The organism is Pseudobutyrivibrio sp. 49, assembly GCF_900100545.1.
Classification (GTDB): Bacteria; Bacillota; Clostridia; order Lachnospirales; family Lachnospiraceae; genus Pseudobutyrivibrio.
In genome coordinates this window covers 1-57,671 of sequence record NZ_FNDP01000016.1, presented here as the reverse complement: position 1 = coordinate 57,671, position 57,671 = coordinate 1, and the positions used below count along the sequence as shown (strand labels likewise).

The 57,671-nt window shown below is 40.2% G+C and carries 55 protein-coding genes (1 of these 55 running past the window's edge); 44 read left to right on the top strand and 11 right to left on the bottom strand.

Annotation, left to right across the window (positions count from 1 at the left end; genetic code table 11):
* Positions 1 to 243 carry the beginning of an NAD(+) synthase gene (nadE, locus tag BLP54_RS12220; RefSeq protein ID WP_090170070.1) on the bottom strand. The gene continues 507 nt to the left of window position 1, outside the view, so 243 of the gene's 750 nt are visible here — the first part of the coding sequence; it begins with the start codon at positions 241 to 243; the stop codon falls past the left edge of the window.
* A gap of 12 nt (positions 244 to 255) precedes the next feature.
* Entirely contained in the window at positions 256 to 1,761 is a 1,506-nt protein-coding gene (locus BLP54_RS12215; RefSeq protein ID WP_090170068.1) for an NAD(P)H-hydrate dehydratase, read from the bottom strand.
* A gap of 96 nt (positions 1,762 to 1,857) precedes the next feature.
* On the opposite strand from BLP54_RS12215, the gene BLP54_RS12210 reads away from it, so the two are divergent.
* Positions 1,858 to 2,925, top strand: coding sequence for an SGNH/GDSL hydrolase family protein (locus BLP54_RS12210; protein WP_090170066.1), 1,068 nt, complete (start codon positions 1,858 to 1,860; stop codon positions 2,923 to 2,925).
* Here BLP54_RS12210 and BLP54_RS12205 read toward each other — a convergent pair.
* Positions 2,922 to 3,689, bottom strand: a complete 768-nt coding sequence (locus BLP54_RS12205) for a YlmH/Sll1252 family protein (protein ID WP_090170064.1) — start codon at positions 3,687 to 3,689, stop codon at positions 2,922 to 2,924. The two genes, BLP54_RS12210 and BLP54_RS12205, sit on opposite strands and share 4 nt — an antisense overlap.
* Before the next feature lie 84 nt (positions 3,690 to 3,773).
* Here BLP54_RS12205 and BLP54_RS12200 point away from each other — a divergent pair, with 84 nt between their 5' ends.
* The 6 genes from BLP54_RS12200 to BLP54_RS12175 all read left to right on the top strand — a co-directional run bounded on the left by BLP54_RS12200 (position 3,774) and on the right by BLP54_RS12175 (position 8,159).
* Positions 3,774 to 4,412 (top strand): HAD family hydrolase, encoded by a 639-nt coding sequence (locus BLP54_RS12200; protein ID WP_090170062.1) that lies wholly within the window; start codon positions 3,774 to 3,776, stop codon positions 4,410 to 4,412.
* 19 nt (positions 4,413 to 4,431) lie between these two features.
* Positions 4,432 to 4,851, top strand: coding sequence for a hypothetical protein (locus BLP54_RS12195; protein WP_090170060.1), 420 nt, complete (start codon positions 4,432 to 4,434; stop codon positions 4,849 to 4,851).
* A 2-nt stretch (positions 4,852 to 4,853) separates the two neighbouring features.
* A complete protein-coding gene (locus tag BLP54_RS12190) occupies positions 4,854 to 5,858 on the top strand; it encodes an asparaginase (RefSeq protein WP_090170058.1) in 1,005 nt (334 codons plus the stop codon).
* Positions 5,859 to 5,916: 58 nt separating this feature from the next.
* A complete protein-coding gene (locus BLP54_RS12185) occupies positions 5,917 to 7,062 on the top strand; it encodes an alanyl-tRNA editing protein (protein ID WP_090170056.1) in 1,146 nt (381 codons plus the stop codon).
* A gap of 96 nt (positions 7,063 to 7,158) precedes the next feature.
* A complete protein-coding gene (locus tag BLP54_RS12180) occupies positions 7,159 to 7,893 on the top strand; it encodes a YARHG domain-containing protein (RefSeq protein WP_090170054.1) in 735 nt (244 codons plus the stop codon).
* 14 nt (positions 7,894 to 7,907) lie between these two features.
* Positions 7,908 to 8,159 (top strand): TIGR03905 family TSCPD domain-containing protein, encoded by a 252-nt coding sequence (locus BLP54_RS12175; protein WP_090170053.1) that lies wholly within the window; start codon positions 7,908 to 7,910, stop codon positions 8,157 to 8,159.
* Positions 8,160 to 8,201: 42 nt separating this feature from the next.
* Here BLP54_RS12175 and BLP54_RS12170 read toward each other — a convergent pair whose 3' ends face one another.
* The 3 genes from BLP54_RS12170 to BLP54_RS12160 all read right to left on the bottom strand — a co-directional run bounded on the left by BLP54_RS12170 (position 8,202) and on the right by BLP54_RS12160 (position 12,090).
* Positions 8,202 to 8,684 (bottom strand): chemotaxis protein CheW, encoded by a 483-nt coding sequence (locus BLP54_RS12170; RefSeq protein ID WP_090170051.1) that lies wholly within the window; start codon positions 8,682 to 8,684, stop codon positions 8,202 to 8,204.
* Between the two features lie 16 nt (positions 8,685 to 8,700).
* On the bottom strand, positions 8,701 to 10,698 hold the full coding sequence (locus BLP54_RS12165; protein WP_090170049.1) for a methyl-accepting chemotaxis protein: 1,998 nt from the start codon (positions 10,696 to 10,698) through the stop codon (positions 8,701 to 8,703).
* Between the two features lie 243 nt (positions 10,699 to 10,941).
* Entirely contained in the window at positions 10,942 to 12,090 is a 1,149-nt protein-coding gene (locus BLP54_RS12160) for an acyltransferase family protein (protein WP_090170047.1), read from the bottom strand.
* 187 nt (positions 12,091 to 12,277) lie between these two features.
* Here BLP54_RS12160 and nadA point away from each other — a divergent pair, with 187 nt between their 5' ends.
* The 15 genes from nadA to BLP54_RS12085 all read left to right on the top strand — a co-directional run bounded on the left by nadA (position 12,278) and on the right by BLP54_RS12085 (position 31,550).
* The gene (gene nadA / locus BLP54_RS12155; RefSeq protein WP_090170045.1) at positions 12,278 to 13,183 is read left to right on the top strand and encodes a quinolinate synthase NadA; all 906 of its coding nucleotides are present in this window, start codon (positions 12,278 to 12,280) and stop codon (positions 13,181 to 13,183) included.
* A 15-nt stretch (positions 13,184 to 13,198) separates the two neighbouring features.
* On the top strand, positions 13,199 to 14,506 hold the full coding sequence (locus BLP54_RS12150; RefSeq protein ID WP_090170043.1) for an L-aspartate oxidase: 1,308 nt from the start codon (positions 13,199 to 13,201) through the stop codon (positions 14,504 to 14,506).
* Between the two features lies 1 nt (position 14,507).
* Entirely contained in the window at positions 14,508 to 15,359 is an 852-nt protein-coding gene (gene nadC / locus BLP54_RS12145) for a carboxylating nicotinate-nucleotide diphosphorylase (RefSeq protein ID WP_090170041.1), read from the top strand.
* A gap of 15 nt (positions 15,360 to 15,374) precedes the next feature.
* Positions 15,375 to 15,902 carry a transcription repressor NadR gene (locus tag BLP54_RS12140; protein WP_090170040.1) on the top strand — a complete coding sequence of 176 codons (528 nt, stop codon included), beginning with the start codon at positions 15,375 to 15,377 and terminating at the stop codon, positions 15,900 to 15,902.
* Between the two features lie 10 nt (positions 15,903 to 15,912).
* On the top strand, positions 15,913 to 16,587 hold the full coding sequence (ung, locus tag BLP54_RS12135) for a uracil-DNA glycosylase (protein ID WP_090170038.1): 675 nt from the start codon (positions 15,913 to 15,915) through the stop codon (positions 16,585 to 16,587).
* A 181-nt stretch (positions 16,588 to 16,768) separates the two neighbouring features.
* A complete protein-coding gene (locus BLP54_RS12130; RefSeq protein ID WP_143002021.1) occupies positions 16,769 to 19,216 on the top strand; it encodes an ATP-binding protein in 2,448 nt (815 codons plus the stop codon).
* Between the two features lie 18 nt (positions 19,217 to 19,234).
* Positions 19,235 to 19,999, top strand: coding sequence for a response regulator (locus tag BLP54_RS12125; RefSeq protein ID WP_090170032.1), 765 nt, complete (start codon positions 19,235 to 19,237; stop codon positions 19,997 to 19,999).
* Between the two features lie 78 nt (positions 20,000 to 20,077).
* On the top strand, positions 20,078 to 22,135 hold the full coding sequence (locus BLP54_RS12120; protein ID WP_090170030.1) for a methyl-accepting chemotaxis protein: 2,058 nt from the start codon (positions 20,078 to 20,080) through the stop codon (positions 22,133 to 22,135).
* A 71-nt stretch (positions 22,136 to 22,206) separates the two neighbouring features.
* On the top strand, positions 22,207 to 23,292 hold the full coding sequence (locus BLP54_RS12115) for a metallophosphoesterase family protein (RefSeq protein ID WP_090170028.1): 1,086 nt from the start codon (positions 22,207 to 22,209) through the stop codon (positions 23,290 to 23,292).
* Positions 23,289 to 25,961 carry an AAA family ATPase gene (locus tag BLP54_RS12110; RefSeq protein WP_090170025.1) on the top strand — a complete coding sequence of 891 codons (2,673 nt, stop codon included), beginning with the start codon at positions 23,289 to 23,291 and terminating at the stop codon, positions 25,959 to 25,961. The genes BLP54_RS12115 and BLP54_RS12110 overlap by 4 nt, the downstream gene beginning before the upstream one ends.
* Positions 25,962 to 26,228: 267 nt before the next feature.
* Positions 26,229 to 27,833: an ABC transporter substrate-binding protein gene (locus tag BLP54_RS12105; protein ID WP_090170022.1), complete on the top strand. Its 1,605-nt coding sequence runs from the start codon at positions 26,229 to 26,231 to the stop codon at positions 27,831 to 27,833.
* A gap of 59 nt (positions 27,834 to 27,892) precedes the next feature.
* Positions 27,893 to 28,843 (top strand): ABC transporter permease, encoded by a 951-nt coding sequence (locus tag BLP54_RS12100; RefSeq protein ID WP_090170020.1) that lies wholly within the window; start codon positions 27,893 to 27,895, stop codon positions 28,841 to 28,843.
* A gap of 3 nt (positions 28,844 to 28,846) precedes the next feature.
* Positions 28,847 to 29,698, top strand: coding sequence for an ABC transporter permease (locus BLP54_RS12095; protein ID WP_242870700.1), 852 nt, complete (start codon positions 28,847 to 28,849; stop codon positions 29,696 to 29,698).
* Between the two features lie 18 nt (positions 29,699 to 29,716).
* Entirely contained in the window at positions 29,717 to 30,565 is an 849-nt protein-coding gene (locus tag BLP54_RS12090; RefSeq protein WP_090170018.1) for an ABC transporter ATP-binding protein, read from the top strand.
* Between the two features lie 13 nt (positions 30,566 to 30,578).
* On the top strand, positions 30,579 to 31,550 hold the full coding sequence (locus BLP54_RS12085; protein ID WP_090170016.1) for an ABC transporter ATP-binding protein: 972 nt from the start codon (positions 30,579 to 30,581) through the stop codon (positions 31,548 to 31,550).
* A 64-nt stretch (positions 31,551 to 31,614) separates the two neighbouring features.
* Here BLP54_RS12085 and BLP54_RS12080 read toward each other — a convergent pair whose 3' ends face one another.
* The 3 genes from BLP54_RS12080 to BLP54_RS12070 are packed head-to-tail and all read right to left on the bottom strand — an operon-like array spanning position 31,615 to position 34,581.
* A complete protein-coding gene (locus BLP54_RS12080; protein WP_090170014.1) occupies positions 31,615 to 31,887 on the bottom strand; it encodes a hypothetical protein in 273 nt (90 codons plus the stop codon).
* A 26-nt stretch (positions 31,888 to 31,913) separates the two neighbouring features.
* Positions 31,914 to 33,203 carry a UDP-N-acetylmuramoyl-L-alanine--D-glutamate ligase gene (murD, locus tag BLP54_RS12075; RefSeq protein ID WP_090170012.1) on the bottom strand — a complete coding sequence of 430 codons (1,290 nt, stop codon included), beginning with the start codon at positions 33,201 to 33,203 and terminating at the stop codon, positions 31,914 to 31,916.
* Complete coding sequence (locus BLP54_RS12070; protein WP_090170010.1) at positions 33,187 to 34,581, bottom strand: MurL-like N-terminal domain-containing; 1,395 nt, start codon at positions 34,579 to 34,581, stop codon at positions 33,187 to 33,189. Before BLP54_RS12070 ends, murD begins: the two co-directional genes overlap by 17 nt.
* A 97-nt stretch (positions 34,582 to 34,678) precedes the next feature.
* Between BLP54_RS12070 and BLP54_RS12065 the strand changes: the two genes are divergently transcribed.
* Positions 34,679 to 35,641, top strand: a complete 963-nt coding sequence (locus BLP54_RS12065) for a helix-turn-helix transcriptional regulator (protein ID WP_090170009.1) — start codon at positions 34,679 to 34,681, stop codon at positions 35,639 to 35,641.
* A gap of 295 nt (positions 35,642 to 35,936) precedes the next feature.
* On the opposite strand, the gene ymfI is transcribed toward BLP54_RS12065, so the two are convergent.
* A complete protein-coding gene (gene ymfI, locus BLP54_RS12060) occupies positions 35,937 to 36,668 on the bottom strand; it encodes an elongation factor P 5-aminopentanone reductase (protein WP_090170007.1) in 732 nt (243 codons plus the stop codon).
* Between the two features lie 265 nt (positions 36,669 to 36,933).
* Here ymfI and hpf point away from each other — a divergent pair, with 265 nt between their 5' ends.
* The 4 genes from hpf (at position 36,934) to BLP54_RS12040 (ending at position 41,003) form a co-directional block, all read left to right on the top strand.
* Entirely contained in the window at positions 36,934 to 37,467 is a 534-nt protein-coding gene (gene hpf, locus BLP54_RS12055; protein ID WP_090170004.1) for a ribosome hibernation-promoting factor, HPF/YfiA family, read from the top strand.
* Positions 37,468 to 37,561: 94 nt separating this feature from the next.
* On the top strand, positions 37,562 to 38,461 hold the full coding sequence (locus tag BLP54_RS12050; RefSeq protein WP_090170002.1) for a helix-turn-helix transcriptional regulator: 900 nt from the start codon (positions 37,562 to 37,564) through the stop codon (positions 38,459 to 38,461).
* A gap of 102 nt (positions 38,462 to 38,563) precedes the next feature.
* Positions 38,564 to 39,607: a D-alanine--D-alanine ligase family protein gene (locus BLP54_RS12045; protein WP_090170000.1), complete on the top strand. Its 1,044-nt coding sequence runs from the start codon at positions 38,564 to 38,566 to the stop codon at positions 39,605 to 39,607.
* A 16-nt stretch (positions 39,608 to 39,623) separates the two neighbouring features.
* Positions 39,624 to 41,003 (top strand): UDP-N-acetylmuramoyl-tripeptide--D-alanyl-D-alanine ligase, encoded by a 1,380-nt coding sequence (locus tag BLP54_RS12040; RefSeq protein ID WP_090169998.1) that lies wholly within the window; start codon positions 39,624 to 39,626, stop codon positions 41,001 to 41,003.
* On the opposite strand, the gene BLP54_RS12035 is transcribed toward BLP54_RS12040, so the two are convergent.
* On the bottom strand, positions 40,995 to 41,726 hold the full coding sequence (locus tag BLP54_RS12035) for a lysophospholipid acyltransferase family protein (RefSeq protein WP_176754549.1): 732 nt from the start codon (positions 41,724 to 41,726) through the stop codon (positions 40,995 to 40,997). The two genes, BLP54_RS12040 and BLP54_RS12035, sit on opposite strands and share 9 nt — an antisense overlap.
* Before the next feature lie 273 nt (positions 41,727 to 41,999).
* On the opposite strand from BLP54_RS12035, the gene BLP54_RS12030 reads away from it, so the two are divergent.
* The 17 genes from BLP54_RS12030 (at position 42,000) to BLP54_RS11955 (ending at position 57,258) form a co-directional block, all read left to right on the top strand.
* The gene (locus BLP54_RS12030; RefSeq protein ID WP_015548439.1) at positions 42,000 to 42,239 is read left to right on the top strand and encodes a Veg family protein; all 240 of its coding nucleotides are present in this window, start codon (positions 42,000 to 42,002) and stop codon (positions 42,237 to 42,239) included.
* A gap of 158 nt (positions 42,240 to 42,397) precedes the next feature.
* Entirely contained in the window at positions 42,398 to 43,495 is a 1,098-nt protein-coding gene (locus BLP54_RS12025) for a coiled-coil domain-containing protein (protein WP_090169993.1), read from the top strand.
* Entirely contained in the window at positions 43,492 to 44,250 is a 759-nt protein-coding gene (locus BLP54_RS12020) for a hypothetical protein (RefSeq protein WP_090169990.1), read from the top strand. Before BLP54_RS12025 ends, BLP54_RS12020 begins: the two co-directional genes overlap by 4 nt.
* Positions 44,228 to 45,100, top strand: a complete 873-nt coding sequence (locus tag BLP54_RS12015; protein ID WP_090169988.1) for a methionyl aminopeptidase — start codon at positions 44,228 to 44,230, stop codon at positions 45,098 to 45,100. Before BLP54_RS12020 ends, BLP54_RS12015 begins: the two co-directional genes overlap by 23 nt.
* 12 nt (positions 45,101 to 45,112) lie before the next feature.
* A complete protein-coding gene (locus BLP54_RS12010; protein WP_090169986.1) occupies positions 45,113 to 45,817 on the top strand; it encodes a pseudouridine synthase in 705 nt (234 codons plus the stop codon).
* A gap of 98 nt (positions 45,818 to 45,915) precedes the next feature.
* On the top strand, positions 45,916 to 47,100 hold the full coding sequence (locus tag BLP54_RS12005; RefSeq protein WP_090169984.1) for an ABC transporter substrate-binding protein: 1,185 nt from the start codon (positions 45,916 to 45,918) through the stop codon (positions 47,098 to 47,100).
* Positions 47,101 to 47,188: 88 nt separating this feature from the next.
* The gene (locus tag BLP54_RS12000; RefSeq protein ID WP_090169982.1) at positions 47,189 to 48,070 is read left to right on the top strand and encodes a branched-chain amino acid ABC transporter permease; all 882 of its coding nucleotides are present in this window, start codon (positions 47,189 to 47,191) and stop codon (positions 48,068 to 48,070) included.
* A 9-nt stretch (positions 48,071 to 48,079) separates the two neighbouring features.
* The gene (locus BLP54_RS11995) at positions 48,080 to 49,159 is read left to right on the top strand and encodes a branched-chain amino acid ABC transporter permease (protein WP_090169980.1); all 1,080 of its coding nucleotides are present in this window, start codon (positions 48,080 to 48,082) and stop codon (positions 49,157 to 49,159) included.
* A complete protein-coding gene (locus BLP54_RS11990) occupies positions 49,159 to 49,917 on the top strand; it encodes an ABC transporter ATP-binding protein (protein ID WP_090169978.1) in 759 nt (252 codons plus the stop codon). Before BLP54_RS11995 ends, BLP54_RS11990 begins: the two co-directional genes overlap by 1 nt.
* Position 49,918: 1 nt before the next feature.
* Complete coding sequence (locus BLP54_RS11985) at positions 49,919 to 50,623, top strand: ABC transporter ATP-binding protein (RefSeq protein ID WP_090169976.1); 705 nt, start codon at positions 49,919 to 49,921, stop codon at positions 50,621 to 50,623.
* A gap of 50 nt (positions 50,624 to 50,673) precedes the next feature.
* Positions 50,674 to 51,303: a cytidylate kinase-like family protein gene (locus BLP54_RS11980; RefSeq protein WP_090169974.1), complete on the top strand. Its 630-nt coding sequence runs from the start codon at positions 50,674 to 50,676 to the stop codon at positions 51,301 to 51,303.
* Positions 51,304 to 51,415: 112 nt separating this feature from the next.
* Complete coding sequence (locus BLP54_RS11975; protein ID WP_090169972.1) at positions 51,416 to 53,890, top strand: endonuclease MutS2; 2,475 nt, start codon at positions 51,416 to 51,418, stop codon at positions 53,888 to 53,890.
* 114 nt (positions 53,891 to 54,004) lie between these two features.
* Positions 54,005 to 54,142: a hypothetical protein gene (locus BLP54_RS15890; protein WP_176754548.1), complete on the top strand. Its 138-nt coding sequence runs from the start codon at positions 54,005 to 54,007 to the stop codon at positions 54,140 to 54,142.
* Between the two features lie 195 nt (positions 54,143 to 54,337).
* Positions 54,338 to 54,682 (top strand): PadR family transcriptional regulator, encoded by a 345-nt coding sequence (locus BLP54_RS11970; protein WP_072915130.1) that lies wholly within the window; start codon positions 54,338 to 54,340, stop codon positions 54,680 to 54,682.
* Between the two features lie 20 nt (positions 54,683 to 54,702).
* Positions 54,703 to 55,671: a permease prefix domain 1-containing protein gene (locus BLP54_RS11965; protein ID WP_090169969.1), complete on the top strand. Its 969-nt coding sequence runs from the start codon at positions 54,703 to 54,705 to the stop codon at positions 55,669 to 55,671.
* Between the two features lie 2 nt (positions 55,672 to 55,673).
* Complete coding sequence (locus BLP54_RS11960; RefSeq protein WP_090169966.1) at positions 55,674 to 56,462, top strand: DUF4097 family beta strand repeat-containing protein; 789 nt, start codon at positions 55,674 to 55,676, stop codon at positions 56,460 to 56,462.
* Positions 56,463 to 56,649: 187 nt separating this feature from the next.
* The gene (locus tag BLP54_RS11955) at positions 56,650 to 57,258 is read left to right on the top strand and encodes a hypothetical protein (RefSeq protein WP_090169963.1); all 609 of its coding nucleotides are present in this window, start codon (positions 56,650 to 56,652) and stop codon (positions 57,256 to 57,258) included.
* The last annotated feature ends 413 nt before the right edge of the window (positions 57,259 to 57,671 follow it).

Sequence of the window (57,671 nt, the reverse complement as noted above, 5' to 3'; positions counted from 1 at the left end):
AATCTTAAGGAAATCTACAAGAAGCTTTGCATCATCAAGGTCGCTCATTTCGCCGTTTGGCATAATGATTCCAAGAACTCGCTCAGCACCAAGTGCTTCTTTTAAAACTGCAGCTGTAACAGAAGAATCCTTTCCTCCTGAGATACCGAGTACAGCGCGGCTGTTTTCTCCAAATTTGTTGAACCATTCTATGGTGTACTCAATTAATTGTTTTGTCTGTTTTTCAACATCAAATTCTCTCATAAAAAATGCCTTTCATATAACTTTATTTATATTTGCGATAATATCTCTCGCTAACAAACCTTTTATACCAGTTTCTTCTGTGGCAATAGTTCCTGCACTACCATGAATATATGCTCCTGCGGTAGCAGCATCTTCAGCTGTCATTCTCTGGCCAAGCAACGCTCCAATAATACCTGCAAGTACATCTCCACTTCCTGGAGTGGCAAGACCTTCATTACCACTGTTGCAATAGAATATCGTATTTACGGTAGCAATAACTGTGGTGTGATTTTTAAGAACAACAACACAGTTGTGCTTTGCAGCAAATTCTTTTGCCACATTTTCAATATCATAATTTATCTCATTTACAGGTGTATTGCAAAGTCGCTCCATCTCCTTTAAATGAGGCGTAAGGATTACAGGAACTCTGCCAGTCAGTTCATCAAGCAGTTTTAAATCCTTTGCCAACAGATTAACGCCATCAGCATCAACAACTACAGGCACCTTTGCATGCTCACATACCGTCTTGATAATCTGTGCGGACACATCAGAGGTGCCCAGTCCTGGACCAATAACAATAGCATCAGCCCATGCAATTTGCTCCATCACTTCGACATCATTAAAAGAGGTGTACCCCTTATACATTGTTTCAGGTAAATTCTGTTGAATGGATTCTATATTATTCTGATGAGTATAAATCTTTACAAGACCAGAGCCCGTCACAAGTGCGGCATTGGCAGCCAGATAGCAGGCTCCATAAATGCTTTCGCTACCAGCGATTACAAGGATTTTTCCGCAGGTACCTTTATTGGCGGTAGGTTCACGTTTTGGAATCGATGAAAGAATCTCATCATCGAGTAATTGAGCCACGGAATTATCCTTGCAATAAATTCCCACATCAGCCACATAAATACTTCCAGCAGCCACCTTACAATCTCCCAGAACCAATCCCTTTTTCATATAGGCAAAGGTCACGGTAATATCAGCTCTAACACCTACAGCTCCTAACAGTTTTCCACTGTCAGTATCATAACCGGATGGGATATCCACAGCTACAACAGGCTTTCCGCTTTGGTTAATATATTCAGCCGCAACTGCGTAATCTTCTTCTAATCCGCGAGTCAGACCTATGCCAAAAAGAGAATCTATCAGCATATCGCAGTCCGCAAATAATCTGGAAAACTCTTTAACACTTATATCATCTATATTCCATGGATAAATTATTTCCACACCATAGTTTCCAGCTATCTCCAGCTCCTGTCTTAGCTGAGGTGAGAATTTCTTTGAATCACCAAGGACGATAGCTTTAACAGAATCCCCCTTTGCGTGAAGGATACGCGCGATTGCTATGCCGTCACCACCGTTGTTACCTGGACCTGCAAATATTCCAAAATTAAGTTTGTCAGAATATGAATGACGAATCCTGTTGCAAACTGCAAGGGCAGCACGCTCCATCAAAACCAGGGAAGGCATACCCATTTGTTCAATTGTTTTTGAATCCCACTCTTTCATCTGTGCCGCTGATAAAATTGGTTTCATAATTCCCCTAAATGACTAATCTGCCTATTAGTGTTATAATCCTTTTATTAACGTCAATTATAAATTAAATAGATTTTTTTTGATAGGAGAATTATTTTGAAGAAGAAGATAGTAATTGCTCTGTGGATATCATTATTTGCATTAATTGTTGTCTTTGGCTGCCTTGTTGTATATGAGAATAAACTTGAGACAGCTGAGAGAGAACGTATAGAACAAGAGAAGGAAGAGCAGCGTTTGGCAGAGGAAGAAGCTGCAAGGCTCGAGGCAGAAAAAGAAGAAGACAAGGATTCTTCTGAGAAAAAAGATAAATATACCTTCAAGGATTTTGAAGCCACCTATTATGCACAGTCAAAAGCTACTGTACGTCAGGAACCTTACGATGCCGCTGAAATCATAGGTACTCTTTCCTTGGATTCACGAGTTGCTATTGTTGCAAAGTGCAATGAAACAGATTACTACAAAATTAAGGTAAATGGCGATTACGGATATATATCTTTTGAGGATGTATCGGAGGAATACTTACCAATTCCTCTTCCTATTTCCACCTCAAAGTCAGTACCATCAGCTACAAAGGATATTTTATTCATCGGCAATTCCATCACTCTTTATCCAGCTACAAAAGATTGGTGGGGCTCAGGATGGGGCTGTGGTGCCACAGCGGCTGAGAATGACTATGTACATCTGACAGTTGCTGCAAAGGGTTATAGCTCATATGATTACATGTCACTTCGTTCCTGGGAATTCTCAAGTACTAGAAATTATGAAGTAGATGATTTAGACCCATACATTACCAAATACCAGTATGGAACAATCGTTATCGAGCTTGGTGAAAATGTAAAAGGTCATGAGGATCACTTCAAAGAAGATCTTACAGATATGATTACATACATCAAGACCTACAATCCTAATGCAAGGATTGTAATGCTTGATAATTTCTGGCCATATAAGAGCATAATAAGCACAAAGAAGGAAGTAGCTTCTGCGCAGGGCATTACCTATGTAAGCCTTTCTGATATTCAGGGTGTGCAGGATTACATGCTTCAGGCTGGTGATCAGTACACCACACCAGATGGTACCGTATATACGATAGGGTCATTCTTGGCGGGGCACCCAAATGATGCAGGCTTTGCAGCTATTGCACAGCATCTTATTGGGGCACTTTAACGACCAAATATTTCTACAACAAGGTTCAGCTTTCCTTTTCGAGAGAGCCCTCCTTCTTCAACGAGGTTGAACTTTCCGAAGCCTCGCACGGAGACAGAGTCCCCGGCGGAAAGAAGTTTGTCATTGTTTTCTACAATGTGGCCGTTTACGGAAACCTTCTTTTCAGTGAAGTAGGGAATGGTATCCTTGCGACTGAGATTGTAGACCTTGGCAATGACTGCATCAGCACGAGGGGAAGCAACCTGGATAGTGGCCTCCTTTAGTGCGGCACGCTTGTAGGATTCTGGAAGCTCAGAGATGGAGCATTTCACAGAATTACGTCCTACAGATACAAAATTTTCAAGAAGATAATCGGCGGTAGATTCGTCGGCATAGATGTAAGCGTCCATGCCATCCACGAAGATATCGCCGAATTTTTTTCTATCGATACCAAGACTCATAAGGGAACCCAAGTAATCTCTGTGGGTATATTCTTTGGCAAACTTCTTTGCAAGAGGCTCTACTTTGATGCATTTGATAGGAAATTCTACCTCATAGCCAAAGGCAGATTCACTTCCGAAGCGAACCATTTTTCTCTCGCAGTTTTCATAGCCGCCAAATAAATCGTAGGAGATAGGTGCAAAGCCCTTGTCTCTGGCTGCCTGATACATAACCTCCTGCTGACTCAGACTAAGAAAGTCGCTAAAAGTATATATATTGTTTTGATAAGCTCTGTTAGAAAGCTCAATTAATCTTTTATATAAAAGCTGCTCGTCGTCGTTCATAATAAATCCTTTCTATGAGTTCCCATTATACGTGAAATATTGTAAAATAGCACCTAGTTGATATTAGAAAGTAAGGTTAGTTTTATGAGCAAAATTACTACAGACGGTATCATTTTTGATATGGATGGCACTATCTGGGACAACATTCCAGTTTTCGCAGGAAGCTGGACAAGAGCCGCAAAGGAAATGGGATATGATGTTGAGTTCACTCCAGAGATGCTGATGGGCTTATTTGGTAAGACAATGACTGACATTGCAGATGCCAGCATTCCAGATCCAGACCCAGCAAAGAGATATAAGACCTTGGAGCTTTGCGAGGAGTATGAGATGGCAGACTTGGCAGTCAGCGATATGGATACTACTTATCCAGGGCTTGAGGATGTTCTGGAGGATCTTAGCAAGCGAACAAAGCTTTATATTGTCAGCAACTGTCAGGCTGGTTATATCGAGACCTATCTGGAGCGTACCGGTCATGGAAAATATTTTACTGATTTCATTTGCTATGGTGACAATGGCCTTGGAAAGGCAGATAATATAAAAGGACTTGTTGCAAAGAATAATATCAAGCATCCTGTATATTTAGGTGACATTCAGGGGGATAAGGATGCATGCGACAAGGCAGGAGTTGATTTCATCTGGGCAGCTTATGGCTATGGAGCTTCAATCGACAGCTACGTGGCAAAGATTGATGATATAAGTGAGCTCAAGGAAATAATAGAGTAATAGAAATGGAGAAGGTGTTATGAGTTACAATGTAGACAAAATTTTTGAGGATGTAGTGTACCTTAGCAAGGTTCACAATAAGGCCGGCTATGAATCAAACACAAATCGATTCAAGGAAGAGCGATATGATGAGCTTTCTGATTTGGTAAAGGCTGACGATGTTGCAGCTGAGGCTCAGAAATTTTGTGAGGATGTTTTTATGTCTTACAAAAAATTTGGCAAGGTTCGAGGCGCAGATCAGATGAATCTTAATTACTTTATGATTTATTATGTGTTTCCAACAATCCTCTGCGAGGAGCAGGATGGAAAAGCTATCTGCGATACACTTAGAGATACCTGGAACGACTATTTCAAAAGCAATATAAATTACACAGATTACAATACTTTATATGAGGGCTTCCAGACTAAGATTTTTGGAATCCCAATCGGAAAGAACTAACAATGAAAAAGATACTTATGATTGGTACCGGAGGTACCATTGCTTCAAAACAGACAGATGCAGGACTTACACCAGGACTTACGGCGGAGGACATTTTAGCTTATATCCCAGCGGTGAAAAAAGTTTGCCAGGTGGAGACTATTCAGGTAATGAATATAGATAGCTCCAACATGACACCTGTACTTTGGAAAGATATCGTAAATGCGATAGAAGAAAATTACGCTAATTATGATGGATTTGTTGTGTGTCACGGAACAGATACTCTTGCCTATACAGCAGCGGCACTCAGCTACATGATTCAGAATTCTGCAAAGCCTATTGTGGTGACAGGCTCACAGAAGCCTATCAGCAAGGATGTTACTGATGCCAAGACAAATCTTTTAGATTCATTTATCTACGCATCGGATAATGATTCCCAGAATGTCAGCATTGTATTTGATGGCAAGGTAATCTGCGGTACAAGAGCTAAAAAGGAAAGAGCAAAAAGCTACAATGCTTTTTCCAGCATTAATTTCCCATACCTTGCAGTTATTCAGGATGGAATTATTATCAGATATATCCCTGAGGTACCAGTTAGAGGCATACCAAGCTTTTACTACGATATGTCAGATAAGGTTACCTTGCTTAAGCTCTATCCAGGCATGAAGCCAGAAGTGCTCAGCTATCTTTTTGAGAACTACGACATTGTGGTTATTGAGAGCTTCGGTGTAGGCGGAATGCCAGAGACACTTATGGAGACCTTCTACGAGGAAATGGAAAAGTGGAAGGGTACAGACAAGCTTGCTGTTATGACTACTCAGGTTGCCAATGAGGGCAGCAATATGACTATCTATGAGGTTGGCCGTCAGGTAAAGCAGGATTTCCATATGATTGAGTCCTACGATATGACACTGGAGGCTACCATGACAAAGCTCATGTGGCTTCGTAGCATGAATTACAGTAATAAGCGTCTCAGAGAAGCATTTTATACAGAAATCAACAGAGATATTCTTTTCAGAAAGAATTAGAGCACAGGGGCTTTTTGCTGAGAGGCAGAAGCCCTGAATTTATATAGGAGAAGATCGGATGAAAACAATAGCTTTATACGACGACGATTCTTTTGCAACTGAATTTACTGCAGAGGTGGTTTCCTGTGAGGAAGCTGAGAATGGTTATAAGATTGTTTTGGATCAGACTTTGTTTTTCCCAGAACAGGGGGGCCAGACAAGCGATATAGGTATCCTTGGCCAGGTAAGTGTAACTGATGTTCAAATAGAGGATGATGTAATTTATCACTTGTGCGATAAGCCTATTGAAGTAGGTCAAAAGGTAGTTGGAACCATAGATTGGGCACATCGTTTTGGAAATATGCAGCAGCATACAGGTGAGCATATTTTTACGGGATTGGTACATAAGCTTTATGGGGCAGATAATGTTGGTTTTCACCTTAGTGACAATACAGTAACACTGGATTTGAATATTGAGTTGAGCGATGAGCAGGTTCGTCTCATAGAGAGAACCGGAAATGAGATTATTGCAAAGGATGTGTCAGTGAAAGCATATTTCCCTGATGAGGCTACTCTTGCGGTTACGGATTATCGCAGTAAAAAAGAGATTGAGGGAGCAGTTCGTCTTGTGGAAATCGAGGGTGTAGATATCTGTGCCTGCTGTGCGCCTCATGTGAAGACTACCGGTCAGGTGGGAATGCTCAAGGTGGTATCATTCGGTAAATACAAGGGTGGCACCAGAGTATATATCCTTTGTGGCCTTAGAGCACTTAATGACTATAATCGCCGTATGGATTTGCTGGCAAAATCATATCAGCAGCTTAACTGTCCAGAGGAGGATTTGCCAAATAGAATCTCCGGAATCATGGAAGAGAACAAGCAGCTGAAATATAAAATATCCCAGATTAAAGCGGATATTCTTATGAATCAGATAGCAAAATATCCATCAGAGCTTTCTGATGTGACAATCTTCACGGAGGATTTGGATGCGAAGACAATGCGTGAGGGTGTGAATGCCTTGGTAGTAAGACATGACGGACTGTGCGCTATCTTCTCAGGAGATGACGAGGAAGGTTACAGCTTTGTTATCGGAAGTAAGACAAGGGATTGTGGTGCTATTGCAGCAGGGCTTCGAGAGCTTCTTGGAGCCAAGGGTGGCGGTAGCAAACAGATGGCTCAGGGCTCAGTACAGGCTACCAGAAGTGCTATTGAACAGACAATGTAATAAAAGCGTAATAATTTTTACAGAATGAGATAAAAGTATGTTATAATCTGAAATGGTTACAAAATGTAACGGATTAAAACAAAAAAGGGAAGAATTATGGAAGAAGTAAAAGAGAGATTATTGGATTGCAGAGATTGGATTTTGGACAGGGTTGATGATATAAAAGACTTTCTCGATGACAACCCAAATGTGAAAAGATGGCTTGTTGAGGGGTGCATAGCTTTAGCAGTTGGTATATTAGCAGGCGTTATCACATTCAGTGTACTCAATCATGAAAAGAAGACTTTAGCAGTTAGCGAGGAGCATGCAGCTACTCCTGTTAAGGAACAGTCAGCAGAGGGCTCTGAGGATATTTCTGCAGGGGATTCTCTTGAAGAACCAGCCACTGATTATGGTGATGTGGTAATCGAGGTAGTTGACCCAGGTGAGTACGCTTCGGCTGTAGCAAACTGGTCACAGGAAGAAATAGATGCAGCAGTATCAGAACGTTCTCACTATTTAGAGGAGACATCATACTGGCCACCAGTTGAAAGCTATTGGCAGAGCAGAGGTGTGTCTGGCAACGCACGCTTTGCTACATATTTGTTTGATACAAGCAATAAGGTTTATTCAGCTTCAGATTTTGAAGGCATTCCAAAGGATGTTATTCATATCATCAAAAATGAAATGTATGCTCGCCATGGATATTCTTTCAGAGATGCAAATCTTATGAATTATTTTATGGGGCAGGTTTGGTATAGCCCATCAGTTATGCCAGCAGATTTCTCTGAGAAGACCTTCACAGAAACAGAAGTTAAAAATCTTGATTTGTTAAATTCTATAGATAAGTAAAAGGAGTTATTTTAATGGAAAAGTATACTTACATCCCAAAGGGCGTATGTGCTCGTAAGATTGATTTTGAGATAGAGGATGGAAAGCTTCACAACGTAAAATTTACTGGTGGTTGTGATGGTAATACAAAGGCTATCGGCAAGCTCTTAGAAGGAGCTGATGCAGCTCACACAGTAGAAGTATTAAAAGGAAACATATGCGGCATGAAGGGCACAAGCTGTGCAGATCAGTTAGCAAAGGGAATCGAAGAAGCATTAGCAAAATAAAGAAAAGAGCTCCAACCGTAAGCAAGCGGTGGAGCTCATTTTTTATGCAATCTTTTCTTCTAAAACAATTTCTGTATCAACTAAAGCATTTATATCGATAATTGAGACAAGATTGTCCTTTTTCTTGCCGACGCCTGAAATAAATGTATCATTTACATTTACGAATGGAGAAGGCTCTTCAATTTCTTCGCTGGAAATAACGGTAACTTCTCTTACAGTGTCAACGATTATTCCTACCTGGTTTTCCTCATCAACATTGAAAACAATAACACGAGTATCCTTAGTAACTGTTTCCTCGCCAAAATTCATTCTTTTGTGCATGCTGATAATAGGAATGATGTGACCTCTAAGATTAATGATTCCTCTTATATAGTCAGCACTAAGTGGCATTTCTGTAATCTCTGGCATCATGATGATAGTGCTTATATTCATGATATCAATGCCATAGACCTTATTTTCTACAGTGAAAACGATATACTGCTTTTCTTCTATACTTTTATTATCTTTAACAATTAAACTAGACATTTCAATCCTCCAAATATTATAACTCTGATTTGAAGAACTTCATTTCTTCATTTAACTGTTCAGCGATTTCCTTAAGGCTTGTAGCAGAATCAGCAAGGTTAGTAACTGTTGCTGAAAGCTCTTCAACAGAAGCACCAGTTGTCTCTGATGAAGCTGCATTCTCTTCTGAGATAGCAGAAAGTGAAGACATAGCATTTGCAACTACTGTGTTTGAAGATACGCATGTGTTAGCAGCGTTTGAAATCTTAGAAACACTTGAAACTGTCTCCTGAATATCAGTAAGCATACCCTCTACAGCGAAAAGTGTTTCGCTAAGAGCCTTCTGCTGGTTTTCATTTCCATTCATAACCTGTGATGCAGCAGTTACTGCCTGTTCAGCTTCAGCTAAAAGCTGATCCATTAATACTCTGATTTCAGAAGCAAGGCTTTCTGAATCATCTGCAAGCTTTCTGATTTCCTCAGCAACAACAGCAAATCCCTTACCAGCCTCACCAGCTCTTGCAGCCTCAATAGAAGCATTAAGAGAAAGAAGGTTTGTCTGAGCAGCGATACCAGAGATTCCCTCTACACGCTCGTTAATATTTGCAACGGCGTTCTGAGTTGAAGAAATCTTTGAAGAAATTTCTTCAATCTGAGCTGTCATTTCTGAACTTGTATTCTGAAGTGTTGCAAGAGAGTTGCTTGATGCCTCTGATGCAGACTTCATACGGTTTGCAAGGTTTGACATATCTGTAGTAGCAGACTGTACGTTATCTACTGCTTCTGTAATCTTTGTTGTGCTATCAGCAGCTGACTGGATTTCCTCAGCCTGTTCGATGGCACCACTAGCGATCTGCTGTACTGCCTCTGCAACTGACTCAGAAGTAGAAGCAATCTGGTTTGCCATCTCTGATAATTCATCAGAAGACTCACCAACTGTAGCAGTAGAACTCTTAATATGACCAACGATGACTGAAAGCTTATCAATAAGAGAGTTAGCATTATTAATCATCTGGCCAAACTCATCTCTACGATTTGTATATTTATTTGTCTTTTTAAATTCACCATTAGCTAATGCAGATAAGATTGTATTTACTTCAACAATTATCTTTGTAAAGACAGTTGCAATAGCAATAGAAATGATAAATGCAGCAAAAACTAAACCTACTCCAATTAAGACAATGAAGCGTGCACCATCTCTAGCAGTCTGAATAATGTCACTTTCAGCCTGGCCAGTACAAATTACATAACCAGAAGTTGCATTTTTTACATAGCTAACATATACAGGATACCCCTTAGATGTACTAATATAGAAACCAGTCTCATCTTCTGAAGTCATATATGGTGATGAAGCAAAGTTCTGTGGTTCATCTGTAGCTGCAATTTCAAAATCTGAGTGAGCAACCATAGTAGCTTCCTTATCAACAAGGAAAGCCTCATCAGCTTCAGCAGCTAATAATGTATGAATATCATCTGGATTTAATGTCTTATGTACAACACCGATAATTGCATCGGAAGTGTTATCATGAATAGGTACAGCAACACAGATGTTTCTTGTGTTTGTAACTGAGCTTACGAATACATTTGATACATAAGTAGAACCTTGCATAGCGTTCTGGAAATAATCTCTTTCCGCAATGTTCTTTAAAGCACCGTCATCACTACGTAAAACCATGTCACCATTTGCGTTTGACATAACAATTGTGTTATCATCACCGAAAGACTCGTTGATTGTTTTAATTGAGTTTTTTACAACTGTTGGGTCAGTGATTTCACCCTTTAAGAAAGCGATTGTTTCTGGTGATGAAGCAAAGCTTCCAAGTGCAGTTGCACATTTTGTAAAAATCTTGTCTACTTCAGACTCGATGTACTTAGCTTGCCAATCCAAATTCTGCTTTGCAACTTCTTTTGCATTGTTAGTTGAGCTAACATAACTAATGCTAACTGCTACCATTAAAGGGATGATAGCTATCAAAAGCATGATAGAAATGAGTTTCGCTTTTACGCTACCCTTCAAATTTCTTGTTTTTTTCATTTTGATGTCCTCCACGAACAAATAAACACGTTAACAAATTACAACAATGTGATATATAAAAATGTTATATAACGCACACAAGCAGCAATATTAACATGGTAAAATAATGCTGCATAGTGTTTTCACACAATTGACACATATCCATTTGGTTGATGGATGGAAACTATTGGTTTACTAAGGTGATACGTCTTTATATTAAAAAAGAAAGAGGAACTCAATCTGTGTTATGAGTTCCTCTTGTCATTATTCTTTAATATATAACCATTTTGATTTCTTTATTACATATGAAAGTAAAACAAATATCCAGTAAGCTACAAGTCCGATGCCGAACACACTTGCTGTCCAAATAAAGAGCTTTAAGGCAAAGCCCCAGAAATCATTGTAAAGAAGTGTTATCCAATCCTGAGTCTGCCAGATACTGTAGGCAAAACCGTTATCGTGGAGAAGATAAATCATAAAGGTAGCTTTTGCTAAGGTGTTGATGATGCGAAGCTCAGGAAGATTGATTCTTCTGAAGAGCTCGAAGATGCATACACCAATGATGACAACAACAATACTGTAGTTATCGAACTTAGGAATAGACTGGGTAAAATCGGTAACCTGAACAGTTGTGGTAGTCTGATTGTAATAGTAGGACTGAATCTTTCCAATAACAGTGTTGTGATACGAAATACCAATAAGCACGTTAGTAAGGATGACAACCAGGAAGAAAATGTATCCACGAACCTTATCGAAAGGATTGTATTTCTTGATGTAGCCTCCTAAGGCGTAAAGGAAAATTCCGATTACAACAGTGCGAAGTCCCTTTGCTAAATCATCTAAAAGTGAACCAGACCAGCTGAGCTGAGAGATAGCAAGGATTGTAAATAGGAAGCCTAAATACTTCTTTCTATCAAGACTGGCAAGGAACTTATTCAAAAAGCAAAATGCCAGTAGCATGATGATGAAATAGTATCCCACGAACCAGGACATTTTGTTGAAATACTGAATTCTTATGTAGCTGAAAAGATTTTCATTTACATCTATCTGTGTGTACTTCCAAATAAATAAGGATGAGGCAAGTACCAAGGTGACAGCTGCGAATAAAAGCTGTGACAGCAATTTCTTAGATATCTTTAGCATGTCGATTTCTCTATCAGTGAGGAAATATCCAGAAATCATAATGAAAAGTGCATTACCTACAAGTCCAAAGGGCATCATAAGTGCCAGCGCCAAAAGCTGTTTATAAAACAGAGGATTGTTGAACCATCCATTCTGCAGCTTTTCTATTGAAGTGACATTTACCAGCTGGACGTTTACGCAATGAAGAATGATGTGATAGCTGATAATCATAAACATTGCTACAATGCGCAGAAGTTCTATGTTTGAAGCTCTTGAGCTCTTATTATTCATAAAATTCTCCTAACGGTTAAAAACTTATTATTAGCAAATACATAATTATACATATTCTAAGGGAAAAGTCCACTCAAGGACAATTGTTTTCACTGTTTTTACAACTGTCTTGTCAGTAGACTTTACATGTGTTATAGTTTCTGTTAAATGACACTACTAGGAAAGTCGAGTAAAAGGAGAATAATTTATGACGCTGGTGGAAGAAATAGAAAAGCTGAAGAAAGAGAAGGATGCGGTAATCCTTGCACATTACTATGTGAATGACGAAGTGCAGGCTATCGCAGACTATATTGGCGACAGCTACTATCTGGCAAAGGTGGCTGTTGGTTTAAAGGAAAAGACAATTGTTTTTGCAGGAGTAAAATTTATGGGAGAGTCTGCAAAGATTCTCAATCCTGACAAGACTGTTCTTATGCCTGATGAAAAGGCCGATTGCCCAATGGCTCATATGGCTGAGATTGAGCGTATTGAGGAAGTTAGAAGAGAGTACGAGGATGTTGCAGTGGTTTGCTACATCAATTCTACAGCAGAGCTTAAGATGCACTCTGATGTATGTGTTACAAGCGCAAATGCCATGAAGATTGTAAAGTCTCTTCCAAATAAGAACATCTTCTTCATCCCAGATGAAAATCTTGGAAGATATATTTCTACAAAGGTTCCTGAAAAGAACTTCATTTTCAACGATGGCTACTGTCATGTACACAAGAATGTAACAGCTGACATGGTAAAACGTGCCAAGGAGGCTCATCCTGAGGCAGAGGTGCTTATCCATCCAGAATGTACTCTTGATGTACTTGAGTATGCAGATTACATCGGAAGTACTTCTGGAATAATCGACTATGCTACAAAGTCTGATAAGAAGGAATTCATTATTTCTACAGAGCTTGGTGTTCTTTATCAGCTTAAGCAGAAGAATCCAGATAAGACTTTCTATGCAGCTGGTTCGGTACAGATTTGTCCAAATATGAAGAAGGTTACTCTTGAGAAGGTGCGCGATTGCCTCCGTGACGGTACTGGGGTGGTGGAAGTAAGTGAAGAGAAGAAGGTGATGGCGTTGAAGCCATTACATCGTATGCTTGAATTAGCGCAGTAGGGGATATAGATAACTATGGATAAGAGATATGATGTAATTATAGTTGGTAGCGGTGTGGCAGGACTTTTCTGTGCACTAAGCTTACCTAGAGAAAAGAAAATACTTGTAATCTCAAAGGATGCTTTGGATGGCTGTGACAGCTTCTTAGCCCAGGGTGGTATTTGTATGCTCAGAGATGAGGACGATTATGAGGCATACTTTGAAGACACCATGCGTGCAGGTCATTATGAGAACAGAGTAGAGTCTGTAGAGATTATGATTAGAAGCTCCCAGGATATTATCAAAGACCTGGAGGGGTATGGAGTAGAATTTGAAAAGAGAAATGGTGAATTCGTATTTACGAAGGAAGGAGCCCATTCAAATAATCGAATTCTTTTCCACGAAGATGTTACTGGACGAGAGATTACCAGCAAACTTTTAGCCAGAGCACAGGAGCGCGATAACATTACTCTTATGGCGCATACTACAATGGTCGACTGGGTATGTAAGGACAATGTGTGCTATGGAATCGTTGTGGCAGATATGGATGGAAAGACAAGAGCAATTCAGGGAGATGTGACAGTGCTTGCCTGTGGTGGCCTTGGCGGCGTGTATCCACATTCCACAAACTATCGCCATATATCAGGAGATGCACTGGCACTTGCCATGTATCACAATGTTAAGCTGGAGAATTGTGACTATGTTCAGATTCACCCAACAACACTTTATTCAAATCAGAGTGGAAGAAGCTTCCTGATTTCAGAGTCTGTAAGAGGTGAGGGCGCTGTTCTTAGAAATAAAGCTGGAGAGCGTTTTACAGATGAGCTTCAGCCTAGAGATGTGGTAAGTAAAGCTATTTTTGCTCAGATGGAAAAGGACGGGACTGAGCATGTATGGCTGGATTTTTCACCTATTCCACGAGAAGAAATTTTAAATCATTTTCCTAATATATATGCACGCTGCAAGCAGGCAGGCTATGATCCACTTGAAACCTGGGTGCCTGTAGTTCCAGCCCAGCATTATTTCATGGGTGGTATCTATGTAGATAAGGATAGCAAAACTACAATGGAACAGCTTTACGCGGTTGGAGAGACCAGCTGTAACGGCGTTCATGGACGCAACAGACTTGCCAGCAATTCTCTTTTAGAGAGTCTTGTTTTTGCAAAGCGTGCAGCAGCAGATATCGTAAATACGAAGAGCTTTAAAACTACAGAAGATTTTGATAATCTTGTGAATGTTGATGGATACGAGGATCTTCCATCAATTATGGAAAACTATCATGCAATGGTAGTGGGAGAAATTAAAAGAGAAGAATTTTTAAGAGCCAAGAAGGAGGCTATATAAAATGAACAATATTACTATGACTTTAAATGCGGACGAGCTTATCAGAATGGCTCTCAGAGAAGATATTTCCAGCGAGGATGTTAGTACTAACTCAGTAATGCCAGAGGCAAAGCCAGGCGAGGTAGAGCTTATCTGTAAGCAGGATGGAATCATCTGTGGTATGGATGTTTATGAGAGAGTATTTAAGATTCTTGATGAGAATACTGTTGTAGAAAAGTATGTTAAGGATGGCGATGAGGTAAAGAAGGGCCAGCTTATGGCTAAGGTAAAGGGTGACATTAGAGTGCTCCTTTCTGGTGAGCGTGTCGCTCTCAACTATCTTCAGCGAATGAGCGGTATTGCTACTTACACAAATGAGGTTGCCTCTCTTTTAAAGGGAAGCAAGACAGTTCTTCTTGATACCAGAAAGACAACACCTAACATGAGAATATTTGAGAAGTATGCAGTAAAGTGTGGTGGCGGTCAGAATCATCGTTACAATCTTTCAGATGGAATTCTTCTTAAGGATAATCATATAGGTGCAGCAGGCTCTATCACAAAGGCTATCGAAATGGCAAAGGCTTATGCGCCATTCGTTCGCAAGATTGAGATTGAGACAGAGACTCTTGAGCAGGTAAAGGAAGCAGTGGAGGCAGGCGCAGATATTATCATGCTTGATAATATGGATGTTGCAACAATGAAAGAAGCTGTTAAAATAATAGATGGTCGAGCAAAGACCGAGTGCTCTGGAAATGTTACAAGGGAGAATATCGCAAACATCATCGACAGCGGAGTTGATTATGTTTCAAGTGGTGCACTTACTCACTCAGCACCAATCCTTGATATTTCAATGAAGAATCTTCACGCAGTTTAATAGATGGAGGATAGAATGGACGGACAGGCTAGAAGACAAAAAATAATAGAGATTATCCAGCAATCTGATAAGCCTGTATCTGGAACAGCATTGGCACAGCAGCTTGATGTTAGTCGTCAGGTAGTTGTCACAGATATCGCCCTTATCAGAGCTAATGGTGTCGAGGTTACTTCCACAAACCGTGGATACGTAATTACGAATACCAATAAATGTAAGAGAATAATCAAAAGTCGTCACACAGATGATCAGATTTTAGATGAGCTTTTTGCCATTGTAGATAACGGTGGCGTAGCGGAGAATATCATCATAAATCACAGATATTACAATCGACTTGAGGCACCTCTTAATGTAAGCTCACGCCGTGAGGCAAAGGAGTTTATGGAGGCCATCGAGTCTGGTAAATCAAAGTCACTTAGCTCAGCTACCAGTGGTTATCATTATCACATCATCAGTGCAGCCGATGAGGAGACACTGGATTTAATCGAGCAGGAGTTGAAGGAAAAGGGCTTTTGGTTGCCTCTTGATGACTGGATTTTAGCGTAGGGAGAATAGAATGTCTGCAATTTCAAATGACTGGCTTGAACCACTGACCCCAGAGTTCAAAAAGCCATATTATAAGAGCTTATATGAGAGCGTAAAAAGAGAATATCACGAGGGTCCGGTATTTCCACCAGCTGATGATATTTTCAATGCCTTCGATTTTACCCCTCTTTCAGAGGTAAAGGTGGTAATCATAGGTCAGGATCCATATCATGAACCAGGTCAGGCCCATGGATTATGCTTTTCAGTAAAGCCAGGAGTAAAGACTCCACCATCTCTTGTAAATATTTACAAGGAGCTTCAGGATGACTTGGGCTGTTATATTCCAAACAATGGATATCTTGAAAAATGGGCACGTCAGGGCGTGTTAATGCTCAATAACGTGCTTACAGTAAGAGCTCATCAGGCTAATTCCCATAAGGATTTGGGATGGGAGGAGTTTACAGATGCAGTAATCGATATTCTTAATAAACAGGACAGACCAATAGTGTTCCTGCTTTGGGGTTCGCCAGCTGCAAAGAAATGTGCCAAGCTGAATAATCCAAATCATTTGATTTTAAAGGCGCCACATCCATCACCACTTTCAGCCTACAGAGGCTTCTTTGGATGTAAGCATTTTAGTCAGACAAACGAGTTTTTACAGTCTAAGGGACTTGCTCCTGTAGACTGGCAAATAGAGAATATATAAACGATTGTGTTACAGAAAGTCTACCGGCCACGAAATGTAGTGGTCAGTAGGCTTTTTTCACAAATACTTCATGGTTTTGACATTGTGTCTATTAAGCAAAAACATTATATTTATATTAGAGTATTTTACGCTAGGCGGATTGTGTAAAAAGTTAAATTTATAAATATAATTGGAGTTTGCTTTGAAAAGACTAATTGGATTTATAAAACACTTTTTTAGTCCGGATTTACCGACGGACCTGATATTGTTCAATATTATCACCATCATAGGTTTCATGGGCGGTATTGTGGCCATTCCTTTTAATGCGATTAATGGCACTACACCAGCTCTTACAGTGGTAATTCTAATTGCCTGCATTATTGATGGTGTATGTATTTACATGGCTAATTATAGAAATAGGCTGAAGAACGCTACTATAGCGGTCTGCTTTACTGTGGGTATAGGCTTGTTTCCCGTGATGTTTTTCCTGACAGGCGGTATTAACAGTGGTATGGTCTGCTGGCTGTCCATGGGAATCGTATTTGTATTCATGCTTTTGGATGGCATGGATTTCGTTTTCATGCTTTTGACAGATATAGCCATTATCATTGGTTGTTTCGTAGTCTCTTATTATCATCCGGACTATGTAATTGCCCTTGATTCTAAGAGAAGTGTTTACTATGACGTTGTACAGTCACTTTTGATAAGTGCCTTGGCTGTTGGTTCGATTATTAAATTCCAAAAATCGATTTATAGAAATCTTTTTAAGCAGGCAGCCATTAATAATGATGACTTGCTGGAAAAGACACTTCAGGCTAAGAAGGCGGAGCGTCAGGCTCAGACAGCCACAGAGGCAAAGAGTAGCTTCCTTGCAAACATGTCTCACGAGATTCGAACTCCAATCAACACCATCATGGGTATGGATGAGATGATTCTTCGAGAGACTTCAGAGAAGGTGGTTGAGGAGTATGCTTTGGATATCAAGGCTGCTTCGCAGAACCTGTTGTCGCTGATTAATGATATCCTTGATATCACAAAGATTGAGTCAGGTAAGATGGGGCTGGTAAACGGTGAGTATCAGTTCATGAGTCTGATGCACGATGTGCTAAATAACGTCACCTTAAGAGCAAAGGAAAAGGGTCTGGAAGTCAAGCTTGATATTGCCAACAATATTCCTTGCGATATGTTCGGTGATGACGTAAGAATACGACAGATATTAACAAATATTATTACCAATGCAGTAAAGTATACTCAGGAAGGCTCAATAGAGATTTCTGCGAGATGTAAACGTAATTACGATAATACAGTAGACCTGACCTTCGCCGTTAAGGATACAGGAATTGGTATTAAGCCAGAGGATATTAAGCGAATGTTTGAGTCCTTTGAGCGATTAGAGGAAAACCGTAACAGAAACATCGAGGGCGCAGGTCTTGGTATGGCCATTACCCAGAATCTCTTGAAGATGATGGGAAGCAACCTTGAAGTGGAAAGTGTTTACGGAAAAGGTTCAACCTTTTCATTTACTATTAATCAGGAAATAGTAAATGATGAGGACATTGGAGATTTCAATCAGAAGCTTAAACAGCTTACCGCTAACTACGAGTACAGCACCAGCTTTGAGGCTCCTAGAGCCAAGTTTTTGGTGGTTGATGATAATACCATGAACAGAAAGGTCTTCGTTGCGCTATTGAAGGAGGCTAAGGTTCAGATAGCGGAAGCGGCAAGTGGTGATGAATGCCTTTCAATGATTAAGAAAGAACATTACGACATGATTTTCCTGGATCACATGATGCCGGGACTTGATGGTCTTGAGACCTTCAAGATGATGGCAACTCTTCCGGGGAATAAATGTCTTGGAACACCAGTTATCGCACTTACCGCAAATGCCATCGCGGGAGCAAAGGAACGATATATGACCTTGGGATTCCACGGATTCCTTTCAAAGCCTATTGTTCCAGCACAGCTGGAAAAGATGATTCGAGATTTCCTTCCAGAGGATTTGCTGGAATATCACGAGACAAATGCTACTGACGAGGCAAGAAAGAATCGCGTTAAGCAGGTTGAGCTTCCAGAGGTGGAGGGAGTTGATTGGGATTATGCACTCCTTCATTTTCCAGAAGCCAATATGGTCTTCCAGACAGCAGTAGATTTTTACGAGTCTATCGGCTATGAGCGCGATGAAATCATGAGATATTATGGTGAAATCGATGAAGACAGTTTCCCACTGGAGGATTATAGAATCAAGGTTCATGGGGTGAAGAGTATGGCCAACACTATTGGTGCGACAGCTCTTGGTGGATTAGCAAAGCTTTGCGAGTTCGCAGCAAGAGATGGTCATATGGATCGAGTAAGAATCTTAACTCCGGTGTTATTGGATGAGATGGATATCATGAAAGAAAGACTTTCGGTGCTCTCATCTGATGTGGAAAAGCCATTATTGGAGGATATGGACGACCTATTTGCTTTCCTTGAGATGTTGAAAATGGCTATTAGGAGTCACAACAGCGATCAGGCAGATAAGGTTATGAAGCAGCTAATGGCATTCTCATATCCAAAGGATATACAGGAAAAAATAGAGCATCTTAATATTCATGTTATGAATCTGGATGACGAAGGTGCTCTGATGGATATAGACGAACTACAAAAGTAATTACTAAGGAGAATAGACATGCGAAAAATATTAATTGTAGGAGATTTTAGTAGCGACACCAGCGATGTAAATTCTTTTCTTGAACAGCATTTTCATACTCAGCTATGTACAGACAGCGGAAAGATAGTAAAGAGTATGCTCAAGATGTATGCACCAGATTTGGTTTTGATGGATATTGATGGTTTTGAGAATCTTCATGAGGAGGTTTTTGAAGCAATAAAGGAATATAATCCTGATCTTCCAGTTATTACGTATGGTCGTGAAAAGAAAAAGCAGATGTTCATATCATATTACTATTCTGGACAGTGCAGGCATATCGCACAGCCTACAAGAGAGACTATCATCCGTGAGATTTGCAAGGAGTTCAATATGAACGCTGATGTAATCATCAATGCGGTTGTGGATACTGAGAAAAAACACATCATTGTAGTTGATGACAATCCTGTTCTTCTTCGTAATATGAGAAATATGCTTCAGGATAAGTACAGAGTGACGCTTGCTACCTCGGCTGCCCAGTGCATGAAGGCAATGGGACAGGATAGTCCAGATTTAATCATTCTGGATTATGAGATGCCTGTTGTTGATGGTCGTCAGACCCTTGAAATGATTCGTGCAGAGGAGGATTACAAGAATGTGCCAGTTATTTTCCTCACAGGAATAGCTGACAAGGAGCATGTAGATGCGGTGTTGGATTTAAAGCCTGCAGGTTATTTTGTTAAACCACCAATGCAGACGAAAATTATAAATGCTATAGAAAATATATTTTTAAAGCAGGGAGAGTAAAACTGAATACTAGCATATAGGGACAAATTGTTATGAATGAAATGGTAGGTTGAAATAAAACTTTAGTGGAGGGCGCCTATGAATTTCAAGAAGATTGGAACCAAGATGTTAGTTATGATTTTACCGGTGCTTGTGTTAGCGCAGATTGTTCTTACAATCATGTCTGCAACATCATGTAATGCATTGGTAGATGAAAAGACACAGCAGGCAATGGAGGCAGAGCTCAAGGCTAACAATTCCATCGTTGGAGGATACCTTAGAGATGTTAAGACCTTAGCAGATGCTATTGCTATCAGTGTAGCAGATTCCTACACTTACACTCAGTGGGACGATTACGAGAAGATGCTACAGGATATGATTGCTACTAATGACATTGTTCTAGGCTCTGGACTTTGGTTTGAGCCTTATGCTTATGACCCTGAGCAGCAGTACTATGGTCCTTATGTTTACAAGGATGGGAATTCCACAGTAACTACCTGGGACTATAGCAATGCCGAGTATGATTACTTTAACCAAGAGTATTATACCAATGCTATGGGTTCAGATGTTGCAATGATTACTGACCCATACTATGATCCATCATCAGGAATTGTTATGTCATCTTGCTCTACTCCTATTATTGCAGGAGGCAAGAAAATCGGTTGCGTAACTGTTGATATTGAGCTTGCCGCAATTACGGATATATTTGGAAATGTTAAGGTTGGAAGGACTGGTGTTGGTATTCTTACGGCTGCAAATGGCTTGCTTATAGCAGGTCATGACGACCAGATGGTTCATGACGGAAAGAGTGTGTCAGAAGATTCCAATCCATCCTTTGTTGCTATGGCAGAGGATGTTTTGAAAAATCCATCAGGTGTTACAGGCTACCAAGAAGGAAAAACCAATTACAAGGTATTCTACGACACAATAGAAGAAACAGGCTGGAAATTTATGATTTCCATTGATGGCTATGAGCTTCTACAGCCAATATATCTGTTGATTAAAAGACTTGTACTTGTTTGTATCGCTGCAGTTTGCCTTGCAATCATAATAATCATTATAGGAATTGGCGGCGTAGCCAAGACTATTAAGAGAGTACAAAAATTCGCCACAGAGCTGGCAGGTGGAGATTTTACTATTAATCAGCTTTCAATAAAGGGTAAGGATGAGCTGGCAGTAATGTCTAATTCCCTTAATGAAATGTATGGAAACAACAAGGGCGTTATTCAGAGCATATCTGATTATGCAGTTGAGATAAATAATTCCAGCAGTAATCTTAAGGTCGCAGCTGGGGAGCTGAAGACAGAATTCGATAAGATTGTTGATATTATGACATCTGTAAATGCGGATATGATGAATTCATCTGCAGCTACACAGGAGCTTTCGGCATCAGTTGACCAGGTTGCCCAGTCAGCAGATAATCTTAATGACGAAACAAAGAACAGTCTTGATTTAGCAATTGATATCGAAAAGAGAGCTACGGATATTGGAAAGAGCAGTCAAGAGGCCTTTGATAAATCACAGACCTTACAGGCCAGCTTCCAGGAAAAACTTGAGGATAGTATTGCTCAGTCACAGGTTGTTGAGAACATCGGTGAAATGGCAAGCGTAATTGCAGATATTGCAGATCAGATTACATTGCTTTCTCTTAATGCTTCAATCGAGGCTGCAAGAGCAGGTGAGCAAGGTAAGGGCTTCGCGGTTGTTGCTACAGAGATTGGTAAGCTGGCAGGCCAGACAACAGATTCTGTTGAGAAGATTCAGGAGACTATTTCTGCAATCAAGGATGCATTCGAAGGTCTTTCTACAAATGCTAAATCACTTCTTGATTATGTATCAGACACAGTTACACCTGATTACAAGAATTTCGTTGGTGTAGCAGAAAGATACGGACAGGATGCAGAGAACATAAAGAATAGTTCAGAGCAGCTTTCAATAATGACTGATTCTATTCAGAATATAATGAGCGAGGTGCGTCTTGCACTGCAGAATATTGCGGAGGCAACACAGAATACTGCGGCTAACAGCGGAGAAGTCATGGATTCTATTGATCACCTTTCAGATACTGTATCTAACATTAATGATATGTCAGATGACCAGAATTCTATCTCTGACAACCTTTCAAGAGTTGTTAGTCAGTTTAAGCTAAGTGAATAGCTTTAAAATGCTAGACACAAACCCGCACTAATATTATCATATATGGGGAGAGTTAGTGTTAGGGAGATTGTATGCGTATTATTCATTGTGCTGATTTGCATTTAGACTCCAAAATGGAGAGTAATTTAGATAAAGACCAGGCCGCACTTAGGCGTTCAGAGCTCATGGAGACATATGAGCGTATGGTTGAATATGCTGAGGCAAATCAGGTTAGAGCGATTCTTATATCAGGAGACTTATTTGACAAGCCACATATCCGCAAGGAATACAAAAAGCGTGTGGTAGAGCAGATAGTTTCCCACCCAGAGATAGATTTCTACTACCTCAAGGGTAATCATGACAGATGCGATTTTATGGAAGAGGGAATTGATACAATTCCCTCTAATTTCCATATGTTTAATTCAGAGAGCTGGACAAGCTATACCTGCGATGATGTTGTTATCACAGGTATGGAGCTTAATTCTACCAATGTTTCTACATTGGCACAGCGCCTCGTACTTGATTCTGCAGCTATCAATATTGTCATGCTTCACGGACAACAGTCCGACTATAATGGTAAGGATGGTGCAGAAATCGTTAATACCACCACACTTAAAGGAAAGTTCATAGATTATCTTGCTTTAGGACATGTCCACAAGTATATCTACGAGCAGCTTGATGACAGAGGAGTATACTGTTATCCAGGCTGTTTGGAGGGTCGTGGCTTTGATGAGACAGGGGACAAAGGCTTTTCACTTTTGGAGATAAGGGACGGCAAAATTGAGTCTGAATTTATCCCATTTGCTAAGCGTCGTCTTCACGAGATTGAGGTGAATGTAAAGGCTGAGATGGACCTTCAGGGTGCCATTAATAAGGCTAAGCGTCTTATTGATGACGTGGATCCACAGGATATGATAAAGTTTGTCATTACCGGCGAGCGTGAGCTGGATGACGAGATTGATATAGTTCGATTTGTACGTGCCTTTGAGTCAAAATATTTCTTTGTAAAATGCTATGACCGTACAAAGACTATGGTAGATTACGACAGCTTTCTTTATGACAAATCCCTCAAGGGAGAATTCGTCCGTCTTGTTCAGGCACAGGATATGGATGAAGACGAGAAGGCTAAGATTATAGAGTTAGGTATTAGAGCCATTATGGGGGAGGATATCGAATGAAAATAGTATCATGTTATATCGCCCATTTTGGTAAAATCAAGAATTTCAGATTTGATTTTGAGGATGGGTTTAATTCCATTATGCAGGAGAATGGTTGGGGTAAAACCACCTTCTCTGTATTTATGAAGGCTATGTTTTATGGCCTTGAGTATTCGCCAAATACAAAGAAAAAGCTGTTAGAGCGCAATCACTATCTTCCATGGGATGGAAGCATCTGCGGTGGAAATATAGTGTTCCAGGCCAAGGGTAAGGAATATCGTATCGAGCGTACTTTCGGCCAGACGGATAAGGATGATAAATTTGCCTTGTATGATAATGTTACAGGGCTTCTTTCTGAGGATTATACAGAAAATATAGGCGAGGAGCTGTTCCGTGTGGACAGAGATTCTTTTGAGAAGAGTGTCTACATCCCACAGACCAGTCTTGCCACAGCTATGACAGATTCCCTTAATGCAAAGATGGGAAATCTTGCTGCAGCAAAGGATGATATCAGCAATTTCGATGTGGCATTAAAGAGCATAAAGGATGCCAAATCCAACTACACCAGAAACAGTAAGGTTAATCCTGGTAAGCTTGTTTCGGTGAAGCAGGAGATTAGCCGCTGTAGAGAAGAGTATGAAAAGCTTCCAGCTATAGAAGAAAGTGTGGAGGCTATGAGCTGCCTCGTTGAGGAAAAGCAGGCTAATATAGACAAGCTTTCTGCTGACAAGGCAAAGCTTACTGAGACAATTCAGCTTCAGAGTAAAAGGGAGCAGGAGATTGGTGCCTACAAGATTCACAAAGAGAATCTTGCTAATGAGCTTGAGTCATTTGAAGAATTACAGGCATTTTTCCATGCAGGAGTTCCTACGGATGATGAATTGGCTGTGCTGGAGCAGACAGAGCGTGATTTGTCAGTCCATGAGCGTGCAGTCAAGGTTATAGAGGATGAACAGGAAAAGGAGCCTCCTGTATTCGATAAGCCATTTGAGACAAAGATTCCTGATGAGAGTGAATTTGCTATTTGGAACAAAATGGCAGCTAATCTTTCTGAGCTTAGGGCAAAGGCAGAGCACTCAAAGCTTTCAGAGGAATCCAGCAGGCTTCTTACAGAGCTGAAATTCTTCTTCGACAAGATGGTGCCTACAGATGAGCAGCTGGCTCATATTGAGCATCAGACTACTCTTATTACAGGTATCAGTGCCAGAGTAGAACAGAGTAATGAGCGTTTGATTACTCTCATAGCCGAAAGGGATGCAGAGGAAAGACATAGTAGGAGCAAGAGCATTTCTGTTTGGCATATTCTTGGAACTATTCTACTTATTATTTTTGTGTTAATAGGATTGGTTTTCACAAGATATATTGATGACCAGTTGGGAAGAATAATAGAGATAGGTAGCTTTGCAGCAGGGGTTATCGATATTATTATTCTTTATCTGACAGGTAGACGAGCACGTAAGATTAAGCTGGACACAAGAAAAGAATTTGAAGAGCGAATTAAGGATGAGGAAGATGCTCTTGAAATTAGTAAGCTTGAGCTTCGTGAGTTGGAAGAAGAATGTGAGGAGTTCCTTTCTCATTTCCTTCTTACCAGAGCTGCAACCATGCAGGAAAATGTTTACGAAATCAGAAGAAAGCTGGATCAGTACAGACATCTATTAGCTGAGGAGCAGTCACGCCATCAGGAGGCGGAAGGCACTTTGGATGAGCTGGCAGATGTTCAGCTGGAGCTTTACACAAAGATTCAGCCTTTTGCATCGGCTTATGGAATCAATCTCTATGATATGGGTGGAGAGTATGAGTTCCTAGCTCAGCTCAAGAAGGATGCACAGAGATTTATAGAATTCCTTGCCAAGCAGGAGGAGCTTGCCCGCCACGAGAACACAATTCGCACTATGACTGCGGATATAAATAATGTTCTTAAGAATTTCCCTGTTGAGGAGAATTTAGAACGAGCTGAAAAGGTTCAGGTAATCAGCCTTAAGAAGCGTGAGTACTTAGCTGTTTCAGAGCGTGTAAATAAACTCAAGGATGAGATGGCCAGATTCGAGGCTATGTATGATGTAAATGAGCAGGTGCTCTCGGTGGATGATTTGCAGCAGCAACAGACCGCACTTGATGAGCAGATTATGGAGCTCAATCGCCAGATTATCCAGGAGAAGGATAACCTTGGACAGGCCTTAGAGAAGGTGGAGCAACTTGCTGATATAGCAGAGCAGATTGAGCGTCTCGAGGAGCAGGAAAAGGAATATAAAAAGAACGCGGATATTCTTGCCAAGACAGAGGATTTCCTTCAGAAATCAAGGGAGAGCTTCCTGTCAAAATATATGCAGCCACTTCAGAATGGTCTGCACAAGTATCTTAGTCTTCTTGATAGCCCAGATGGCACAAAGTCTGGCTATGCTATTGATGACTTTGAGCTTGATATGGATTTAAATATAAAGCTTTCTTATTCAGGAAGCACAAAGAGTGCTGAGTACCTTTCTCAGGGTTATCAGGATTTGGTGGCACTATGTTCTCGTCTCGCACTAGTAGATGTGCTTTATCCAGATGAGAAGCCAATCCTTATTTTGGATGATCCATTTACAAATCTTGATGACAAAAAAATAAAGGAGTCGTTAAAACTCCTTCATAAGATTGCAGCCGACAGGCAGACAGTGTATTTTACTTGTCATGATAGTAGGTTATAGTAGCAAATATAAATGATATTGTCATTTTTAAAGACTTGAGCTAAAACTCAGGTCTTTTTTGTGCTAGAAATACACTCAGTTACGCCCTTGTAATCAACATATTTGATTATAAATTAAATTTATAGTTAACTATCACTTTTGTATATTACACAGTTTAGAAAAAGCATGTTATACTCATCCTCGTAAAACCTACTTAATTGATAGGTATTTAGCAAATACGGCAAATATCTGTCTTAAGAATAATAGCAAATACGGAGGATAAGATGTATGAAAAACAAGATATTTAAGAAGATATCATTGAGTTTAGCATTTGTAATGCTTGCGGGGTCTCTCGTAGCATGTGGAGATAAAGATCCAGTAGTTGAAGATGCAGCAAAAATAGAAGCAGAAGAAATTGTTGCAAACTCGGATTTAAATAATACATTTACATATGCTATTAGCGGGGATCCAGGAGAGTCAACAAACGTAATCACAAGTAGTAGTAGATGGGACCTTTCTACTATCAAATTAATTTATTCGCCTCTTTATATGTACAATGCCGACGGTATTAACTGGTTCTTGGCAACAGATTATTCTACAGAGGATAATCTCACCTATACATTCAATCTTAGAGATGATGTAAAGTGGTCTGACGGTGAGGCTTTCACAGCTGATGACGTAGTATTCACATACACTGCTATGGAGCAGGAGGAAAATCTAGGATGGGCTTATTCACAGCTTGTATATGATGAAGGCACAGTAGAGATCAACAAGATTGATGATTATACAGTTTCATTTACATTCCCATTTGAAACTCCAACAGCCCTTGAGATGCTCAGCCAGATTTTCATTATGCCAGAGCATATCTACAAGGATGTAACAGATTTCGAGCACAATGATTACAACATGAATTCAGTTGGTACAGGCCCTTACCAGGTAGTTGAATATGTTCCTGGTTCTTATGTAAAGTTCAAGAAGAACAAGTACTACTTTGAGGGAGAGCCTTCAATCGAAAACATCGTATTTAGAATTATTGAGAATTCAGACACAGCACTTCTTGCTTTACAGAGTGGAGAGGTAGATGCATATCAGGCAATCCCTTCAGAGGTAGACAAGCTTGATTTAGAGGCTAATAATCTTTCAACATATTCATACTCAGAGGGACGTGTAGGATATGTTATGATTAATGCAAAAAATATTCCAGATGTTAATGTAAGAAAGGCAATTCTTTTCGCATTAAACAAGGATGACATGAACATTGCCAGCTACCTTTCAGATGAGTTTTATTTAACACCATACACATTCGTACCACCAACAAGCCAGTTCTATACAGAGGATGTTGAAAAGTACACACAGAATGTAGAAAAATCAAAGGAGCTTCTTGAGGAGGCTGGTGTAAAGGATTTAACCCTTAAGGTTGGATATTCAGGAAGTGATCCAGCACAGACAGCTCAGGCACTCTTATTACAGCAGCAGCTTGGCGAGGTAGGAATCACAGTAGAGCTTGATGCAGCAGATGGTACAGCACTTTCAGCTCAGATGCACGACGCAAACAATGATTATGATATGTACTTTGGTGGATATATCATGGGAATTGACCCTGATACATTCTCAAGCTTATTTGAGTCTGGTGCAAGCTACAACTACATGTACTATGATGCACCACAGATTGATAAGCTTTTTGCAGAGGGCAGATCTGAAAATGATCCTGAAAAGAGAGTGGAGATTTACAACAAGCTTCAGGCAGAGATTCAGGATTTGGCAACATTCTATCCAATTACATCAAACAATAAGATTTTAGTAGTAAATAACAGAATACAGGGTATCGAGGATTCAAAGCTTGTTCCTGTATACACTTTTGAGGATACATCATATCTTAAAATTGCTCAGTAAATCTGTCATGGCACATTCCTTCGGGGATGTGCCATGTTTGGAAAAGAGCGGAGGTACAAATGCTCAAATATATTTTTAAAAGAATAATAAATGCAATTCCATTATTGCTTATCATCACTATGATATGTTTTACTCTGATATCTTTGGCTCCATACGATGCCATAGATGCAATGACTACACCAAAGATGTCTCCGGAGATGGTGGAGTTAATCAGACAAAAATATGGATACGATAAACCGTTGTATATCAGATACATTAGATGGCTTGGTGGTCTTATAAATGGAAACTTCGGCTACTCCATTGTAAATGGCACAAGCATCTTTAATGATTTGATTTCACGTATCCCTAACACAATAAAGCTGGTGCTTCCATCATATGTGACAGCATATATCCTTGCTATTATCTTAGGCTTAATAGCTGGAGCCAACAGAGGAAAAAAGGCAGATACATTAATTGATGGATTTGCATCAGTTGGATTGGCTGTTCCTACGTTTTGGATTGCCATGCTTTTGATTTATGTGTTTGGTTACAAATTAAGAGTGCTTCCGCTTCTTGGAATGAACACCATAGGAAGCAATGATTTAGTAGATTATCTAAAGCATTTTGTGATGCCATATGTGGTTTTGACCTTTGCATTTTTACCAGGAAATATCAGATATGTACGTTCATCTACAATCACCGAGTTTTCTCAGGACTATGTAATGGTGCAAAGAGCATTCGGTGCAAAAAAATCAGAAATCATCTTTAAGCATGTTTCAAAAAATGTATTGCTTCCAATCGTAACAAGACTAGGTATGGCTCTGCCTACCCTTGTAACAGGAGCAGTAATTACAGAGACGGTCTTCAGCTGGCCAGGAATTGGACCTTATTTTGTGAAGGCTGTTCAGGGAATGGATTATCCAGTAATCATGGTAATACTTGTATTATCATCCACACTTGTAATAATAGGAAATCTTCTATCTGATGTACTTTATTGCGTGGTAGATCCAAGAATCAGGAAGGCGGTATAGGCTTTGAAGAACGATAAAAAAAGACGAAACAAAATGACAAGGGCAGCCTTCCTAAAGGATAAGCTTGCTATTTTAGCTGCCATATTTTTAATCTTTATAATTGTGATTTCTATAATCGCTCCACTGCTTCCACTGGAGGCTACAAAGACAGACGTACTTCATATCCTAGAGGTGCCATCAAAGGGGCATTGGTTTGGAACAGATGAGATAGGAAGAGATTATTTTGCCAGAGTTGTATATGGAGGTCGAGTATCCATCACAGTTGGTATTCTTGCCATGCTGATGAGCACGGTGTTGGGAGTTTCCATAGGTATGCTTGCCGGTTTTTTAGGTGGAGTGGTGGATTTCACCCTGATGAGAATAGTAGATGTTATCCAGTCCATTCCATGGCTCATACTTGTCACTGTAGTAAGTATATTTTTCAAAAAGGGACTTCTTTCCATAATTGTTGTTATCGGATTTTTCTCATGGATGGAAATAGCCCGTTTGGTAAGAGCAGAGGTAATGAGCTTGAAGGAGCGTGAATACATTCAGTATGCATCCTTTCTTGGGATAGATACAGTAAAGATTATTCTAAGACATCTGATGCCTGCTGTTATGCCTACAATCATCGTGTCAGCTACATCGGGAATAGCTGATGCCATTATGACAGAATCGGCTCTCAGCTTTCTTGGTATAGGAATTCAGGAGCCTTTGTCATCCTGGGGAAAGCTTCTTCAGGCTGCACAGAGTAATCTGCAGAATTCTATTTATATGGCACTTATTCCAGGACTCCTTATCGTATTTACGATATTTTCATTTAATAAGCTTGGCAATCTTCTTAGAATATATTTAGAGCCAAGCAGAGCTTCTTAATGGGTACGAGGTATGCAAATGGGTAATTTGATTTCAATAAAAAATCTACAGGTGGATTTCAAACAGGATAAAGATTCTGTGAAGGTGGTAAATGGCATAGATATCTCTATGGATAAGGGGGAAGTGCTTGCCATAGTGGGTGAATCTGGAAGTGGAAAAAGTGTATCAATGAAGGCTCTTATGGATATACTTCCTGAGAATGGAAAAGCATATACAGATGAAATGCTTTTTGATGGAAGAGAGCTGAAAAATCTCACCACGAAAGAAAAAAGACTTCTCCGTGGAAACGAGATTGCTATGATTTTCCAGGATCCAATGACTGCCTTAAACCCATTAAAAACAGTAGGAGCGCATCTTGTGGAGGTTATAAAAAGACATCATAAGATTTCCACAAAGGAAGCGAAAGACGAGGCTATAGAGATGCTTAAGAAGGTAGGAATACCATCACCTGAAAAGCGCTTGAAGCAGTATCCACACGAGTTTTCTGGTGGTATGAGACAAAGAGTGCTTATTGCAATGGCGCTTTGTTCAAAGCCAAAGCTTCTAATCGCTGATGAGCCTACCACAGCACTTGATGTTACTATCCAAGCTCAGATTTTAAAACTACTGAAAAGCTTACATGAGACAGAGGGAATGGACATCATACTTATCACTCATGATTTGGGAGTGGTAGCCAGTATTGCAGACAGGATAGCTGTAATGAACAGCGGTGAGATTGTGGAAGTAGGCACTAAGGAAGAAATTCTGTATTCTCCTAAGCATGCTTACACAAAGGCGCTTTTAAAGGCTATTCCTAAATGTCAAAAGGGTGAGCGTGAAAGATTGATTCAGGTAGATAACACATACGTAGAATTGGCTAGAGCATAACTGAGGATTTGTAATGAGCACTTTAATAGAAATAAAAAATCTTAGCAAACATTTTGCTGTAAATAGAAAGCTCTTTGGAGCAAAAAAAGAAACTGTCAAAGCAGTGGATGATATTTCCTTCAAAATCGAAAAGGGTGAGACCTTTGGCCTGGTAGGCGAATCGGGCTGTGGAAAATCCACTCTTGGAAGAACAATCATCCGAATGCTTGAGCCTACAGAGGGACAGATAATCTATGATGGGACAGATATTACAAACATCAAAGGCAAAGAGCTTAAAAATATTCATAAGAGAATGCAGATAATCTTTCAGGACCCTTATTCAGCATTAGATCCACACATGACTGTAAAAGAAATCATGAGTGAAAATATTTCCATGCTTGGAAAAAAGACTGAAGAAGAGCAGGAGGAGATAATTGTTTCACTTTTAAATAAGGTGGGACTGACTGCCTCAGACATGTACAAATATCCCAATGAGTTTTCAGGTGGGCAGAGACAGCGTATAGGTATCGCAAGAGCCCTTGCTGTAAATCCAGAGTTTATTTTATGTGATGAGCCAATATCTGCTTTGGACGTGTCGATACAGGCGCAGGTGGTAAATCTCTTATCAGATTTGCAGAATGAATTTGGTCTTACTTATCTTTTTATAGCCCACGACCTAAATATGGTTCGTCATATATCAGATAAAATCGGTGTAATGTATTTGGGAAAGATGGTGGAAATCGGAGACAGCGATGAAGTATATTTCAATCCGAAGCACCCATACACAAAGGCTCTTTTAGAGTCTGTTCCGGGAATTGAGCCCGAAAATATTTTAGATTTGGATAGGGATATTATTGATGGAGACATTCCAAGCCCTCTTGATATTCCTAGGGGCTGCAGATTTCATACCAGATGCCCTTATGCCACAGAAAGATGTAAAACTGAGCAGCCAGAGCTTTATGATTATAAGGATAATCACAAGGTGGCATGCTTTAACTGCTTATAGAAGTCAAGAGGAGCATTAATTGCATAAATCAGCCATCTAATTTTGTAATTTTTTAAAGGCTTGATTAAAAATCAAGCCTTTTCTTATACTCTAGATGACCTTCTACAACCCACTCATGGACGATGGAACGTTCAATTCCAAACTCTTGAGCGACAATCATTTCGTTAACATCATCGTTTTCATTTATGAACTCTTTCACTTTTGGAAAGAGTTCTTTTTTCATGCATTCCTTACATAGGTCATAAGGAGAGTTTACAGGTACACGGCAACCACACTTAGTGCAGTGCTTAACTCTTGGACCTTCTTCATTTAAAAATCCAGAACGTGAACGTGCCATAACTCTCTCCTCCTTATCAGGAAGCCTTATAATCCGATATGTTCCTTAAAGAAATCACCACGCTGCTCGAAGTTCTTGAATACGCCGTAGCTGGCAGCTGCAGGTGAAAGAATAACTGCTGTGCCCTTGCTGGCGTTTTTCTTAACATATTCGCAGGCGTCAGCCAACTCTTCTATGTAGTGCACATGCTCCATAAATTCTGGTGTAGCAACAGCCTGAAGCTTCTCAAGAAGAACCTTTCCACTGTCGTACATAAGGATAATGTGCTCTAAGTTTCTAGTCTGTAAGAATTCTACAAGTGGATCGTAATCGATACCTCTATCCATACCACCTAAGAGAATGGTGCCTGCATTTGGAATTGCCTTAATGGCGCTGATAGCAGATTCTACTGTGGTTGAAATTGAATCATCGTAATAATCGATTCCGTCCTTTGTACCGATGAACTCAAGGCGGTGAGCAAGTGTCTTGAAGCTTGCGAGAGCCTCCATGAATTCCTTATCGCTAATATCGTAGCGACGGCAAACGTCATAAACAAAAGCTGTGTTGAAAAGATTGTGAGTACCACGAAGTGTAACTCCTGGAATCTCCTCAAAGGATGCAAATGGTAAATCTCCTGACTTAACCTTGATAATTGCAGCCTTGCATTCGCCTTGCTTTGGTAAGAAATCTGGGTTGCAGAAAAGGAAATCGCAGTAGCCCTGATTTCTGTAAATGTTCTGCTTTGCGTACCAGTACTTTTCTACTGAACCATAGTGGTCAAGGTGATCCTCATAGAGATTTAAGAGGATAGCTTTTGATGGTGAGTAGTGAGCATACTCCAACTGGTGGCATGAGAGCTCAAACACGATAATAGTACGTGGATGAATCTGGTCTGTGATATCAAAAATAGGAAGGCCAATATTTCCACCGAAAAGAACATCCTTACCACATGTCTTAAGTATATGATATAAAAGTGAAGATGTTGTGGATTTGCCCTTAGTTCCTGTAATTCCTATTGTCTGAGCGCCGTAAACCTGAAGAAACAGGTCTGCCTGACAGGTAATGTGGCACTTATATTCCTTAATATCCTTTGGAAGAACGATTCCTGGACTCTTGAAAACTACATCGTAGTCATCAAGACAATCTAAGTAAGTAGCACCTGTAATAACATTGTGCATAGCTGTAAGATCTGAGCTGACAGCGTTAGCATCTGCAATATCGAGGCACTCATATCCGCCTACGGATGAAATCATTCTAAAGCTTGACTGGCCCTCGCGGCCAAATCCTAAAATTAAAACCTTTTTATTATTAACTAAATTTCTAATTGTTTCCTTCATTTGATAGTGCGTCCTTAATTATATTTTCAAAGAATTCATCTAAAGCATGTTCTGATGAATACTGATTTTTGAATTTTTCGAATGTGATGGCAGGAACTACTGCTGAGTCCTGATAGTGCATCAAAAGTACAGGAAGCTGAAGCTGCTTCTTAGCATACTTGCTGATAGCTTCTGTGATTGCGGCGTTAACCTCGTCACGGCTACCTACACATTCAAATGGCTTCTCTGGTAAGATGCCGCATAGCTTGTCGAAATCCTCCATGAGAGTCTCATCCTCGAAAAGTCTCTTGCCAAAGATGGCATCCAATTCCTCAAGTGTAAGGAATGGAGACAGGATGATATAAACAAACAGGCACTTTGGACAGTGTCCACACCAGATATCCTGCTTGCTACCTACATTACAGCTCTTGAAAATGCCGTGGTACTTCTTGAAACGTGAGAAGAGCATGGCAATCTGAAGCTCAGAAAGTGGGCGCAGGAAGCTAAAGTAGAAAACTCCTGAGCCAATGAAATCTCTCTCATAGCGTCTGAAATCTGCCTCAAACTCGAAGCTCTTTGAATACTGATGATTTACATAGCTGTCTGCAACAGTGGATTCATTGGCACTGCTCTCATTTGAAAGAGCCACGAACTGTAAATCATTAAGATATCCAGCAATAATACTTGAAAATGCAACAAGCGCAGAAAATGGTGTGTGACCATTTAAGAAGCCCTTTGCATTGAGGTCTAACATATTTTTATCAAGAGTACGCTTAGCGTAGATAGTGTGGTCTGTAAGGCCACCCACTTCAACAGTAGCATCTGTAGCACCTCTTGAATTGATAACATAGCAATTAACATCAGCTTTTTCACGAAGAAGCTCGATAGAAACTACTGAATCCTTTCCGCCGCCTACTGGAACCATAACACGTGGCTTCTTGCCAGCTGAGATGCGAGGTCTGTCCTTTGGAGTGATGCATCTAGGCTGCTTTGTTCCTTCGCATTTTACAGTCATGAAATCATCGAAGTCCTCCTCGATACCGTTAGTGTAATAGAATTCCCCAAGTCCGTTGAAGTAAAGCTTCTTCCACCAGCTAATTTGCTCAGCAGAAAGGTTTCTGTCCTTGATAATTACTGTAGGTGGGCAGGCTATCTTCCAATAGCTGACAAGCTCTACCATACCAAGAGAGAACACCATGTCGTCAATAAGGGCTTCATCGATTGATGCTACTTCGTTGATGCGTGGAATGCTCCAGGTAGGATGAAATTCGCTTAGACCATCGATAGAAAAATCAAAGGTCATGCTGATACCTTCGTTATTTAAATCATAAGAATATCCCTGATAAGTGAAGGTAGGATAATCTTCTCTGCATTTTTTATAAAAATCTTGTCTACTCATATAATTCCTTTTAAACAATTGATATTTCTTTTATACTTAAACATAAGGATTATATCACAAAAGTTTTAAATAAAATAGAAAAGTGAGGATTGGGGTAATGCCACACGTTGGGGGCCAGAAGCTTAAGATTATATATGAATATCAAATTCTTATGGAAGAGAGTGACGAACAGCATCAAATCAATGCTGTGGAAATGACTCGCCGCCTTAAAGCAAGGGGAATTCCAGCGGAAAGAAAGACAGTCTATAAGGATATGGATACGCTGATGGATGCTGGTGTGGATGTGGTAAAGGGCGACCATGGTTACTACATTGGCACACGCGTATTTGAGCTGGCTGAATTAAAGCTTCTTGTGGATGCAGTTGGCGCATCAAAGTTTATATCTCAGAAGAAAACCAAAGACCTTGTGGAAAAGTTGACTACCTTGGCAGGCAAGGAGGATGCCGCCCAGCTTCAGCGCCAGGTGGTTGTGCCTGAAAAGGCGACTTCAGCTAATGAAAAGATTTTCTATACAATTGATGTTATTTATCAATGTCTGGATAACGATAAGATGATGTCCTTCAAATATCAGGAATGGACACTGACAAAGGAAATGAAGCCCCGTCATGGAGGAAAGATATATAAGGTAAGCCCAGCTTTCCTTATTAGAAATGATGAGAACTATTATCTTGTAGCTTTTGACGGAGAGAATCAGGAGATACGTCACTATCGTGTGGATAAAATGGTTTCTGCGGAAATGCTTGAGGATTCTAGAGAAGGTATAGAGCAGCGAAATGCCCTGAACCCTCATGAGTACGCCAGACATCATGTCAGCATGTTCGCTGGCGAGGAACGTGCAATCACTATTAGATTTCCGAAGCATTTGGTAGGTGTCACCCTTGATAAATTTGGCACAGGCATAGACCTTCGACCTGATGGAGAAGATTATGTAAAGGCTCGAATCAATGTGGCGGTCAGCCCTCAGCTCTATGGCTGGCTCACTGGTGTTGGGGCAAGTATTTGCTTCCCTGATGAGGAGGCTGAGAAGTATAGGGAATACTTGAAGAGGTTGATTTTATAATCCATTTTAAAATGACAAAGCATATAACTTATTAAATTTCTAGATAATTATATGCTTAAAACAGGCATTTTTAGTTTATCAAGCATATAAAAAAGAAAAAAACTTTCATTTTATATGCTCATACAAGATATTTAGAGACATAAAACTTCTAAAAAAGCATATAATTATTAAAATAATTTGATTATTATATGCTTGGACATCTAAATTAGCCCTTCTCAAAACTAGAAATAGCATATAAAAATGTATTTATACCCTATATTATATGCGTGATGGGAATTATAGTCTTTGTTATATATCAAATATAGCCCCCATCAACTCCGATTATCTGCCCCGTCATGTAGGATGGGGCATTTATTATGCTTAAAACAGTTTGTGCAATCTCCTCAGGCTTGCAGAAACGACCTACTGGAATTTCTTCTGCAAGTTCAGCCTTCTCATCGTCAGAGAGCTGACCATTCATATCTGTATCAACAACACCGCAGGTGATGGCATTTACAGCAACACCATTAGGGGCTAGCTCCTTGGCAAAGGCTTTTGTGAAGGAATTTACACCACCCTTTGAAGCGGAGTAGGCCACCTCGCAGCTGGCACCTACAGAGCCCCACATTGAGCTGATGTTGATGATATCACCAGACTTGCGGCGAATCATAGAAGGTGCGATGGTTTTGCTGGTATAGAAAACAGATGAAAGATTGGTGTTAATAACGTGTTCCCACTCATCCACAGACATACATGTTAGTAATCCGAGGTGAGCCACGCCGGCATTGTTGATAAGTACATCTATCTGCCCAAGCTTTTCTAAAGCATCCTCGCAGGCTGGAATGGTGAATCCATAGTCAGATATATCACCGCAATAGGTGTAAACTTCAACTATGTATTTTTTGCCAAGCTCCTCTGCGAGCGCGTTCAGCATGTCTATATTGCTGTGGCAAAACAGGGCAAGATGATAGCCATTCTTTGCCAGTTCAATGGCGATGGCACGTCCGATACCTCTGCTTGCTCCAGTTATTAAAGCGGTCTTTTTCATGAGAATCTCCTTATTATTTGCTGTACTACGCATTATTAGTATATACAATATATTAAGAAATTATTAATTATCAGATAAATTCTTGAGGTTTTTAAATTCAATTGCTATACTAATTACATAATAAATTAAATTCCATTATTAATCAAAGGAAGAACTGCCATGGTAAATTGCCTTTGGCAATGGGCAGTTCAGGAAATTAAGGGATCCTCCCATAAATGGGTCCCTCCTTAATTTATTAAATATTCGGTAAAGGTGGTACGACATCATGAAAACAACAATCACAGGAAAGAACATCGAATTAACCCAGGGTCTTAAGGAAGCGGTGGAGGAGCGCTTTAAGAAGTTAGACAAGTATTTTAACAAGGATACTGAAGCAATCGTTACATTGGACGTAGAGAAAGGACGTCAGAAAATAGAAGTTACAATCCCTATGAAGGGAAGTTACTTGAGAGCAGAGGAAGTTACTTCTGATATGTATGCTTCAATCGAGGCAGTTACAAACACATTGGAAGCTCAGCTCAAGAAGCACAGAAATAAGATTATCGACAGAAAGCAGTCTGATTCAAGAGCTATTTTCGCTCAGGATTTCATTGAGGAAAAGATAGCGGATGATGATAAGATTCAGATTATCCGTACTAAGAAATTTGATATGAAGCCAATGTATGCTGAGGATGCATGCCTTGAGATGGAAATGCTTGGACATGACTTCTTTATGTTCAGAAATGCTGATACAGATGAAATTAATGTAGTTTATAAGAGAAAGAACGGAGCTTACGGTCTTATAGAGCCAGAGTTCTAAAGTTCGGGATTTAATAAAAAATTTAACAACGAATTTTAACCTCCTGTTGATATAATGCGAGACAATAACATTATAGATATAGGAGGTATTTTTTATGCACAAAACAAGTTTTGGGAAATACTTGAGGTGGTTGAGGAAGGAGTTTAAATTAACGCAACAACAACTGGCGGAAATGGTTGATTGTGCAACAAGTACAATTGCCAGGCTTGAGTCTGGAATGGAATTGCCAAGCCGAAGGATATTCATGAAGCTTAACCGGATATTTGAATCCATTGGTATTATCTATGATGAGCTATGGATGGAAAGTGTATTTGGCTTTAAGGCAGCAAGGAAGGAATTGCTAAACGCCATTAAAAAAGGTCGTGGGGATGAAATCGAAAGAAAGCTGGAAATATTTCGATATTTGATGGAGGAATGCGAAGAGGAGAGTGATGATGAAGAAAAAAGAGAAAACATACAGTATTACGCTTTAGGACATCTAATATCCATAAGGAAAAGAGGTCTTTCTGTCGAGCAGTACTTAGATGAAATGATTCAGACCTTTGAACTTAGACGTAGGATTCCTGATTTTAAAGATATTCCAAACATAAAACTATCTCAGATTGAGTTCCAGCTTCTATATGAAATGGGTGAGGCATATAGAATATTGGGTGATGTTGAGACAGCTGAGATAATATGCAAAGGATTGCTTGCAAATGAAATAGATTCGAGAAGTCCTTTTATTATAGATAAATATTTGGAAACCTCCTTTGCTTTGGCAAGGGTATGTATGACTAAAAATGACTATTCAATGGTTAAGCATTGCCTGGAATATATTTTTAGTAGATATCTTAAGGACAAAGATACAAGGACTTTATATCACTCGCTAATGCTACAATTGGAAGTCTGTGAATCCCTTGGAGATAATAAGGGAGCTGATTTAATTAATAATTTCTTAAAGGCATCAAAAGATCTTGTTAGATATATGGATGTGGTTAAAGTAATGAACGCATAGAATAAATAGTGTCTGCTTATCCCATGGCACTTGTATTTTTTCGAAAAAAATACTATATTAACGCATGGTAAAATAAATTTTTAATATTTGAAAGGTAGTTTTATGGATATAGTAGTTTTGGCTGGTGGATTAAGCTCAGAGAGAGACGTTTCCTTCAAGTCTGGTACAATGGTGGCAAAAGCCCTTAGAAACAGAGGTCATAGAGCATTAGTGCTTGATGTCTTTATGGGATATAAGGATGCAGAATGTGATATCACTGATATTTTTGAGAATAGTGAGGCTAATTCTGTAAAGGTTGCAGATATTCCTACAGAGGCTCCAGACCTTGAGGCTATTAAGGTTAGCCGTCCAGATCAGAGCTCAAGCTTCTTTGGACCAAACGTTATCAAAATCTGTCAGAAGGCTGATGTGGTATTTATGGCTCTTCACGGTGGAGAGGGCGAAAGCGGTAAGGTTCAGGCTGCCTTTGATTTATTTGGAATAAAATACACGGGAAATGACTACGTTTCAAGTGCAATTGCCATGGATAAGCAGATGACAAAGAATGTCATTGAAAAAGCAGGAGTTCCTGTTCCAACAGGCGTTTCACTTAAGAAAGAAAACCGCAAGAAGTTCAAGTTTGATAAGTATCCATGCATCGTTAAGCCAAACTGTGGTGGTTCATCAATCGGTGTTACTATCGTAAATACTCCAGATGAGCTTGATGCGGCCTTGGATGCAGCCTTCAAATGGGAAGATGAAGTTGTAATTGAGCAGTTTATCAAGGGTAGAGAGTTTTCTGATGGTGTTATCGAAGGAAAGGCTCTTCCTATTATCGAGATTGCTCCAAAGCAGGGCTTCTATGATTACAAGAATAAATATGCAGCAGGTTCTGCTGTTGAGACTTGTCCTGCAGAAATCAGTACAAAGGCTACTACCAAGATGCAGCAGTATGCTCAGACAGCCTTCAAGGCACTTGGTCTTACAACATATGCTCGTATCGATTTCATGATGGATGAAAAGGAAAACATTTATTGCCTTGAAGCAAACACACTTCCAGGCATGACACCAACAAGTCTCCTTCCACAGGAAGCAGCTGTAGTTGGCATGAACTTTGAGGATTTGTGTGAGCATCTCATCAAGGTTTCATTAATGAAGTACGCATAGATTAGAGAGAAGATATATGAAAAATATGACATTGGCACATGTTGCTCAGGTGGTTGACGGGCAGCTTATTATGCCAGAGGGCATGGAGGCCCTTCAAAATTCAGAAATACAGGGTGCCGTCAATGACAACCGAAAGGTCGAAAAGGATTTCCTGTTCATCCCAATGGTTGGCGCAAGAGTTGATGGTCACGATTTTATTGAAGATGCTTTTTCAAAGGGAGCTTTAGCAAGCCTCTCAGAAAGAAAGCTTGAAAATGCTTCAGGTCCATACATCATCGTGAAGGATACAAAGCTTGCATTAAAGCAGATTGCTACAAATTACAGAATGCAGCTTGATATTCCTGTTGTAGGTGTTATCGGAAGTGTTGGAAAGACAAGTACAAAGGAAATGCTTGCATCAGTTCTTGGTACAAAGTACAACGTGCTCAAGACTGAGGGCAACTTCAACAACGAGATTGGTCTTCCACTTACTATCTGCAGAATAAAAGATGAGCATCAGGTAGCTGTAGTTGAAATGGGTATCTCAGATTTTGGCGAGATGCATCGCTTGGGAGATATTGCAAAGCCAGATTTTGTTGTAATGACAAATATTGGTCAGTGCCATCTTGAATTCCTTAAGACAAGAGATGGAATCCTGCAGGCAAAGACAGAAGTCTTTGAGCATATGAATAAGAATGGCGCTGTCATTCTCAATGGAGATGACGACAAGCTTATAAATGCAGATACTCTCGGAATCAGAAAGATTTTCTATGGTCTTAATGGACAGGAGGTTAGCGCCAGCGAAGTTACAGCAGATGGCATGACAGGCACTTATGCTTTAATCAATGCCTTCGGAGAAACCTTCGAGGCTAATATTCCACTTCCTGGAACACATAATGTTATGAATGCACTTGCTGCTACAGCAATGGGCAAGGTTCTTGGTCTTACAAATGACGAAATCAAGCGTGGCCTTGAGAAGGCTAGCACAATTGCTGGTCGTAATAACGTTATCGAAGTTAGAGATATTACTATCATTGATGATTGCTACAATGCAAATCCAGTATCTATGAAGGCTTCTATTGAGGTTCTTGGAAAAGCACCAGGACGTTCGATTGCAGTTCTTGGAGATATGGGAGAGCTTGGAGAGGACGAGCGTCAGCTCCATTATGAGATAGGTCAGGCTCTTGAGGATAATCATATCGGATATGTATTTACAGTAGGTGAGCTTTCAGAGGAGATTAATAAATCTCTTAGTCAAAAAAATAGCTCCTGCATGGCACATCACTATACCAATGTAGAAGCTATGTTAGAAGACTTATTACCTATTATTCGCGGTGGTGACACTATATTGGTTAAGGCTTCACACTTTATGAACTTTACCGCTGTTGTAGAAGCAATTAAGAATCGCTTACAGTAATTTTGCATCAGCATCAAGCTGAGTTTTCATTACGCTCTGGATATATGCTCCAGGGCGTTTTTTATTCTCGCCCTCAAGTGCATTTGGATCGATAGGTGGAAGGAAGGTTACGATTACCTTTGCACGCTTGCATCTAGGCATGTGAGCTTCCAAAACCTCTCTTGTGTTTGTGAAGCAAACAGGAACAATAAGACTGTTAGTCTTTGTTGCGACCTTGAGAGAAGCTTCGTGGAATTCAGCCATCTCACCAGTCTTAGAACGTGTTCCTTCTGGGAATACGAACATATTGATGCCAGACTTAATGTACTCCTGAGCTTTTAAAATAAGCTTTAAATCCTGACGAGGATCTGTTCTTGTAAGGAATAAGCAATAGTTTATTACCATCCAGGTGCTGAGAAGAGGAACTTTTTTGATGTCGTCCTTTGCAAGGAAACCTGTGACAGCAGGGCAAAGATGATATCCGATTACTACATCAAAGTAACTCTGATGATTTCCAACAAAAAGAACGGTCTTATCCTTTGGAATGTTTTCTAAGCCGTGTACTTCATATTTCGCACCAGCTAGGAAGGCAACCACACCAAAGGCCCAAGCTACAATTTTATAACCGATAACGTCTTTTGCTCTCTTATTGAATAATCCTAAAATAAAAAGAATTCCCCAAATAGGAATACTGCAAATCAGAAAAATACTGATAAACAAAACCACTATGATAGTTCTTAACATGTGTACCTCCAAGGTTTTTGATAATTTCATTATAAATTAGTCAAACTTAATTATCAAATGAATGAAATGTGATTACTTTGAAGTTTAAATGTAGCTTTAACAAAAGTTATAAAGTGTAACGTTTTCTAGGTCTGACAGACATTTTTTATAATAAATATTCAAAAAACTTGTATAAAATTTTGACAAATTATACAAAAAATGGTAAACTAGATTCAGCAAAATATAAATTGCTAGAACTGCAATATTTATATTGCTAGAAAAGGGGGAGACATCATGGAACGAGAGGACTTCGACAAGGTGCGCGAATCTGTTAGATCGCAATGCGGTAGTAGAGTTGTTATTCAGTTAGACAAGGGTCGTAACAAGGTTGACATTCAGCAAGGTGTTATTCAAGAAGCTTACCCAAGTGTATTTACTATATTAGTTGACGACACCGAGACATGTCCATCACAGTTGTTATCCTTCAGCTATACAGACATAATTACTAAGGAAATTCGCATGAAACTTTGCTAGTTACAATTTCATAATGGCTTCAAATTAGACCTCAGCTTAGGCTGAGGTCATTTTCGTTTTTAGGTTGAAAAGGGTTCCTATAACTTGTATCATAATATAGAGGGATTGTGTAAATTTCTCTATATATTGGGTTTATAAGGTTATTGGAGATAGTGTTTATGAAATATTCAAAAATAGCTAAGGCAGCTTTATGTATAGTGGTATGCGTTGCAGTGCTTGCTTCGGATTCCACAGTTTCCAATGCCGTTCGTTCTATTTCAGAGATTGAAGCTGAGCAGGACGCATTACAGGATGAGATAGATGCCTTAGATGCTGATTTATATAGCTTGGTTAGCCAGATAGCCGAGATTAATGCAGAAATTGATTCTACTGCAGCAGAAATTGAAGATACACAGACAGCATTAGCAGATGCTACAGCAGCCAGGGAAGCTCAGTATGAAGCAATGAAGCTTCGTATCAAATACATGTACGAGACACCACAGGAAAGTCTTTTTGAGATGCTCGTTCAGTCAGGATCGATAACACAGTTTTTAAATCGAGTTGATTACGCTAAGAGTGTTGAGAAATATGATAGAGCTAAGCTTGACCAGTTCATCGCCACACAGGCTGAAATCGAAGAGCTTGCAGCTGCATTAGAGGAAGAAAAGGCTTCCCTCGAATCAGCGAAAAAGGAACTGAAGACTCAGGAATCTGCTCTTGAGGTTATGGTTACTGAGAAGCGCGGCGAGATGGACGATTTGGATGCGGAGCTTAAGGAAGCTAAGGAGATTGCCGCCAGAGAAGCAGCACTTAGAGCTGCCAGAGAAGCTGCCGCCAGAGCTGCAGCTGGTGGAACAAGTGGTGCTGTTAAGACATCAGGAAACTACAATGTTAATGGCGATTTAAATCCAGGTTATACCACAGGAATCAGTGGTTCCAGTGTTGTATCCTATGCAAATCAGTTTGTTGGAAACAGATATGTTTGGGGTGGAACATCCCTTACAGACGGCTGTGATTGCTCAGGTTTTGTACAGGGTGTCCTTGCAAACTTTGGCATTACCTACGGCTCACGTATGACCTCGGGTTCTTTCCGTAGTGTGGGTCAGGAAGTAAGTTATAATTATATGCAGCCGGGAGATATAGTTTGTTACCCAGGTCACGTAGCTTTTTATGCTGGTGGCGGTCTTATTGTAGAGGCTCAGAGTACAGCCACAGGTATTACTAACTACAGACCTGTTACATGTCACTCAATCATTACGATTAGAAGGGTGCTATGATTATTAAAAGGATTGCAAAACTGATAGGTGTTATTTTGTGCGCAGGTGTAGTAGTCTACGCACTTATAAACATGGGAGATGGCAGGGGGCCGTTGGATTATAACGCACACCTGGATGACGCTGCGGTTACCATTGATGATGAAGAGGTTACCTTCAGAGATCTTGCCTTCTACATTCTTTTTGAAGAAAGGAAGGTAGAGGAGCAGGCAAAGGTGTATAATGCTGATTACACAAAAGATTTCTGGAATCTCTACACCAATGAAACCTTTATCCAAAGCGCATCTAAGGATGTAGTTATAGATATGGCCATTCATGACCATCTTTTTTATCGGCTTGCGGTAGCAGAGGGGCTGGATACTCTCTCTGCTGAAGAAGAGACAGACCTTGCTTATGCCATCAATGATTTCTGGGAGGATTTACTTGATGTGCAGTGGGAAAAGCTTCCTTGTGATGAGGAAACTATAAATGAGCAAATTAGAATTGCAGCTATAGCAGAAAAATATCAGAATCACCTCGCTGAAGAAAATGGACCTAGCCAGGCAGCCTATAAATACGATGGCTATAACTATGGTCTTATCAGAGACGAGCATTCTGTTAAAATAAATAAAAAGTTATGGGATAAGTTTGTTCTTGGAGACATTACTCTCAAACATACAAAGATAAATTATATTAATGGTTTGACTGATGAGGACAAGGAAAAGTTTAAAGCAGAGAAGAAAGGTTTACGTAGAAATGCAAAAGATAAATCGCAATGACCCATGCTGGTGTGGCAGTGGTCGTAAGTATAAGCAGTGCCACGAGGCAATGGATAGAAAGATTGAAAGCTTTGCTGTGAAGGGGCACAAGGTTCCAACACATGACATGCTTAAGACACCAGAGCAGGTAGAGAAGATTAGACAGTCAGCAGTTATTAACATGGCTTGTCTCGATGCAGTTGCCGAGGCAATTCATGAAGGCATGAGCACAGCAGAAATTGATAAGATTGTATATGATACCACTACAAAAATGGGTGGTATTCCAGCTCCTCTTAATTATGAGGGCTTCCCATATAGCGTATGTACATCAGTAAATGATCAGGTTTGCCACGGATATCCTTCAAAGGATGTAATTCTTAAAAGCGGTGATATTGTAAATGTAGACTGTTCTACAATTTTAGACGGATATTATTCTGATTCATCAAGAATGTTTATGATTGGTGATGTTGATCCAGAGACAAAGAAACTTGTTGAGGTTACAAAGGAGTGTTGTGATCTTGGACTTGAGCAGGTTAAGCCATGGGGCTTCCTTGGTGATGTAGGTGCTGCTATTTGCAAGCACGCTCACGCTAATGGTTATCAGGTTGTTCGTGAGATTGGCGGACACGGTGTAGGACTTGAGTTCCACGAGGAGCCATGGGTTGGTTACAACACACTTCCTGGCACAGAGCTTCTTTTAGTTCCAGGATTTATGTTTACTATCGAACCAATGATTAACATGGGTACACAGAAGATTAAGACTGATCCTAACAATGGTTGGGAGGTTTCCACACTTGATGGTAAGCCATCTGCTCAGTGGGAGTATCAGGTACTTGTTACAGAGACAGGTTACGAAGTAATTTCATACTAAGGTGAATTGAATATGATGCGATTAGACAAGCTTTTGGTAGAATTAAATATCGGAACAAGGTCTGAGGTTAAGGCTCTTCTTAAGAAGGGCCTTATTTTTGTTGATGGAGAAAAAGCTACAAAACCTGAGACTAAGGTAGATGAAAATACAGTCCTGATTTCATATCAGGGTAAAGAATACACATATAAGAAATTTTCATACTATGTTATCAACAAGCCTAAGGGGGTTATCACCGCTACAGAAGATGCCCATGAGAGAACAATCATGGATGTGTTTTACAGTCAGTGTCCTGATGCACCAAAGGGGCTGGCACCTGTTGGAAGATTAGATAAGGACACTACAGGTCTTTTGCTTATCACTAATGACGGCCAGCTTGCTCACGACATGCTTTCGCCTAAGAAGCATGTGGATAAAACCTATTATGTAGAGTTAGATGATGAATTAACTTCTGAGGATGTGGCAGCTCTGGAGGCGGGAGTTCACATTGGTGAGGGCGAGCCCACAGCACCTGCTACAGTGAAATATGAAGGTGGAAAATCCTGTTATATTACCATTCATGAAGGAAAATTTCACCAGGTAAAAAGGATGTTTTTTGCAGTGGGGAAAACCGTGCTAGAGCTTAAAAGAACGGCATTTGGACCACTGGTACTTGATGAGGAAAAACTACCTGAGGGACACATCAACGAGTTAAAGTGTGAAAGTTTTTCTTGCAAATAGTTTAAACAAGATTTATTATATCTTCAAAGTAGTTTCGCGAACTAAAGTGTTGAAGTGAACGAGAAGTTTCACCGGCGAAAAAGACAGGAGGTATAATTATGAAAAAGAAGGCTTTAAGTTTAGCACTTTGTGCAGCAATGGCAGCTTCTTTATTTGTAGGTTGCGGAAGTGACAAAGCAGCTACAGGTGGAGAATCAGTAGACACATCAGGAGAACTCACATGGAGAATTGGTGGTATTGGACCAATCACAGGTGGTGCTGCTCAGTACGGACAGGGTGTTATGAATGCTATTCAGCTTGCAGTAGATGAAGTTAACGAGGCAGGCGGAATTAATGGCTATAATATTTCTTTCAATTTCCAGGATGACGAGGCTGATCAGCAGAAGTCAGTAAATGCATATAATACTTTGAAGGACTGGGGAATGCAGATTCTCGAAGGAACAGTTACTTCAGGTGCAGGACAGGCAGTATCTGCTGAGACATACGCAGATAGAATGTTTATGCTTACACCATCTGCTTCATCAACAGATGTAACAAGCGGACATGACAATGTATTCCAGGTTTGCTTCTCTGACCCTAACCAGGGAAAGGTTTCTGCAGACTATATTAAGGATAATGAGCTGGCAACAAAGGTGGGCGTAATTTACGATAGCTCAGATCCATATTCATCAGGTGTATATCAGACATTTGCAGCAGAGGCTCAGGCAATTGGACTTGAGATCGTGGCAACAGAAGCTTTCACTGCAGATTCAAAGACTGATTTCACAACACAGCTTCAGAAGTGTAAGGACGCAGAGGCAGATCTTCTTTTCCTTCCTTTCTACTACACAGAAGGATCAATCGTACTTACACAGGCAAACCAAATGGGATATGCTCCAGTAATGTTTGGTGTAGATGGCTTTGATGGACTTCTTTCAGTTGAAAACTTCGATGTAAGCCTTGCAGAAGGTGTATACCTTCTTACACCATTCGCTGCTGACGCAGAGGATGAGGCAACAAAGAACTTTGTTTCTAAGTATGAAGAGCAGTTTGGCGGAACACCTAACCAGTTCGCAGCTGATGCTTACGATGGAGTTTACATCCTTAAGAAGGCTCTTGAGTCAGCAGGTCTTACACCTGAGGCTTCAGCAGAGGAAATCTGCGAGGCACTTATCGCTGAGATCCAGAAGGTATCTTACGATGGACTTACAGGTGAGGGAATGAGCTGGAACGATAAAGGTGAGGTATCAAAGGCACCTAAAGCCGTAATTATCAAAGATGGAGCATATGCTTCAGTAGATTAATTAGCGCATCAATGACGATGCAGGGCTGTTCCAAGATGGGGCAGCTCTGCATCTAATTTTATCTTATACGAAAGAGAGTATTGTAGTTATGGGATTTTTAACCTATTTAATCAATGGATTAAGCCTTGGAAGCGTATATGCAATAATCGCTTTGGGATACACCATGGTTTATGGTATCGCAAAGATGCTTAACTTCGCTCATGGCGACGTTATCATGATTGGCGCATATGTTGTTTTCATGTGCATGGCAAATTCTGGCATGCCTGCTGTACTTTCTATTGTTATTTCGATTGTATGCTGTACAGCACTTGGAATGATTATAGAAAAGATAGCATATAAACCACTTAGAAAGGCAACTAATCTGGCAGTGTTGATTACAGCTATCGGTGTCAGCTATTTCCTTCAGAATATGGCGCTGATGTTGTTTGGTTCAAATCCTGTAAGCTTCACTTCAGTAATCAAGTGGCAGGGAATTTCACTTGCTGGTGGCGCACTTAAAATCACAGGCAATGCAATCATTACCATTATTACATGTGTAGTAATCATGATTGTCCTTATGTGGTTCGTAAAGAACACAAAGCCAGGTCAGGCAATGCGTGCTGTTTCAGAGGATAAGGAAGCAGCAATTCTTATGGGTATCAATGTGAATGCAACCATTTCACTTACCTTTGCAATTGGCTCAGGACTTGCAGCAATCGCAGGTGCACTTCTTTGTTCCTCATATCCATCACTTACTCCTTATACAGGTTCAATGCCAGGTATCAAGGCATTTACAGCTGCTGTATTTGGTGGAATCGGTTCAATTCCAGGAGCACTTATCGGTGGACTTCTTCTTGGAATTATCGAGATTTTAGCAAAAGCATACATCTCCAGCCAGCTGGCAGATGCTATCGTATTTGCGGTATTAATTATTGTACTTTTGGTTAAGCCTACCGGAATTTTAGGCAAGCAAATCAAAGAGAAAGTGTAGGTGGCGACTATGAATTTATACAAGAATTTAAACAAATCTACACAGAAATTATTAGTGACAATCGGTGTTATCGTCGTACTTTACATTGTAATGTCAGTTATGGAAAGCACAGGAAATCTTAGCTCTCTTATGAAGGGACTTCTTGTTCCAGTCTGTGCTTATTCTCTTGTGGCAGTTGGACTTAATCTTTGCGTTGGATATCTTGGAGAGCTTTCTCTTGGACATGCAGGATTTATGTGCGTTGGTGCGTTCTCTTCTGCATTTTTCTCAAGAGTGTTCCAGGAAACCATTCCTGATGTGCCAAGATTTATTCTAGCTCTTGTAATTGGAACAGCAATGGCAGCTCTTTTTGGTTTCTTAATTGCTATTCCAGTTCTTAGACTTCGAGGTGATTATCTTGCAATCGTTACGCTGGCTTTTGGCGAAATTATCAAGAATGTTATCAATGTTATGTACATTGGAAAGGATTCAAAGGGAGTACATTTCTCTATTAAGGATCAGCTTTCTCTCGGAATGGATATTGATGGCAAGATGCTCATCAATGGTCCACAGGGTATTACTGGAACGCCTCGTCAGTCTACATTTACTATTGCAGTATTGTTGCTTATTCTGGCACTTGTTGTTACACACAACTTTGTTAACTCAAGAACTGGTCGTGCAGTAAAGGCTATCCGTGATAATCAGATTGCAGCGGAGACAGTAGGACTTCCTGTTACAAAGTACAAGCTTGTGGCATTTACTATTTCAGCGGCGATAGCGGGACTTGGTGGAGTGCTTTATGCTCACAACATCAATTCTCTTACAGCTACAACCAACAACTTTGGTTATAACATGTCCATCATGATACTGGTTTATGTAGTACTTGGTGGAATCGGAAATTTCTCAGGCTCGGTTATTGCAGCAGTTGTTCTGACAATGCTCCCTGAGCTTTTAAGAGGACTTTCAACTTACAGAATGCTTATTTACTCAATTGTGCTGATTGTTCTGATGCTCTTTAACTGGGCACCAGCTATCCTTAAGTGGAGAGATGATCACGGTCTTACAACAGCAGCTATACTTGGCAAATTTAAGAAGAAGGAGGTGCAGTAATGAGCTTACTTGAAGTTACAAATTTAGGCATTTCCTTCGGAGGACTTAGAGCTGTTGATGAGTTTAATCTTTCTATCGAGCAGGGAGAGCTTTATGGATTGATAGGACCTAACGGAGCAGGTAAGACTACAGTTTTCAATATGCTTACCGGAATCTATAAACCTACAGATGGAATGATTTATCTGGATGGTAAGAATGTCACAGGTAAGAAAACAGCAGACATTAACAAGGCTGGTGTAGCTCGTACCTTCCAAAATATTCGTCTTTTCGGAGACCAGAGTGTACTTGATAATGTAAAAATCGGATTACACAATTCCTTTGAATATGGCACCGCAACAGGTATTTTCAGACTTCCAAAGTATTTTGCCACAGAGAAGGAAATGGATAAAAAGGCACTGGAGATTCTTTCAGTATTTGGACTTGATTCTTCGGCTGATATTCTCGCCTCTAATCTTCCTTATGGAAAACAGCGAGAGCTTGAAATTGCAAGAGCCTTAGCTACTAATCCAAAGCTTCTTCTATTGGATGAGCCTGCAGCAGGTATGAATCCAAATGAAACGCGTGATTTGATGAACACAATCGCTCTCATCAGAAAAGAATTTGGCGTGACAATTCTTCTTATTGAACATGATATGAAGCTAGTTTCAGGAATCTGTGAGAAGCTTACGGTATTAAACTTCGGGCGCGTGCTTGCGCAGGGAAAGACCAGCGATGTGTTAAATGACCCTGAAGTTATTAAGGCTTATTTAGGAGAGTAATATGTTAGAAGTAAAAGACTTAATCGTAAATTATGGAGTTATCCAAGCTCTAAAGGGCATCTCCTTTGAGGTTAACGAAGGGGAGGTCATTGCGCTCATCGGTGCAAACGGCGCCGGCAAGACCACCACTCTTCAGACAATCTCTGGTATGCTTCAGCCAACTTCAGGACAGGTGCTCCTTGAAGGCGTTGATATCACAAAGATTCCAGGACACAAAATAGTATCTATGGGAATGGCTCATGTGCCTGAAGGACGAAGAGTTTTCCCAGGATTAACAGTGCTTGAAAACTTGAAAATGGGAGCATATACTAGAAGTAACAAGAAGGAAATCGCGGATGCTTTTGAGCGTGTATACGAAAGTTTTCCACGTTTGAAGGAGCGCCAGAATCAGTTGGCAGGTACCCTTTCAGGAGGTGAGCAGCAGATGCTTGCTATGGGCCGAGCTCTTATGAGTCAGCCACGCATTATCCTTATGGATGAGCCTTCAATGGGTCTTTCTCCTATCTACGTTGAGGAGATTTTCAATATCATCCAGGAGATTTCCAAGGCAGGCACCACAGTACTCTTGGTAGAGCAGAATGCAAAGAAGGCACTTGCTATTGCAGACAGAGCGTATGTATTGGAGACGGGGAATATCGTTTTGTCGGGAGATGCTAAAACTCTTATGAATGATGATTCTATCAAGAAGGCATACTTGGGAGAATAAGCATTTCTTGCTTAGCGTAGGAAATGCGTAAATATGGGGGAGGTTTTCACATGTCAGAGGACAAGAAGCTAGTTATTTCGATTGCACGTAGTTATGGTTCGGGAGGTCTTACACTTGCGAAGAAGCTTGGCAAGGAGCTAGGTCTTCCAGTTTATGACAGAGAGATTCTTCGAATGGCATCAGACCAAAGTGGAATCAACGAGGAGCTTTTCGGCGAGGTTGATGAGCATGTCAGAAAGATTTTCCTTTCTGCCAAGGCACATTACAAGGGACTTCCTTTAAGTCCAGAGTATGCAGCCTTCACCTCAGATGACAATTTGTTTGAGCTTCAGGCAGATGTTATCAAGCGAATCGCCAACACTCAGAGCTGTATTATAGTAGGCCGCTGTGCAGATTATATTTTGAAGGACAGAGCCTATGTGCTTTCGCTTTTCTTCTATGCATCAGAGGAGGATTGCCTCACTCGTTTGCGCAGACAGGTAAGTGGAACAGATGCAGAGCTTTTGAAGCGTATGCATGATATTGATAAGCACCGTGCTGATTACTACAAGTATTACACAGGTCGTGATTGGAACGATGCCAGAAACTACGACTTCTGTCTGGATACTGGAGTTATGGACTATGACAGACTGATTGAAGTTGTGAAATCTTATATTGAGATTAAGAATAGAGAAATCTAGATAAGTATTGGGCTGGAGAAATCCAGCCCTTATTTTATGTAGATATTTATCGAAGATTATATATAATGATATAAGATTGTAAATGTTCATATATGAGAGGAACAGAAGAATAATGAATCTTAAAGTTTTAAAAACATTAGAGTACGACAAAATAATAGAGCGACTTGCCGAGAAGGCTACCTGTGAGTCAGGTAAGCTTCGCTGTAAGCAGCTCCTTCCAATAAATGACATCGAAGAGATTAAGGTGATGCAGCAGGAGACAGCCTGCGCCTTTAATCGTTTGGTAAAGTTTTCGGATGTAAGTGTAAGCGGCACTACAGATTTACGTCCTTCACTTGCCAGATTGGAGCTTGGTTCTTCTCTCAGTATTGAGGAGATTCTTGCGGTAGCAAATGTCCTTGAGGTTACAAAGCGAGTTGCTAAGTATGGCAGCCAGATGGAGGAGGAAGATGCCCTGTCCTTCTACTTCAATGGTCTTTCTCCAGAGGTGAAGATTCTAAACGAGATTAGAAGATGCATCATTGATGAGGAGACTATTGCAGATGATGCCAGCACAGCTCTTTTTGACATCAGAAAGGGAATGCAGCGCACTAACGAGAAGATTAAAAGCGTAATGAATTCTATGCTTAACAACAGCACTACAAGAGGCTACCTTCAGGAACCAGTAGTTACAGTTCGTGGTGGACGTTTCTGTCTCCCAGTTCGTGCTGATTACAAATCAAGAGTTCCAGGTATGGTTCACGACCAGTCTTCTACAGGAAGTACCTTCTTTATTGAGCCAATGCAGGCTGTTGATTTGAACAACGAGATGCGTGAGCTTCAGGTACGTGAGCAGGATGAGATAGAGAGAATCCTTGCTATTCTCTCTAATCAGATTGCAGAGGCTTCAGAGGGAATCATCCGTAATTACGAATTACTTACAGAGATTGATTTCATTCTTGCAAAGGGACGTTACGCAATCGAGCTCAATGCCAGCAGCCCTGAGTTTAATGAGGATGGAATCATAAACCTTCGTGGGGCAAGACATCCACTTCTTGATCCTAAGAAGGTTGTTGCTACAGATATAAAGCTGGGAGAGGATTATAATCTTCTTCTTGTTACAGGACCTAATACTGGTGGTAAGACTGTATCACTTAAGACTTGTGGTCTGCTTACACTTATGGCTCAGGCAGGTCTTCACATTCCTGCAAAGGACAGAAGCCAGATAGCAGTATTCGATGATGTTTATGCAGATATCGGTGACGAGCAGTCTATCGAGCAGTCACTTTCCACATTCTCATCTCACATGGTTAACATTGTCCACATTTTAGAGGCAATCAATGGTGGAAGCTATTCCAAGGAGACTGAGAAGCTTATAGCTGAGAATAAGAAGGATTTTGTCTACTCAAAGGTAATACACGGAACAAAGGAGGAGCAGAAGGTTCCTCAGTTCCTTATTCTTATCGATGAGCTTTGTGCTGGTACTGATCCTAAGGAAGGTGCAGCTCTGGCGCAGTCTATCTTAGACAGACTTCACGTTTTAGATGTTAGAACTATGGCTACCACTCACTATAGTGAGCTTAAGGTATATGCTCTTTCAACAGAGGGAGTGGAAAATGCTTCCTGTGAATTTTCACTGGAGACTCTTAGCCCAACATATCATTTGATTATTGGTGTTCCAGGAAAGTCTAACGCTTTTGCAATTTCTTCAAAGCTTGGAATTCCTGCTGATTTAATTGAGGATGCGCAAGGTAGACTTTCAGAGGACGATAAGTCATTTGAAGATTTGATGGTAGATTTGGAGCAGAAGCGTCATCAGGTAGAGGAGGACGCAGCAGAGGCAGCAGCTGCTCTTAAGGAAGCAGAGGCTAAGCTTGCCAATGCAATAGCAAAGGAAGAAAAGATTAAGGCACAGCGCGAGGAGCTTATTCGTCAGGCTCATGAGGATGCAGCAGCTATCCTTCAGGAGGCAAAAGATATTGCTGATGAAGCCATTCGTGACTTTAATAAATTTGGTAAGGGTGGCGGAAATATTTCTGCCATGGAAGCAAAGCGTCAGGCTCTGGGTCAGGGTGTAAATAAATCAAAGAGCAAGGCTAAGGAAAAGCAGGAGGTTCAGGAGAACAACAACATACCTACAAATCTTCATGTGGGAGATAAGGTAAAGGTTCTTTCTATGAATCTTACAGGAAATGTTTGCACAGCTCCTAATTCAAAGGGTGATGTGACAGTACAGATGGGTATCATGAAGTCCACAGTGAATATTAAGGACCTTGTGCTTATCGAGGAAGATGATAAGTTTGTTCCAAAGAAGGGTACAAGAGTTAAGAATATGACTTACGGTGGATTCAATAAGGCAGCATCCATCTCTCCAGAGATTAATCTTCTTGGATGCACAGTTGATGAAGGTATTGCGAAGCTTGAGAAGTATCTTGATGATGCCTATATCAGTCACCTTACTTCAGTACGTGTAGTACACGGCAAAGGAACAGGTGCCCTTCGAGCAGGCGTGCAGCAGTATCTTCGCAAGTGCAAGAACGTAGCGGAGTTCCATCTCGGTGAGTTTGGAGAGGGTGATGCTGGCGTTACTATTGTTACATTTAAGTAGTGTGACACTTGTGTGATAAAAGACATGGTATTATTTCTCCTGAAAAGAGTTAAGAAAACAAAAAAGCTGACCGATAGAATAGTCAGTAAGAAAATTTTTAGGAGGAGTTTGAAAATGGCAATTGGCGAAATCATTAAGTGCGCAACATTGGAGGAAGTTTTTAGAAAGGCTTTTGAGCTTAACAGAGTGGGGATTAAAACTGAGTTTATCTCAAGCAATGAGCTTAGAGTTGTTGCTGTAAATGCAGTATAAAAATATCGCACATTGAGCTATCTGGAACGAAAGTTTCAGATAGCTTTTTTTTGTCTGAAAAAAATTTTTACAAAAAAGGTGTTGACATACTTTGCCTGTCGTAGTATATTTACTTCAACACATGGAGTACTTCATCTGTCGTAGTACGTCAGGTAAAGTACGATAGACATAGTACGACAGATAAAGGAGGTTAATATGGGCGAAATCAGTAGTGACGTAATCCGTGGCTACAACGACACCATGATTCTTAGCATTCTGATAAAAGAGCCATCCTATGGTTATGAAATATCAAAGCAGATAAAACAAATCACCGAGGAGAAATACATAATCAAGGAGACCACACTTTATTCGGCATTCACCCGAATGGAGAAAAACGGATACATAGAATCCTTCGTTGCGGACCCAGATCCAGAGGGGAACGGAAAGAAAAGAACTTATTACAGAGTCACAGATTCAGGTAAAGATTTTTACCGGGAGAAATGTGAAGAGTGGGAACTAACAAAAGAAGTTGTTGAACGGTTTATTGAAAAACAGGATTAGGAGAAGATAGGAGAACATATATGGAAACAATAAAAAACTATTTGGAGACAATGTTCGCAAATATGCCAAATACTCCAGAGGTTAAGAAAGCTAAGGCTGAGTTGCTTTCAATGATGGAAGATAAATTTAATGAGATGATTGCTGATGGGGTAAATGAAAATCAGGCAGTTGGAACAGTCATTGCAGAGTTCGGAAATCTTGATGAGCTTGCAGAAGATCTTGGACTTACTAAGGAACTTAAAGAGACTCACGAGAGAGAAGAATCAAAGCCACGTCGTTTCCTTCGTATGGAAGAAATTGAGGACTACTTAAATGTCATGAAGGGAAATGGATTATTAATCGGTATCGGCGTGCTACTTTGCATCACATCAGTTACATGGCCAATCCTTTTTGAATTCCTTCTTAGAGGAGAGGTAGGAGATGGTCTTGGTGTAACAGGAATGTTTATCAGCATCGCTGTAGCAGTTGCATTATTTGTATTCGCAGGTATCAGAGGAAATGATTGGAAATTCTTAGATAAAGAGCTTTGCCAGATTGATATGTCAACAGCTGATATGGTAAAGGCAAAGAAAAAGGCTTTCAAGGTTCCACACGCAGTAATGATTGCAGTAGCTATTATGCTCTTTATTCTTTGGATTCCTACAGCAGCAATTGATATTGATATCGTTTCTAATTGCTTATTCTACTTCGTAGGTGCAGGTGTTTGCATGATTATCTATGCTACTACAGTAATGGGAAGCTATGAAAAGGTTTTAAAGCTTAATGATTCAAAAACAATCAGTGGTAATTATGGAAAGGATGAGGATGATATCGTGTATGTAAATAAATTTGCAGAAGGCGTTATGGAAGTTTACTGGCCAACAGTTACTTGCTTATATCTGATTATTAGTTTCATTACTATGGATTGGCATATCACATGGCTTATTTGGGTGATTGGTGCAATCTTACGTAGATTATTAAATGTTGTATTGGCAGCGGAGGAGGATTAAGAATGGAAAACAAGAAATGGACTAAGAAGTATTTAGTTATAATTTGGTTGATTACATTAATTGTTGTGATAGCAGCTATGTGGGGACACATTGTGAACTTTGGTGGTCTTAGCTGGTTCAGTGACGGCTGGCACAACGGAAATTCAGATACAAAGACTTATGATTTCTCAAATGAAAAGGTAACCGATATTGTTATTGATATGAGTGCAGCTGATATTAATATCAAGTATGGCACAGGTCTTTCAGTAGATGCTACTTTCCCAGAAAAGTATGAGCCTACAGTTGAGCTTAAAGGTGGAAAGCTTACAATCATCCAGAAAGAAAGTGCTAAGCATATGAAGAGCCTAGATGGTTACAAGCTTGATATAGTTGTTCCAAACAACACAAAATTAGACATTCTTAAGATTGACATCGCAGCAGGAGATATTGATATCAAGGATATTCAGGCAGATGATTTTGATATTGATGCAAACGCAGGTGACATTGATATAAATGATGTAACAGCCGAGAAGTTTGATATTGATGCAAATGCAGGTGACATCGATGTAAAGAATGCGACAGCAGAAAAAATTAGTATTGATGCAAATGCAGGTGATCTCAATCTTATGGATTCTACAGCCAAGTCTGCTGAGGTTAGTGCAAATGCAGGCGATATTGATATCACAGGTACATACGACAAGATTGATTGTGAATGTGATTTTGGTGATGTAGATATTGATGCTCCTAATACAGATAGAAAGAATATTGATGTTGATTGCTCATTTGGCAGCGTCAATGTTAACAGCAAATAAAATAATATCGTAATATCATCATATAGTAATATCGTAATACAGCGAGGCACTTTAATCATAGGTGCCTCGTTTTTTATGGAAAAATTTGCTGTGACACTTGTGTGATAAATCACATGATATTATTACATCAGAAAAAGGGAAAAGGTAAAAAACAGGGGAACGAAAAAGGTATTAGGAGGACAAAGAAATGAGTTTTGAAAAGTTTGTAAAAGGAATGATGAGTTTAAGTCTTGTAACAATAATCGGAATGTTATTGTACACAGGAATTGCAAATGATACTGCAGAGGTAACAACTGGACATTATGCTCCAGAGGTAACAGCAGCAGAGGTTAACAATACAGTTGCTACAGAGTATTGCATGCCAGATTACAAAACATATGAGAGCAAGGATGGATGGACAGTAGAATACAATTCAGAGGTTTTTGAAGTAGAAGAAGGAAATGATTTTGTTGGGTTTGATTATGTTGGCGATTGCTCAGGAAGATGCATGGTAACAGTTTCAGTACTTACAGGTATGACTCAGGAAGAAGCTAGAGATTCTTTAGTTGCTATGTGGGATGGTAAGGTTACAACTCATGAGGGTCCATTTTCAATGGATGAAAAGTTTGCTTACTGGGTATGTATGGAATCTGAGGTAGGAGAGGGCTTAGGTTTATACGATACAGCAATCGTCGTTGAACATAATGGTAAGACACTCTTATTCGAATGTGTTGAATACATGGGTGTTGATGAAGAAGTAGATATGATGGTTAGTGATGAGCTTGCAATGATTATTGACTCAGTAGAGTTTAATTAATAGATAAAAGGATTGTTCTCTATAATATTTTTCATTATAGTTCTCCTTTAAAAATGAGCGGGGCATAAAAGCCTCGCTCATACCTTGTTTGCGCGCCATGGGCGCGCTCTAATGGGTGAAAGTCCCGAACATGCCCAGATAGTGGGAAGTGTATAGCCGAACAGCAAGGGTGTCCATTGTGAGGTGGAATCTGAAGGAAGCTGTAAGCAAATCTCCGGTCCGACGGACAGAAATCACATATAAGGCTAGGCTACGAGAGATAAGTTGGCAAGGAACAACGAAGTCTAATAACTATCACATTTGTAGTAGCAGAGTAAATGTGGCGGATATATGGAGAGAAAGAGCGTGCACCTTAAGCGTGGAGGTCTCACAGAGGTTTCATTAGCCTAGTAACAACGAACTGTGAGAAGTCA

What these genes read in the sequence shown, in the direction of transcription:
- BLP54_RS12030 (WP_015548439.1), top strand. Translation starts at nt 42,000, where the DNA reads ATGGAACGAGAGGACTTCGACAAGGTGCGCGAATCTGTTAGATCGCAA.
- hpf (WP_090170004.1), top strand. Translation starts at nt 36,934, where the DNA reads ATGAAAACAACAATCACAGGAAAGAACATCGAATTAACCCAGGGTCTT.
- murD (WP_090170012.1), bottom strand. Translation starts at nt 33,203, where the DNA reads ATGAAGGAAACAATTAGAAATTTAGTTAATAATAAAAAGGTTTTAATT.
- BLP54_RS11985 (WP_090169976.1), top strand. Translation starts at nt 49,919, where the DNA reads ATGTTAGAAGTAAAAGACTTAATCGTAAATTATGGAGTTATCCAAGCT.
- BLP54_RS12015 (WP_090169988.1), top strand. Translation starts at nt 44,228, where the DNA reads ATGCAAAAGATAAATCGCAATGACCCATGCTGGTGTGGCAGTGGTCGT.
- ung (WP_090170038.1), top strand. Translation starts at nt 15,913, where the DNA reads ATGTCTGCAATTTCAAATGACTGGCTTGAACCACTGACCCCAGAGTTC.
- BLP54_RS11975 (WP_090169972.1), top strand. Translation starts at nt 51,416, where the DNA reads ATGAATCTTAAAGTTTTAAAAACATTAGAGTACGACAAAATAATAGAG.
- BLP54_RS12190 (WP_090170058.1), top strand. Translation starts at nt 4,854, where the DNA reads ATGAAAAAGATACTTATGATTGGTACCGGAGGTACCATTGCTTCAAAA.
- BLP54_RS11955 (WP_090169963.1), top strand. Translation starts at nt 56,650, where the DNA reads ATGAGTTTTGAAAAGTTTGTAAAAGGAATGATGAGTTTAAGTCTTGTA.
- BLP54_RS12215 (WP_090170068.1), bottom strand. Translation starts at nt 1,761, where the DNA reads ATGAAACCAATTTTATCAGCGGCACAGATGAAAGAGTGGGATTCAAAA.
- BLP54_RS11965 (WP_090169969.1), top strand. Translation starts at nt 54,703, where the DNA reads ATGGAAACAATAAAAAACTATTTGGAGACAATGTTCGCAAATATGCCA.
- BLP54_RS12045 (WP_090170000.1), top strand. Translation starts at nt 38,564, where the DNA reads ATGGATATAGTAGTTTTGGCTGGTGGATTAAGCTCAGAGAGAGACGTT.
- BLP54_RS12120 (WP_090170030.1), top strand. Translation starts at nt 20,078, where the DNA reads ATGAATTTCAAGAAGATTGGAACCAAGATGTTAGTTATGATTTTACCG.
- BLP54_RS12025 (WP_090169993.1), top strand. Translation starts at nt 42,398, where the DNA reads ATGAAATATTCAAAAATAGCTAAGGCAGCTTTATGTATAGTGGTATGC.
- BLP54_RS12170 (WP_090170051.1), bottom strand. Translation starts at nt 8,684, where the DNA reads ATGTCTAGTTTAATTGTTAAAGATAATAAAAGTATAGAAGAAAAGCAG.
- BLP54_RS12115 (WP_090170028.1), top strand. Translation starts at nt 22,207, where the DNA reads ATGCGTATTATTCATTGTGCTGATTTGCATTTAGACTCCAAAATGGAG.
- BLP54_RS12080 (WP_090170014.1), bottom strand. Translation starts at nt 31,887, where the DNA reads ATGGCACGTTCACGTTCTGGATTTTTAAATGAAGAAGGTCCAAGAGTT.
- BLP54_RS15890 (WP_176754548.1), top strand. Translation starts at nt 54,005, where the DNA reads ATGGCAATTGGCGAAATCATTAAGTGCGCAACATTGGAGGAAGTTTTT.
- BLP54_RS12200 (WP_090170062.1), top strand. Translation starts at nt 3,774, where the DNA reads ATGAGCAAAATTACTACAGACGGTATCATTTTTGATATGGATGGCACT.
- BLP54_RS12085 (WP_090170016.1), top strand. Translation starts at nt 30,579, where the DNA reads ATGAGCACTTTAATAGAAATAAAAAATCTTAGCAAACATTTTGCTGTA.
- BLP54_RS12010 (WP_090169986.1), top strand. Translation starts at nt 45,113, where the DNA reads ATGATGCGATTAGACAAGCTTTTGGTAGAATTAAATATCGGAACAAGG.
- BLP54_RS12165 (WP_090170049.1), bottom strand. Translation starts at nt 10,698, where the DNA reads ATGAAAAAAACAAGAAATTTGAAGGGTAGCGTAAAAGCGAAACTCATT.
- ymfI (WP_090170007.1), bottom strand. Translation starts at nt 36,668, where the DNA reads ATGAAAAAGACCGCTTTAATAACTGGAGCAAGCAGAGGTATCGGACGT.
- BLP54_RS12065 (WP_090170009.1), top strand. Translation starts at nt 34,679, where the DNA reads ATGCCACACGTTGGGGGCCAGAAGCTTAAGATTATATATGAATATCAA.
- nadA (WP_090170045.1), top strand. Translation starts at nt 12,278, where the DNA reads ATGACGCTGGTGGAAGAAATAGAAAAGCTGAAGAAAGAGAAGGATGCG.
- BLP54_RS12050 (WP_090170002.1), top strand. Translation starts at nt 37,562, where the DNA reads ATGCACAAAACAAGTTTTGGGAAATACTTGAGGTGGTTGAGGAAGGAG.
- BLP54_RS12070 (WP_090170010.1), bottom strand. Translation starts at nt 34,581, where the DNA reads ATGAGTAGACAAGATTTTTATAAAAAATGCAGAGAAGATTATCCTACC.
- nadC (WP_090170041.1), top strand. Translation starts at nt 14,508, where the DNA reads ATGAACAATATTACTATGACTTTAAATGCGGACGAGCTTATCAGAATG.
- BLP54_RS11990 (WP_090169978.1), top strand. Translation starts at nt 49,159, where the DNA reads ATGAGCTTACTTGAAGTTACAAATTTAGGCATTTCCTTCGGAGGACTT.
- BLP54_RS12110 (WP_090170025.1), top strand. Translation starts at nt 23,289, where the DNA reads ATGAAAATAGTATCATGTTATATCGCCCATTTTGGTAAAATCAAGAAT.
- BLP54_RS11970 (WP_072915130.1), top strand. Translation starts at nt 54,338, where the DNA reads ATGGGCGAAATCAGTAGTGACGTAATCCGTGGCTACAACGACACCATG.
- BLP54_RS12140 (WP_090170040.1), top strand. Translation starts at nt 15,375, where the DNA reads ATGGACGGACAGGCTAGAAGACAAAAAATAATAGAGATTATCCAGCAA.
- BLP54_RS12160 (WP_090170047.1), bottom strand. Translation starts at nt 12,090, where the DNA reads ATGAATAATAAGAGCTCAAGAGCTTCAAACATAGAACTTCTGCGCATT.
- BLP54_RS11980 (WP_090169974.1), top strand. Translation starts at nt 50,674, where the DNA reads ATGTCAGAGGACAAGAAGCTAGTTATTTCGATTGCACGTAGTTATGGT.
- BLP54_RS12020 (WP_090169990.1), top strand. Translation starts at nt 43,492, where the DNA reads ATGATTATTAAAAGGATTGCAAAACTGATAGGTGTTATTTTGTGCGCA.
- BLP54_RS12000 (WP_090169982.1), top strand. Translation starts at nt 47,189, where the DNA reads ATGGGATTTTTAACCTATTTAATCAATGGATTAAGCCTTGGAAGCGTA.
- BLP54_RS12035 (WP_176754549.1), bottom strand. Translation starts at nt 41,726, where the DNA reads ATGTTAAGAACTATCATAGTGGTTTTGTTTATCAGTATTTTTCTGATT.
- BLP54_RS12005 (WP_090169984.1), top strand. Translation starts at nt 45,916, where the DNA reads ATGAAAAAGAAGGCTTTAAGTTTAGCACTTTGTGCAGCAATGGCAGCT.
- BLP54_RS12185 (WP_090170056.1), top strand. Translation starts at nt 5,917, where the DNA reads ATGAAAACAATAGCTTTATACGACGACGATTCTTTTGCAACTGAATTT.
- BLP54_RS12105 (WP_090170022.1), top strand. Translation starts at nt 26,229, where the DNA reads ATGAAAAACAAGATATTTAAGAAGATATCATTGAGTTTAGCATTTGTA.
- BLP54_RS12180 (WP_090170054.1), top strand. Translation starts at nt 7,159, where the DNA reads ATGGAAGAAGTAAAAGAGAGATTATTGGATTGCAGAGATTGGATTTTG.
- BLP54_RS12175 (WP_090170053.1), top strand. Translation starts at nt 7,908, where the DNA reads ATGGAAAAGTATACTTACATCCCAAAGGGCGTATGTGCTCGTAAGATT.
- BLP54_RS12090 (WP_090170018.1), top strand. Translation starts at nt 29,717, where the DNA reads ATGGGTAATTTGATTTCAATAAAAAATCTACAGGTGGATTTCAAACAG.
- BLP54_RS12040 (WP_090169998.1), top strand. Translation starts at nt 39,624, where the DNA reads ATGAAAAATATGACATTGGCACATGTTGCTCAGGTGGTTGACGGGCAG.
- BLP54_RS12150 (WP_090170043.1), top strand. Translation starts at nt 13,199, where the DNA reads ATGGATAAGAGATATGATGTAATTATAGTTGGTAGCGGTGTGGCAGGA.
- BLP54_RS12125 (WP_090170032.1), top strand. Translation starts at nt 19,235, where the DNA reads ATGCGAAAAATATTAATTGTAGGAGATTTTAGTAGCGACACCAGCGAT.
- BLP54_RS11960 (WP_090169966.1), top strand. Translation starts at nt 55,674, where the DNA reads ATGGAAAACAAGAAATGGACTAAGAAGTATTTAGTTATAATTTGGTTG.
- BLP54_RS12205 (WP_090170064.1), bottom strand. Translation starts at nt 3,689, where the DNA reads ATGAACGACGACGAGCAGCTTTTATATAAAAGATTAATTGAGCTTTCT.
- BLP54_RS12195 (WP_090170060.1), top strand. Translation starts at nt 4,432, where the DNA reads ATGAGTTACAATGTAGACAAAATTTTTGAGGATGTAGTGTACCTTAGC.
- BLP54_RS12100 (WP_090170020.1), top strand. Translation starts at nt 27,893, where the DNA reads ATGCTCAAATATATTTTTAAAAGAATAATAAATGCAATTCCATTATTG.
- BLP54_RS11995 (WP_090169980.1), top strand. Translation starts at nt 48,080, where the DNA reads ATGAATTTATACAAGAATTTAAACAAATCTACACAGAAATTATTAGTG.